Annotated in this window: 50 protein-coding genes and 1 pseudogene (2 of these 51 only partly in view); 21 read left to right on the top strand and 30 right to left on the bottom strand. The window is 56.9% G+C overall.

Features of this window, described 5'->3' with window-relative positions; translation table 11 throughout:
- On the top strand, positions 1-759 hold the final stretch of the coding sequence (locus P3C52_RS04715) for a GGDEF domain-containing protein (protein ID WP_275554043.1). 816 nt of this gene lie to the left of the window's left edge; the window shows 759 of its 1,575 coding nt (coding positions 817-1,575); its start codon lies beyond the left edge, outside the window; the stop codon is at positions 757-759.
- A gap of 165 nt (positions 760-924) precedes the next feature.
- Here P3C52_RS04715 and P3C52_RS04710 read toward each other — a convergent pair whose 3' ends face one another.
- Positions 925-2,517 carry an ABC-F family ATPase gene (locus P3C52_RS04710; RefSeq protein ID WP_275554042.1) on the bottom strand — a complete coding sequence of 531 codons (1,593 nt, stop codon included), beginning with the start codon at positions 2,515-2,517 and terminating at the stop codon, positions 925-927.
- Between the two features lie 205 nt (positions 2,518-2,722).
- Positions 2,723-4,218: pseudogene (locus tag P3C52_RS04705) on the bottom strand (sugar porter family MFS transporter).
- 193 nt (positions 4,219-4,411) lie between these two features.
- Here P3C52_RS04705 and P3C52_RS04700 point away from each other — a divergent pair.
- Positions 4,412-4,552 (top strand): hypothetical protein, encoded by a 141-nt coding sequence (locus P3C52_RS04700; protein WP_275554041.1) that lies wholly within the window; start codon positions 4,412-4,414, stop codon positions 4,550-4,552.
- 176 nt (positions 4,553-4,728) lie between these two features.
- Here the strand turns inward: P3C52_RS04700 and P3C52_RS04695 are convergent, their stop codons facing one another.
- The 5 genes from P3C52_RS04695 to mntR all read right to left on the bottom strand — a co-directional run bounded on the left by P3C52_RS04695 (position 4,729) and on the right by mntR (position 10,705).
- Positions 4,729-6,270 carry an efflux transporter outer membrane subunit gene (locus P3C52_RS04695; RefSeq protein ID WP_275554040.1) on the bottom strand — a complete coding sequence of 514 codons (1,542 nt, stop codon included), beginning with the start codon at positions 6,268-6,270 and terminating at the stop codon, positions 4,729-4,731.
- A 1-nt stretch (position 6,271) separates the two neighbouring features.
- Positions 6,272-7,840, bottom strand: coding sequence for a DHA2 family efflux MFS transporter permease subunit (locus P3C52_RS04690; protein WP_275554039.1), 1,569 nt, complete (start codon positions 7,838-7,840; stop codon positions 6,272-6,274).
- Positions 7,837-8,961, bottom strand: coding sequence for an HlyD family secretion protein (locus tag P3C52_RS04685; protein ID WP_275554038.1), 1,125 nt, complete (start codon positions 8,959-8,961; stop codon positions 7,837-7,839). Before P3C52_RS04685 ends, P3C52_RS04690 begins: the two co-directional genes overlap by 4 nt.
- 163 nt (positions 8,962-9,124) lie before the next feature.
- Positions 9,125-10,231 carry an SLC13 family permease gene (locus tag P3C52_RS04680; RefSeq protein ID WP_275554126.1) on the bottom strand — a complete coding sequence of 369 codons (1,107 nt, stop codon included), beginning with the start codon at positions 10,229-10,231 and terminating at the stop codon, positions 9,125-9,127.
- 12 nt (positions 10,232-10,243) lie between these two features.
- Positions 10,244-10,705 (bottom strand): manganese-binding transcriptional regulator MntR, encoded by a 462-nt coding sequence (mntR, locus tag P3C52_RS04675; RefSeq protein WP_249894037.1) that lies wholly within the window; start codon positions 10,703-10,705, stop codon positions 10,244-10,246.
- Between the two features lie 271 nt (positions 10,706-10,976).
- Here mntR and P3C52_RS04670 point away from each other — a divergent pair, with 271 nt between their 5' ends.
- Positions 10,977-11,168: a hypothetical protein gene (locus tag P3C52_RS04670; RefSeq protein ID WP_275554037.1), complete on the top strand. Its 192-nt coding sequence runs from the start codon at positions 10,977-10,979 to the stop codon at positions 11,166-11,168.
- Between the two features lie 119 nt (positions 11,169-11,287).
- Here P3C52_RS04670 and ompX read toward each other — a convergent pair whose 3' ends face one another.
- Positions 11,288-11,800, bottom strand: a complete 513-nt coding sequence (ompX, locus tag P3C52_RS04665; RefSeq protein WP_275554036.1) for an outer membrane protein OmpX — start codon at positions 11,798-11,800, stop codon at positions 11,288-11,290.
- A gap of 422 nt (positions 11,801-12,222) precedes the next feature.
- Here ompX and rhtA point away from each other — a divergent pair, with 422 nt between their 5' ends.
- The 6 genes from rhtA (at position 12,223) to ybiO (ending at position 19,124) form a co-directional block, all read left to right on the top strand.
- Complete coding sequence (gene rhtA / locus P3C52_RS04660) at positions 12,223-13,104, top strand: threonine/homoserine exporter RhtA (protein ID WP_275554035.1); 882 nt, start codon at positions 12,223-12,225, stop codon at positions 13,102-13,104.
- Positions 13,105-13,480: 376 nt separating this feature from the next.
- A complete protein-coding gene (gene dps / locus P3C52_RS04655; RefSeq protein ID WP_275554034.1) occupies positions 13,481-13,984 on the top strand; it encodes a DNA starvation/stationary phase protection protein Dps in 504 nt (167 codons plus the stop codon).
- A 333-nt stretch (positions 13,985-14,317) separates the two neighbouring features.
- Positions 14,318-15,064 carry a glutamine ABC transporter substrate-binding protein GlnH gene (gene glnH / locus P3C52_RS04650; protein WP_275554125.1) on the top strand — a complete coding sequence of 249 codons (747 nt, stop codon included), beginning with the start codon at positions 14,318-14,320 and terminating at the stop codon, positions 15,062-15,064.
- 93 nt (positions 15,065-15,157) lie between these two features.
- Entirely contained in the window at positions 15,158-15,817 is a 660-nt protein-coding gene (glnP, locus tag P3C52_RS04645; RefSeq protein ID WP_275554033.1) for a glutamine ABC transporter permease GlnP, read from the top strand.
- The gene (glnQ, locus tag P3C52_RS04640) at positions 15,814-16,536 is read left to right on the top strand and encodes a glutamine ABC transporter ATP-binding protein GlnQ (RefSeq protein WP_275554032.1); all 723 of its coding nucleotides are present in this window, start codon (positions 15,814-15,816) and stop codon (positions 16,534-16,536) included. The genes glnP and glnQ overlap by 4 nt, the downstream gene beginning before the upstream one ends.
- 302 nt (positions 16,537-16,838) lie before the next feature.
- Entirely contained in the window at positions 16,839-19,124 is a 2,286-nt protein-coding gene (gene ybiO, locus P3C52_RS04635) for a mechanosensitive channel protein (protein ID WP_275554031.1), read from the top strand.
- 6 nt (positions 19,125-19,130) lie between these two features.
- Here the strand turns inward: ybiO and rlmF are convergent, their stop codons facing one another.
- Complete coding sequence (gene rlmF, locus P3C52_RS04630) at positions 19,131-20,066, bottom strand: 23S rRNA (adenine(1618)-N(6))-methyltransferase RlmF (RefSeq protein WP_275554030.1); 936 nt, start codon at positions 20,064-20,066, stop codon at positions 19,131-19,133.
- 124 nt (positions 20,067-20,190) lie between these two features.
- Here rlmF and P3C52_RS04625 point away from each other — a divergent pair, with 124 nt between their 5' ends.
- Positions 20,191-20,823 (top strand): flavin reductase family protein, encoded by a 633-nt coding sequence (locus P3C52_RS04625; RefSeq protein WP_275554029.1) that lies wholly within the window; start codon positions 20,191-20,193, stop codon positions 20,821-20,823.
- Positions 20,824-20,928: 105 nt separating this feature from the next.
- On the top strand, positions 20,929-22,098 hold the full coding sequence (locus P3C52_RS04620; protein WP_275554028.1) for a M20 aminoacylase family protein: 1,170 nt from the start codon (positions 20,929-20,931) through the stop codon (positions 22,096-22,098).
- An 83-nt stretch (positions 22,099-22,181) separates the two neighbouring features.
- Here P3C52_RS04620 and ybiB read toward each other — a convergent pair whose 3' ends face one another.
- The 3 genes from ybiB to P3C52_RS04605 form a co-directional block, all read right to left on the bottom strand.
- On the bottom strand, positions 22,182-23,159 hold the full coding sequence (gene ybiB / locus P3C52_RS04615; RefSeq protein ID WP_275554124.1) for a DNA-binding protein YbiB: 978 nt from the start codon (positions 23,157-23,159) through the stop codon (positions 22,182-22,184).
- Positions 23,160-23,162: 3 nt separating this feature from the next.
- Entirely contained in the window at positions 23,163-25,331 is a 2,169-nt protein-coding gene (gene dinG, locus P3C52_RS04610) for an ATP-dependent DNA helicase DinG (protein ID WP_275554027.1), read from the bottom strand.
- A 127-nt stretch (positions 25,332-25,458) separates the two neighbouring features.
- On the bottom strand, positions 25,459-25,977 hold the full coding sequence (locus P3C52_RS04605) for a GNAT family N-acetyltransferase (protein ID WP_275554026.1): 519 nt from the start codon (positions 25,975-25,977) through the stop codon (positions 25,459-25,461).
- 192 nt (positions 25,978-26,169) lie between these two features.
- Here P3C52_RS04605 and P3C52_RS04600 point away from each other — a divergent pair, with 192 nt between their 5' ends.
- On the top strand, positions 26,170-26,904 hold the full coding sequence (locus P3C52_RS04600; RefSeq protein WP_275554025.1) for a MerR family transcriptional regulator: 735 nt from the start codon (positions 26,170-26,172) through the stop codon (positions 26,902-26,904).
- Positions 26,905-27,071: 167 nt separating this feature from the next.
- Here the strand turns inward: P3C52_RS04600 and P3C52_RS04595 are convergent, their stop codons facing one another.
- Genes P3C52_RS04595 through P3C52_RS04580 form a run of 4 tightly spaced genes read right to left on the bottom strand, consistent with a single transcriptional unit; the run spans position 27,072 to position 30,853 of the window.
- Positions 27,072-27,818: an ABC transporter permease gene (locus tag P3C52_RS04595; RefSeq protein ID WP_275554024.1), complete on the bottom strand. Its 747-nt coding sequence runs from the start codon at positions 27,816-27,818 to the stop codon at positions 27,072-27,074.
- A complete protein-coding gene (locus P3C52_RS04590; protein WP_275554023.1) occupies positions 27,815-28,750 on the bottom strand; it encodes an ABC transporter ATP-binding protein in 936 nt (311 codons plus the stop codon). Before P3C52_RS04590 ends, P3C52_RS04595 begins: the two co-directional genes overlap by 4 nt.
- Positions 28,747-29,907: an ABC transporter permease gene (locus P3C52_RS04585; protein WP_275554022.1), complete on the bottom strand. Its 1,161-nt coding sequence runs from the start codon at positions 29,905-29,907 to the stop codon at positions 28,747-28,749. The genes P3C52_RS04590 and P3C52_RS04585 overlap by 4 nt, the downstream gene beginning before the upstream one ends.
- A gap of 25 nt (positions 29,908-29,932) precedes the next feature.
- Positions 29,933-30,853 (bottom strand): ABC transporter substrate-binding protein, encoded by a 921-nt coding sequence (locus P3C52_RS04580; RefSeq protein ID WP_275554021.1) that lies wholly within the window; start codon positions 30,851-30,853, stop codon positions 29,933-29,935.
- 199 nt (positions 30,854-31,052) lie between these two features.
- Between P3C52_RS04580 and P3C52_RS04575 the strand changes: the two genes are divergently transcribed.
- Complete coding sequence (locus P3C52_RS04575) at positions 31,053-32,531, top strand: MFS transporter (RefSeq protein ID WP_275554020.1); 1,479 nt, start codon at positions 31,053-31,055, stop codon at positions 32,529-32,531.
- On the opposite strand, the gene idi is transcribed toward P3C52_RS04575, so the two are convergent.
- The 4 genes from idi to P3C52_RS04555 all read right to left on the bottom strand — a co-directional run bounded on the left by idi (position 32,489) and on the right by P3C52_RS04555 (position 37,335).
- On the bottom strand, positions 32,489-33,052 hold the full coding sequence (gene idi, locus P3C52_RS04570) for an isopentenyl-diphosphate Delta-isomerase (RefSeq protein ID WP_275554019.1): 564 nt from the start codon (positions 33,050-33,052) through the stop codon (positions 32,489-32,491). The two genes, P3C52_RS04575 and idi, sit on opposite strands and share 43 nt — an antisense overlap.
- 196 nt (positions 33,053-33,248) lie before the next feature.
- Positions 33,249-35,144, bottom strand: a complete 1,896-nt coding sequence (locus P3C52_RS04565; protein ID WP_275554018.1) for a methyl-accepting chemotaxis protein — start codon at positions 35,142-35,144, stop codon at positions 33,249-33,251.
- Positions 35,145-35,263: 119 nt separating this feature from the next.
- On the bottom strand, positions 35,264-36,373 hold the full coding sequence (locus tag P3C52_RS04560; protein WP_275554017.1) for a suppressor of fused domain protein: 1,110 nt from the start codon (positions 36,371-36,373) through the stop codon (positions 35,264-35,266).
- Between the two features lie 89 nt (positions 36,374-36,462).
- On the bottom strand, positions 36,463-37,335 hold the full coding sequence (locus P3C52_RS04555; RefSeq protein ID WP_275554016.1) for an oxygenase MpaB family protein: 873 nt from the start codon (positions 37,333-37,335) through the stop codon (positions 36,463-36,465).
- A 256-nt stretch (positions 37,336-37,591) separates the two neighbouring features.
- Here P3C52_RS04555 and P3C52_RS04550 point away from each other — a divergent pair, with 256 nt between their 5' ends.
- Entirely contained in the window at positions 37,592-38,083 is a 492-nt protein-coding gene (locus tag P3C52_RS04550) for a ferritin-like domain-containing protein (protein ID WP_275554015.1), read from the top strand.
- A 160-nt stretch (positions 38,084-38,243) separates the two neighbouring features.
- Here the strand turns inward: P3C52_RS04550 and P3C52_RS04545 are convergent, their stop codons facing one another.
- Genes P3C52_RS04545 through P3C52_RS04535 form a run of 3 tightly spaced genes read right to left on the bottom strand, consistent with a single transcriptional unit; the run spans position 38,244 to position 40,212 of the window.
- Complete coding sequence (locus P3C52_RS04545; RefSeq protein WP_275554014.1) at positions 38,244-38,951, bottom strand: aspartyl/asparaginyl beta-hydroxylase domain-containing protein; 708 nt, start codon at positions 38,949-38,951, stop codon at positions 38,244-38,246.
- Positions 38,948-39,637, bottom strand: coding sequence for an ATP-grasp domain-containing protein (locus tag P3C52_RS04540; protein WP_275554123.1), 690 nt, complete (start codon positions 39,635-39,637; stop codon positions 38,948-38,950). The genes P3C52_RS04545 and P3C52_RS04540 overlap by 4 nt, the downstream gene beginning before the upstream one ends.
- Before the next feature lie 26 nt (positions 39,638-39,663).
- A complete protein-coding gene (locus P3C52_RS04535; RefSeq protein ID WP_275554013.1) occupies positions 39,664-40,212 on the bottom strand; it encodes an isocitrate lyase/phosphoenolpyruvate mutase family protein in 549 nt (182 codons plus the stop codon).
- A gap of 376 nt (positions 40,213-40,588) precedes the next feature.
- Between P3C52_RS04535 and P3C52_RS04530 the strand changes: the two genes are divergently transcribed.
- Both P3C52_RS04530 and P3C52_RS04525 read left to right on the top strand, forming a co-directional pair.
- The gene (locus tag P3C52_RS04530) at positions 40,589-41,842 is read left to right on the top strand and encodes an MFS transporter (protein ID WP_275554012.1); all 1,254 of its coding nucleotides are present in this window, start codon (positions 40,589-40,591) and stop codon (positions 41,840-41,842) included.
- Positions 41,839-42,588, top strand: coding sequence for an SDR family oxidoreductase (locus P3C52_RS04525; protein WP_275554011.1), 750 nt, complete (start codon positions 41,839-41,841; stop codon positions 42,586-42,588). Before P3C52_RS04530 ends, P3C52_RS04525 begins: the two co-directional genes overlap by 4 nt.
- A 320-nt stretch (positions 42,589-42,908) precedes the next feature.
- Here P3C52_RS04525 and bglX read toward each other — a convergent pair whose 3' ends face one another.
- Entirely contained in the window at positions 42,909-45,206 is a 2,298-nt protein-coding gene (gene bglX, locus P3C52_RS04520; protein WP_275554010.1) for a beta-glucosidase BglX, read from the bottom strand.
- Positions 45,207-45,367: 161 nt separating this feature from the next.
- Here bglX and dld point away from each other — a divergent pair, with 161 nt between their 5' ends.
- Positions 45,368-47,107, top strand: a complete 1,740-nt coding sequence (gene dld / locus P3C52_RS04515) for a D-lactate dehydrogenase (protein ID WP_275554009.1) — start codon at positions 45,368-45,370, stop codon at positions 47,105-47,107.
- 168 nt (positions 47,108-47,275) lie between these two features.
- On the opposite strand, the gene P3C52_RS04510 is transcribed toward dld, so the two are convergent.
- On the bottom strand, positions 47,276-49,720 hold the full coding sequence (locus tag P3C52_RS04510; RefSeq protein WP_275554008.1) for a DUF3772 domain-containing protein: 2,445 nt from the start codon (positions 49,718-49,720) through the stop codon (positions 47,276-47,278).
- 189 nt (positions 49,721-49,909) lie between these two features.
- On the opposite strand from P3C52_RS04510, the gene P3C52_RS04505 reads away from it, so the two are divergent.
- Entirely contained in the window at positions 49,910-50,449 is a 540-nt protein-coding gene (locus tag P3C52_RS04505) for a GNAT family N-acetyltransferase (protein WP_275554007.1), read from the top strand.
- Positions 50,450-50,453: 4 nt separating this feature from the next.
- Here P3C52_RS04505 and pbpG read toward each other — a convergent pair whose 3' ends face one another.
- Both pbpG and P3C52_RS04495 read right to left on the bottom strand, forming a co-directional pair.
- Entirely contained in the window at positions 50,454-51,401 is a 948-nt protein-coding gene (pbpG, locus tag P3C52_RS04500; protein ID WP_275554006.1) for a D-alanyl-D-alanine endopeptidase, read from the bottom strand.
- 217 nt (positions 51,402-51,618) lie between these two features.
- Positions 51,619-52,206, bottom strand: a complete 588-nt coding sequence (locus tag P3C52_RS04495) for a Yip1 family protein (RefSeq protein WP_275554005.1) — start codon at positions 52,204-52,206, stop codon at positions 51,619-51,621.
- Positions 52,207-52,392: 186 nt separating this feature from the next.
- Here P3C52_RS04495 and P3C52_RS04490 point away from each other — a divergent pair, with 186 nt between their 5' ends.
- A complete protein-coding gene (locus P3C52_RS04490) occupies positions 52,393-52,971 on the top strand; it encodes a DedA family protein (RefSeq protein ID WP_275554004.1) in 579 nt (192 codons plus the stop codon).
- Between the two features lie 38 nt (positions 52,972-53,009).
- Here the strand turns inward: P3C52_RS04490 and fetB are convergent, their stop codons facing one another.
- From fetB to P3C52_RS04475, 3 genes are all read right to left on the bottom strand, one after another.
- Positions 53,010-53,771 (bottom strand): iron export ABC transporter permease subunit FetB, encoded by a 762-nt coding sequence (gene fetB, locus P3C52_RS04485; protein ID WP_275554003.1) that lies wholly within the window; start codon positions 53,769-53,771, stop codon positions 53,010-53,012.
- Positions 53,768-54,421 (bottom strand): ATP-binding cassette domain-containing protein, encoded by a 654-nt coding sequence (locus tag P3C52_RS04480; RefSeq protein WP_275554002.1) that lies wholly within the window; start codon positions 54,419-54,421, stop codon positions 53,768-53,770. Before P3C52_RS04480 ends, fetB begins: the two co-directional genes overlap by 4 nt.
- Before the next feature lie 99 nt (positions 54,422-54,520).
- The gene (locus P3C52_RS04475) at positions 54,521-55,297 is read right to left on the bottom strand and encodes an SDR family oxidoreductase (protein ID WP_275554001.1); all 777 of its coding nucleotides are present in this window, start codon (positions 55,295-55,297) and stop codon (positions 54,521-54,523) included.
- A gap of 124 nt (positions 55,298-55,421) precedes the next feature.
- Between P3C52_RS04475 and P3C52_RS04470 the strand changes: the two genes are divergently transcribed.
- A complete protein-coding gene (locus P3C52_RS04470; protein WP_275554000.1) occupies positions 55,422-57,236 on the top strand; it encodes a glycoside hydrolase family 15 protein in 1,815 nt (604 codons plus the stop codon).
- Positions 57,237-57,427: 191 nt separating this feature from the next.
- Positions 57,428-57,671: the 5' portion of a L,D-transpeptidase family protein gene (locus P3C52_RS04465; protein WP_275553999.1), read on the top strand. The gene runs 923 nt beyond the window's last position; only the first 244 of its 1,167 coding nucleotides appear in the window; the start codon lies at positions 57,428-57,430; its stop codon lies off the right edge, out of view.

Here is a 57,671-nt window from a genome sequence, read left to right as displayed (position 1 = left end):
AATTATCCGCTGGTGGTCACCGCCGGCTACGATCTGCAGGAGATCCGACAGGCGTGGATCGCCGATTCTATCGGCTTTGTGCTGCTGAACCTGGTGCTGCTGGGGCTGCTGTTCCTGCTGGGATTTATCGTTTTGCATCATATTCAGCTCAATTTGCGTAATCAGCTGGAGTTGACGGCGGTGCGCGACCAGCTGACCAATATGAATCGCACGTTGCAGGGGCTGGCGCTGGTGGACGGGCTAACCGGGCTGGCAAACCGTCGGCAGCTTGACTGGTTTTTACCCAGGGCGATGGAGCGGGCGGTGAAGCTGCGTTCGCCGCTGACAATTTTATTGATCGATGTCGATTCCTTTAAAGCCTATAACGACAGCAACGGCCATCTGGCTGGCGATGAATGTCTGCGGCGCATCGCGGAGTGTCTGAAGCGACTGCCGAACCATAGCGAAGATTTGGTCGCCCGTTACGGCGGCGAGGAGTTTATGGTGGTGCTGGCGGATAAAACGCAGCCGGAGGCACATCTGTATGCGCTGCAGGCGGTACGCGCCGTCGCGGATTTAGCCTTGCCGCATGAACAGAGCAGCGTGGCGGAAAAGATTGTGACTATCAGTATTGGTATGCACTGGCAGCCGCGCGTGTTTGCCGGTGCGTCACCGTCAGAATTTATCGATCGGGCGGATGCCGCGCTCTATCAGGCAAAAGATCGGGGGAAAAATCAGGTGTGGGTCAGCAATATGCCGCCGTCGATAGCGACAGATTAAGGCCGCCGAAACGGCGGCCTTGTTACTGGCGTCAGCTGTACGCCTGAGCTTATTACTGCGTCTCTTTGCTGCTTACTGCACAGCTTAGCTGTTACTGCGCCTTTGCTGCTTACTGCCCAGCTTAGCTGTTACTGCGTCTTTGCTGCTTACTGCCCAGCTTAGCTATTACTGCACGCCCTTGCTGAGCAGGTAATCTTCATAGCTGCCGCTGAAGTCGATCACTTTCTCCGGCGTAATTTCCAGCACGCGCGTCGCCAGCGAGCTGACAAACTCACGGTCGTGCGAGACGAAAATCAGCGTGCCCGGATACATCTCCAGCGCCATATTCAACGACTCGATCGATTCCATATCCAGGTGGTTGGTCGGCTCATCCATAATCAAAATATTCGGACGTTCCATCATCAGCTTGCCGAACAGCATACGGCCCTTCTCACCACCGGACAGTACCTTCGCCGGCTTTTTAATCTCATCCTGGCTGAACAGCAGACGACCCAGCACGCTGCGCACCGCCTGCTCATCGTCGCCTTCCTGTTTCCACTGGCTCATCCAGTCAAAGACGCTGAGATCGTTATCAAACTCTTCCGCGTGATCTTGGGCGTAATAGCCGATACGGACGTTTTCAGACCATTTCACCGTGCCGTTATCCGGCTGCAAATCGCCCACCAGCGTTTTCAGCAGCGTCGTTTTACCCACGCCGTTAGTACCCAGCACCGCCAGCTTTTCGCCCACTTCCAGCAGCAGGTTCAAATCGCGGAACAGCGGGCCGTTATCAAAGCCTTTGGTCAGCGCTTCTACTTCCAGCGCGTTGCGGAACAGCTTTTTATCCTGCTCGAAGCGGATGAACGGGTTCTGACGGCTGGAGGCTTTTACCTCGTCCAGCTTGATTTTATCGATCTGTTTGGCACGGGAGGTCGCCTGGCGCGATTTAGAAGCGTTGGCGCTGAAGCGGCTGACGAACGATTGCAGTTCGGCAATCTGCGCCTTTTTCTTGGCGTTGTCAGCCAGCAGACGCTCGCGCGCCTGGGTCGCGGCAGTCATATATTCGTCGTAGTTGCCCGGATAGATGCGCAGCTCGCCGTAATCCAGATCCGCCATATGCGTACAGACCATATTCAGGAAGTGACGGTCGTGCGAAATGATGATCATGGTGCTGTTGCGATCGTTCAGCACCTGTTCCAGCCAGCGAATGGTATCGATGTCCAGGTTGTTGGTCGGTTCATCCAGCAGCAGAATGTCAGGATTAGAGAACAGCGCCTGCGCCAGCAGCACGCGCAGCTTCCATCCCGGTGCTACTTCGCTCATCAGACCGTAATGCTGCTCCAGCGGAATGCCCACGCCCAGCAGCAGTTCACCAGCGCGCGCTTCGGCGGTGTAACCATCCATTTCGCCATACTGCACTTCCAGATCGGCGACTTTATAGCCATCTTCTTCGCTCATTTCCGGCAGCGCATAGATGCGGTCACGTTCCTGTTTGACCTGCCACAGCTCATCGTGCCCCATAATCACCGTATCCAGCACGCTGAATTTCTCAAACGCGAACTGGTCCTGGCGCAGCTTACCGATACGCTCATTAGGGTCACAGGAGACGTTGCCGGCGGTGGGCATCAGATCGCCGCCGAGGATCTTCATAAAGGTTGATTTGCCGCTGCCGTTAGCGCCGATCAGACCGTAACGGTTGCCGCCGCCAAACTTAACGGAGATATTTTCAAACAGCGGTTTGCTGCCAAACTGCATGGTAACGTTGCTGGAAACTAGCACAGGGATTGCCTTACTTAAGCGGGGGAATGTCCCGTCACGCTTCGCGCTGCAGCTGCGTTAACTGCGTCCGCCTCAGCCGTAGCTTCAGAGAATACGTCAGCGTTACCGCTTCGCTGTGGCGCGAATTATTCCGGGATAACGAAATTTGGCGGGCATTGTGCCATAAAAAAAGGCTGGCGAATACCGCCAGCCCTGGGTAACGGCGTTAACCGCCGTGGTGTTCGACTTTGCGTTTCAGCGGTGCCGGCAGCGGCGGGGGTTCGCGGTGCCGCGACAGCCAGTCGCGCAGATAGTGTTCAATTTGCTCCAGGCTGCGATTGCGCGTTTCCGGGATGCAGTTCAGTACGAAAATCGCCCGCCGATGCCGATGGCGCCAAAGATAAAGAAGGCGCCCGACAACCCTACCGAGGCCAGCATTATCGGGAACATCAGCGAAATAAGGAAGTTGGCGATCCACATGGCAAAAACGGCGCCGCCCATAAAAATACCGCGCAGGCGCGTCGGGAAAATTTCCGACAGCAGCAGCCAGGTAACCGGCGAGAGCGCGCCCTGCTGGAAACAGAGGAACATCAGCATACCGAGCAGCACCATATAGCTGCGCAGCATATCGGGCTGTCCGTTAATGGTTTCCGGCATCAGCCAACTTACCGCGCCGATAAAGAACAGGCAGGCAGTGCAGCCGAACTGCCCGATCATGGTCATGGTGCGACGGCCGATTTTACCCAGCAGCCAGATGCCGACAAAGGTCATCAGCACCGAGATAGCGCCATTGGCGATGGTAGCGAACAGCGCGGCACTGTTGCTCATACCGACGTTGGTCAGCACCGTCGGCGCATAATACATAATGGTGTTAACGCCGGTCAGCTGCTGGATAACCGCCACGCCGATGCCGATCAGAAACAGTTTAAACAGCCAGGGCTTTTTCAACTCGCGCAGGCGCGGCTTGCCCTGGTTTTCCTGCTCCTGCAGGGTTTCTTCGATCTCGGTCAGCTCCCACTCGACATCATCTTTAGCGCGGGTGCGCTCCAGCACGCGACGCGCGTCGGCCAGCCGCCCTTTCATTGCATACCAGCGCGGCGTATCGGGCATAAACATCATGCCGAACCACAGCAGCACCGCCGGTAGCGTGGCGATCGCCAGCATCCAGCGCCAGGTGTCTTCCCCGCCCCAGACGGCATTAAACGAGGCGTTGGAAATGTAGGCCAGCATCTGACCAGAGACGATCATCAGCTCCTGCAGCGTAACCAGCTGCCCACGTTTATTGGCCGGTGCGATTTCCGCAATATAAACCGGCACCGTGGCCGCCGCGCCGCCGACCGCCACGCCCAGCACCACGCGGAAAAAGACCATCCAGTGAACGTCCGGCGCCAGCGAGGTGCCCAGCGCGCCCAGCGCAAAAATAATCGCCAGCACCAGAATGATTTTCCGGCGTCCGGCGGACGAAGCGAAATGACCGGCCAGCAGCGCACCGAAGGCGGCACCGAACAGCAGCGAGCTGGTCACCAGGCCGGTGGTAAAAGGCGTGAGGTGCAGTTCGTCGCCCATGAACAGCAGTGCGCCGGAAATAACGCCGGTATCGTAGCCAAACAGCAATCCGCCCAGCGTGGCGATCACGGCGATCACTTTAACGAAGGGTTCGGCGGGCGTGCTGCTGTTTGGCCCTGAGGCTTTGCTCAGCGTGAGGTATTGTTCTTTTGGCATGATAACTCCAGCAACCTGGTTGAAGAGGAAATCTGACCTGTGCCTTAGCGGTATGGCACAAACCTGTCACAGCACAACATAGTTTATTTTTTTCATTTCAATGAATAGTGAAATATCAATTTTGCGGCAGTGGTCATACTCTTCTGCCTGAAGGCCGACGCAGGTCACACTATTTCCTTTGTAAGGTTGTTAAATGGTGAAAAAAACGTTTATTGCCGTTGGCGGCACGCGTTTCGCTATCGAGCAGAAAGGAAATATTTATTTTGAAATCGATAAAAACAGAGAGAACGTGCAGAAACCGGTTTTAACGGCACAGGCCAGCAAACCGGTTTAGCAGAGCCGCGCTAAGCGGTAAAAACGCATAAACAATGCCGGAACCGTGGCGGTCGCCGTACCTTTTCAGGCGCAGAAAGCATGGAAAAGAGAACAGACAACGGATGAGGAGGTAAAAGAAATGGCGAAGCGCTAATAAGCCGCCAGGCCAGGCCTGACGGCATGAAGTAAGAACGACTAACTGGCGGGCGTCGCCGGGCCGAAAACGTTAAACTCAGGCAGCGGAACGTTTTGATAATTCTCCCAGCCGCCGCCCAGCGCTTTATACAGCGCCACCAGATCGAGGCTGCTCTGCACCCGCGCCTGTTCCGCCTGCTGTTTCGCCTGCGCCAGCTGACGCTGCGCATCCAGCACATCCAGAAAGGTAGAGAGGCCTTTTCTGTAACTGTCGCTGGCTAAATCAAAACTGCTCTGCAGCGCGCTGACGGTTTCATCCATTTGCGTCACCCGTTCCTGATCGGTGCGGTAGCTAACCAGCGCGTTCTCCACATCCTGCAGCGCGGTAAGCACCGTTTGTCGATAGTTTAACGCTGAGTTCGCCTGCTGCGCGCGCGACAGTTTTACGCTGGAAACCAGCCGACCGCCCTGAAAAATGGGGATGGAAAGCGACGGGCCGTAGCTGTAAAAATGGCTGCTCCAGTTATCAAGATAGTCCGCATCGGTGTTGCGCACCCCTATCTGACCGGTTAGCGAGAGACTGGGGAACAGCTGGGCGACCGACACGCCGATGTTCGCGGTGGCGGCATGCAGATTCGCCTCTGCCTGTCGAATATCGGGACGACGGCGCGCCAACGTGGACGGAATGCCTACCGGGACGGCGGCGGGTAGCGCAGGCAGCGCTTTTTCCGTCATTAATTCATTATCCAGCGCGCCGGGCGGCTTGCCGAGCAGCACCGCCAGGCCATTCATCGCCTGGCGCGTTTGCGCCTGATACTGCGGCAGCTGAGCGCGCAACGAGCTGAGTTGTGCCCGCGCGTTTTCCACATCCAGCTGCGGCGCCAGGCCGTTACGCTGCTGGCTTTGCGTCAGCTCCAGCGTCTGCTGCGCAACCTCAATCTGAGTTTGCAGCGTTCGGGTGATCGACTGCGCGCCACGCAGCTGTAGATAAGCGCGCGCCACTTCGGCCTCCAGCGATACCAGCGCATCATTACGGCTTTCGAGCGATTCCTGCTGCTGCGCATCCGCCGCTTCCACCTGACGGCGTACTTTGCCCCATAAATCCAGCTCCCAGGAGGCATCGAAGCTGCCCTGATAGAGACTTACCGGCTGCGTCAGGCTATCGAGCGAGGAGCGCAACTCTGGCGCATTCTGATCCAGCTGGCTGTAAACGCCGTTCGATTCCAGCATACCTTTCGCGCCCAGCTGCTGCTTCTGCGCGGAAGCGCTGCCGTTAATCGAAGGAAACAGCCCGCCACGCGCCTGCGACAGCTGTTCGCGCGCGCCGGCAATGCGCAAGACCGCCTGTTGCAGCGACAGGTTGCCGGCGATAGCACGGTCAATCAGGCTGTTCAGCTGCGGATCGTTAAAGCTTTTCCACCAGTCTGGATTAATGGCGCTGGCCTGCGGCTTCGAAGCGGCCTGTGAAGGCAGATCGCGCCAGCTGGCGGGTGTTTGCGCCTGCGGCGGCTGGTAATCGGGGCCAACTGCGCAGCCCGCCAGCAGCAGAGATAAAGCCAGTAACGTCGGACGCGCGCGCATTATCCGCTTATTAACGTTCATGTCAGTGTGCTCCTGCGCTGCCTTCGCTTTTGACTGGCGAAAGCAGTAAACATAATGGGATCAAAATAAAGGCGACGATGCCAAGCCCGATAAAGACATCAACATAGGCAAGAATACGCGCCTGCACGATCATCTCCTGATAGAGCTGGCCGGTGGCCAGCGTCAGGGGATCGCCCGCCGCCGAGGTAAAGTCGCGTATGCTCTGCGCCCAGCGCTCGACGGTAATGTTGAATTGCTCATTCAGGGGCGTCATGTTATGCACCAGATGCGCACTGCGAACCTGCTCGCGCTCGGTAATCGCCGCGGTTGACAGGGAGATGCCGATCGAACCGGCCACGTTACGGAACATGGTAAAGAGCGCCGAGGCATCAGCGTTAAGCCGCTGCGGAATGGTGGCGAAGGCGATAGTGGTTAACGGCACAAACAGGAATCCCAGCCCAATGGACTGCGCGCTGCGCATCAAAACCAGCGTGGTGAAATCCACCTGCGGCGTAAGCCGTGAGGAGTAGAACATCGATACCGTCAGACAGGCGAAGCCGAAGGCGATAATCCAGCGCGTCTGCACCAGCGGCATCAGCTTCAGCACCAGCGGAATGGTCAATACAATCAATAACGCGCCAGGCGACAGCACCAGCCCGGACCAGGTAGCGGTATAGCCCAAATCCTGCTGCGCCAGCTGCGGCAGAACCACCGAACTGCCGTACAGAATCATCGCCATGCCCGCCATCAGCAGGCCGGAAACCCAGAAGTTACGATCGCGTACGACACCAATTTCCACCACCGGCTTGCGCGCGTACATCAGCCAGTAGATCGCGCCGGTCAGACCGATAAAGGTCATCACGCCGAAGAACTGAATAAAGTGCGAGGAGAACCAGTCCTCATCTTCGCCGCGATCGAGCATGACCTGCAGACAGCCGAGGCCAAGCGTAATCAGACTGATGCCGATGTAATCTATTTTCAGTTTGCCTTTCGCCCAGCGCCGTTCCCATGGTGGATCTTCCAGCAGCTGATAGATCGCCAGCGTCGCCAGAATGCCGACCGGCACGTTAATAAAGAACACCCAGCGCCAGCTGTAGTTATCGGTGATCCAGCCGCCGAGCGTCGGCCCAATCACCGGCGCCACGATAATCGCAATGGATGAGAGACCAAAAGCCTTGCCGCGATCCTCCGCCTTAAAGTAATCCAGCAACACCGACTGCTGCACCGGCTGCAGGCCGCCGCCGAAAAAGCCCTGCAGAATGCGAAATAAAATAATCTGCCACAGCTCGGTGGCGATGCCGCAGAGGAAAGAGCAGATAGTGAACATCACAATGCTGATCAGGAAATACTGCTTGCGGCCAAACAGACGGGTAAAAAAGGCGGAGATGGGCAGCACGATGCCGTTCGCCACCAGGTAAGACGTTAATACCCAGGTAGATTCGTCATAGCTGGAGGAGAGCGTGCCGGCAATATGCGGCAGCGCCACATTGACGATAGTGGTATCCAGGATCTCCATGAATACCGCCAGCGTCACCGTTACCGCGACCAGCCAGGGATTGCTGGCTGGCTGCCAGCTCTGACTGTGGCTCATTCCACCGTAACCTTAGGCACCACAGAGAGTCCCAGCGGCAGAGGTTTGTTCGGATCCAGGCCCTTATCGATAACGATTTTTACCGGCACGCGCTGGACGATTTTTACAAAGTTACCGGTGGCGTTTTCCGCCGGGAACGTAGAGAAGCGCGAGCCGGAGCCCATCTGAATGCTGTCCACGTGCCCTTCCAGCTCCATATCCGGCCAGGCATCTACACTGATAGTGACCCTGTCACCCGGCTTCATGCGCTCCAGCTGCGATTCTTTAAAGTTTGCAGTGACCCAAATATCGGGCGAAACCAGTGAAAAGAGCGCGCTGCCCGCCTGCACCAGGCTGCCGAGCTGCACATTACGTTTGGTCACAAAGCCATCGTAAGGCGCGCGCACTTCGGTATAAGAGAGATTCAGCTCGGCAACATTAAGCTGCGCCTGCGCCTGCTCAACCTGCTGACGTCGCGCCTCGACGTTGGTCTCCTGTTGCCGGATTTGCAGCGCCACCTGCGAGGCGACTTCCACCTGCGCCTTCGCGCTTTGCAATTGCGCCTGCGCGGAACGCAATTGCGCGCTGGCGGTATCGATATTGCGTTGGGAGGTTGCACGCGGATCGACGCCGCGTAAGCGACGATAGTCTGACTGCGCATTAAGCAGGTTGGCTTCCGCCTGCGCCTGCTGCGCCAGCGCCTGATCGCGCTGCGCCGGATACTGAACGCGCGCTAATGCCAGCTGCGCTTCCGCCTGATGCAGCTGCGCCTGCGCCAGGCCCAGTTGCGCTTTCGCCTGATCGCGCTGCGCCAGGGTATCGCGCGGATCGATCACCACCAGCAGATCGCCCTTTTTCACCCGCTGGTTATCTTTAACCAGCAGCTTTACCGCGTAACCGGAGGTTTTGGCGGCAACGGTGACCGCGTTCCCTTCGGTAAAGGCGTCGTCGGTGGTTTCTTCATTGCGCGTAGAGAGCCAGTAAAACAGCGCCACAATCAGCATTATCACCACTACGATGCCGAGGATGATGAGCGGTTTTTTGCCAGGACGCTTACGCGGCTGTTCTTCCTGCTCCTGGTTTTCATCATTATCCTGACGCGCTTGAGTATCATCTGAAGGTTTGTCGTTGGAATGAGTCATTTTTTCCATTTTTCTTGGCTGCTACGAATCCTGAAATTACGTTCAAGCTTAACAATAGGAAGAAAAATGACAAATACCAGGCTTTATTGACAATTTACAGTGGCTGTAAAGCGAGCGCGCATGAAGCGTTAAAATAAATCTGCCAGCCAGTTTCAATGTTTTGTCAGCTCAGCAGCAGCCAGAGCAGCCAGCCCGTTAACGACGCCCAAAGCAGCATTGGCAGAGAGAAGAGATGGAATTGCCACCAGATACGGCGATCCTTCGCCATCCGTAACGCAATCAAATTTGCCAGCGAACCGGGCAGCAGGCCAAATCCGCCGATATTTACCGCCCAGGCCAACAGCGTGTTAGCAGGTAAAAATTGCAGCAGCAGGATGGTTGCCGGAACGTTGCTGATAATTTGCGACAGGCCAATCGCCAGCAGAAAATGTACGCCCTCACCCGCCTGCGCCAGCGGCTGCATTCCCTGTTGCAGGGCGGGCAGACGCGTCAGCAGATGCACATCGACGAACATCGTCATGAAAACCACCAGCAGGCTCCAGTCGATTTGCAGCAGCACCCGCCGCGCCCGCAGCAGAAAAACCACGAAAATCAGCAACAGCGCCCAGGGCGCCAGCTTTAGCTCCAGCGCCGCGATAAACAGCAGGTATAGCGCCACGCTGAGCCACAGCAGCGGACGCTGCCAGCTAACCGGCTGCTGCGTCTGTTGTTCAATGGGCCGGGCGCGAAAAGAAAACCAGGTGAGCAGTAACAGGCTCAGCATCAGCAACGCGGCGGGCGGCAGCATCTGCCACATAAAGCCGCTAAAACTGGTCCCGCCGGCGCCCCATAGCAGAATATTTTGCGGATTACCGATGGGCGTTAACATGGAGCCCGCATTCACCGCCAGCGCTTCGAAAATAATCAGGCGAGTAACCGGCAGCGTGGTGCTTTGCCGCAGCGTCAGCGTGAGCGGCACCAGAATAAACAGCGCCACGTCGTTGGTTAAAAAGGTTGATAACAGCGCAGCGCCAGCGACCATAAACAGCGCCAGCGTACGTTCATGTTGAAAACGCTGGATCAGCTTGCGGCCCAGGACAGCGAAATAGCCGCTGGATTCCAGGCCGTGCGTCAGCATCAGCAGCCCGCACAGCGTAACAATGGTGTGCCAGTCTATGGCGGCAGGAAGGTCGCGCCAGTGAAAAGGCGCGATGCAGGCCAGCAGCAGCCCTAACAGCAGTAACAGGTGCAGAAAGCGATCGTGCAGAAACGGCTTAATCAGGGTTGCCATCATGGCCTTACTTTATTGGCGGCTTTCGTAAAACTGGCGGAAAACGCTCAGGGTTTCATCGCTGACGTGATGCTCAATGCCTTCAGCGTCGCGACGGGCGGTATCCGGGCTGATACCCAGCGCCAGCAAGAACATTTCAACAACGTGATGGCGCGCGCGGCTCTCTTCAGCCAGCTTTTCCCCTTCGCTGGTGAGGAAAACGCCCCGGTAAGGCACCTGTTCCACCAGCCCGACGCTGCCAAGGCGTTTCAGCATTTTAGCGACGGTCGGCTGTGACACGCCCAGACGCGCCGCCATATCAACCTGGCGCGCTTCGCCAAATTCACGAATCAAATCGGAGATCAGCTCAACATAGTCATCAATTAACTCACGGCGATGCGCTTCGCGAACCTGTCGAAACCCTTCGACATGCTCTTCTATTTCTTTTAATGGCCCGTTAATCCTGGCAGGAGCGGGCTTTGCGCGACGACTCATTCAGCTTCCTCTTATTCTTCAACCGGTCATTATCAGGCACTGCCGGTGTGTTGGTGCATCATTGTAAACCATCAGCAACGAAGCACAAATTTTAGCTAAATAGCATTAGCTAAAGGGTATAGCCAGTGCTATATTTGTTGATAAAGTAGTCAGCCTAATCTGACAGCAAAGGAGTTAGCGATGAATGAGCCTTACCTGCTGCTGTTGATGTTTCTGCTGTTTATTGCAGGGCTGTGTATCTTAATTGTCAGACGTTGATGCGGAGGTCTCCATGAACACCATGAAACGCTGTCTGGACTGTGGCAAATGTGTTCAGCGCAATCGCCAGGCTGGTGCCAGCTGGAGAACGATTTTATGCCTGCTGACGCAGTCCCCTTTTCGCCTGCGCTTAATGCTGCTGGAGCGACTGACCGGCGGCTGCCCGCAAAGCGTTGACTGTCCGCGCCTGATTTGGCGCGGATAATCCGGCGCTTTAGCGTTCACGCAATACCGGCTTTATCCGAAAACGTGTTTTCTGTCGATAACAGCCATAAAAAAACGGCCCTCTGAAGGGCCGTTTTTGTTATCCTGCCTGCGGCAAGATTAGAAGCTGTAGCCGACGCCTGCGATCCAGGTGCCAACGTCAACGTTACGGATACGGCTCTGCTCGTAGCCTACGTCGATAGCGAAGCTTTCATACGGGTTGAACTGCAGACCAGCACCGTAAGAGAAGCCAACATCGCTGGAATCAGTTTTGTTACGTGAAGCCTGCTCGTTCTGCTGGAATTTACCGTAGCCGATACCAACAACGCCGTAGATGCTTGCCCAGTCGTTCAGACGGTAAGCCGGACCACCGGTGATGCCGTAGTACTGGCCTTTGTTGTAAAAGCCGTCTTCGCTACGATCTTTCTCGGTGTAGGTGAAAGAACCGATCCAACCCAGCGGGTTAGAACCGTCTTCGTAACGATATTTCAGGTTGAAGCCGTTAGCTTTGTTCGCAACGCCCTGCATATCGCTCGGAGCGAAACCGCCAGTAACGGTGCTTTGCGCCATTGCGGAACCAGCAGAAACTGCCAGTACACAAGCCAGTGCTGAAAGACATGCAATTTTTTTCATAACCACCTCAAATGTGATAGTACTTCTCTCCTGACAACGCTGAAAATATAACAAAAGTTAGCGGGAAACTCTGCCTCGAAATCATTGTCTAACTGCCAGTTTGGTGTAACAGAAAGTTAATGAATTTCAGTATGTCATTCTTTTTTCTTATGAAAATTCCATTTAATCCCGCTTGTTTTAGCCGATTAAAAAAAGGTTCATTAAGATAGTTCCTAAATAAACCTGACGTTTCTTTACGTAAAAAAGTTGTTATTGCTCACTAATTGTCCGCCTGACAACGCAGATTTTCCAGTCCGATGCGTAAAATATCATCACGTCGCTGACTTTTTTTCGCCGATCTGTAGACTGTTCACTTCCCCGTACTTTTATGGATTGTTAAGGCTGGTAACAGGATGTCTTTCCGCGCTTTGCACAAAAACGCAATGTCCTCACAAACATTAATGCCCATCGTCGTCATTTTGATTGCGATGATTTCTATACAGTGCGGCGCAGCACTGGCAAAAACCCTTTTTCCTACCGCAGGCGCAACGGGCATTACTGCCTTACGTCTGGGCATTGGCACTATTATTCTCAGTCTGATTTTTAAGCCCTGGCGGCTACGTTTTACACCACAGCAGCGTAAAGCGCTGATTCTGTACGGCGTGGCGCTGGGCGCGATGAATTACCTGTTTTACCTCTCTATTCGTACCGTGCCGCTGGGCATTGCGGTCGCGCTGGAATTTACCGGTCCGCTTACGCTGGCCCTGTTTGGTTCGCGGCGCGCGACAGATTTTATTTGGGTGTTGCTGGCGGTGCTTGGGCTCTGGTGGCTATTGCCGCTGGGTCACAGTATCAGTCATGTCGATCCGCTGGGGGCGGCGCTGGCGATTGGCGCTGGCGCCTGCTGGGCCGTTTATATTCTTGCCGGGCCGCGTGCTGGTGCCGATCACGGCCCGGCAACGGTGGCGATGGGATCGATCATTGGCTCGCTGATTTTTGTGCCGCTGGGATTAACCTTTGCCGCTGATGGCATCTGGCAGCTCGCTATCCTGCCCGTTGCGCTGGCGGTTGCTATTCTCTCCAGCGCCCTTCCCTATTCGCTGGAAATGATGGCGTTAACGCGATTACCGGCGCGCACCTTCGGCACTTTAATGAGCCTGGAGCCTGCGATGGCTGCCCTCTCCGGTATGCTGTTTCTTAACGAGTCGCTAACGCTGGTACAGTGGCTGGGTTTACTGGCAATAATCACCGCTTCAGCGGGTTCTACCATCACCAGCCGCCCACGAAACGCCACCGTGGTTAAAAGCGGAGAAATAGCGGATTAAGCATAATACGAATAATCTTATTCAGCCTGACGTAACAGGCTGAATAAGCATTCATTTATTTTCGGTTATTATTTAACTTTACGTTTGCAGTGAGCCATTTATATTTTGATATATTTAATAAGATTTATTCTCACTTATCCCCCATTTACCGAACTCAAATAAAGACATTTAATATCAATGATTTAAATAAATAACTTACTAAGGAATTTATTTCCCGCCTCGCACTTCTGTTTTTCTCAATTTAAAAAAATTCTTTATCAGCAATTTGATAACTACTATCTGTTCGATAGGCAGCAACTTTCCTGCACATCATAAATCCGGTGCTATACTTAATCCCGTGCTTAATTAGGACAAACGACATTAGAGGATATTAATAATGAGTACCGCAAAACTGGTAAAAACGAAATCTTCCGATCTGATCTACACCCGTAATGACGTGGCAGAGAGTGAGAAAAAAGCCACCATCGAGGTACTTAATCGTCTGGTTGTCGAATTCATCGACCTGTCGCTGATCACTAAACAGGCGCACTGGAATATGCGTGGCGCTAACTTTATCGGTGTACATGAGATGCTTGACGGCTTCCGTACCGCCATCACCGATCACCAGGATACGATGGCAGAGCGTGTTGTACAGCTGGGTGGTGTAGCGCTGGGTACCGCTCAGGTTGTGGCAGACAAAACGCCGCTGCAGAGCTACCCGCTAAATATTCACAGCGTGCAGGATCATCTGAAAGCGCTGGCTGACCGCTACGGTCTGGTTGCTAACGATGTACGTAAAGCTATCAGCGAAGTGAATGACGAAGACACCGCAGATATTTTCACTGCGGCCTCGCGTGACCTCGATAAATTCCTGTGGTTTATCGAATCCAATATTGAATAATGCTGGTAAAGCTTTAAACGAGCGGATGGGAAACCATCCGCTTTTTTTATATTTTTTAGCTGGCTTTATGACTTATTTAACATTTCAATAACTCCCCGATTCACCTTCCCCGCTTTTTCTGGCTCAATCGATATCGCTTTTTGCACCAAATTATTGCAATGCACCAAAAGTGATCACCAATCTGGTGCGTCAGCAGAATAATCTGAAACAGAGAAGGTTAGCTGTCCGTTAAGCCTTTGTTTATCTGCATTAAGAAATGTTGGCATAGATTTTTCATATGACCATCGGCAACAGCGGCACATCAGGTGCCGCATCGGTAATAAGGATGAAATGATGAAGTCTGTTTTTAAGCTTTCCCTAGCTGCTTTAGCGCTAACATTTGCTGTCTCATCGACGGCTGCGGAGAAAAAGCTGGTGGTCGCTACCGACACGGCGTTCGTCCCGTTTGAATTTAAGCAGGGCGATAAATATGTCGGTTTCGACATCGATTTGTGGGATGCCATTGCGAAACAACTCAACCTGTCATACAGCCTGAAGCCGATGGATTTCAGCGGCATTATTCCTGCGCTGCAAACCCGTAACGTCGATCTGGCGCTGGCGGGCATTACCATTACCGACGAGCGCAAAAAAGCGATCGATTTCTCTGACGGCTACTACAAAAGCGGCCTGATGGTGATGGTTAAGGCCAATAATAACGATGTAAAAAGCATTAACGATCTGAACGGCAAAGTGGTCGCTGTGAAGAGCGGCACCGGTTCGGTTGATTATGCGAAAACGCATATTAAAACCAAAGACCTGCGTCAGTTCCCTAATATTGATAACGCCTATATGGAACTGGGCACCAATCGCGCGGATGCAGTGCTGCACGATACGCCGAATATTCTCTACTTTATCAATACCGCCGGCCGTGGACAGTTTAAAGCGGTAGGCGATTCCCTCGAAGCTCAGCAGTACGGTATTGCGCTGCCGAAAGGTAGCGACGACCTGCGCGAGAAGATCAACGGCGCGCTGAAAACCCTGCGCGACAACGGCACCTACAATACCATCTACAAAAAATGGTTCGGCAGCGAACCTAAGTAAGCCGCTTTTAAATAACTGTCATTACGTCAGGGATGCCCTTGCATCCCTGCGTTTAGCTATTGTCACAATGACGGATTTTGTCGGAGAAACACCATGGAATTTGACTGGAGCGTGATTTGGCCTGCTCTTCCCGTTTTGCTGGAAGGCGCCAAAATGACGCTGTTAATCTCAGTGCTTGGCCTGATTGGCGGCCTGATTATCGGCCTGATCGCCGGTTTCGCCCGCGCCTGGGGCGGCTGGCTGAGCAATAATATCGCGCTGGTTTTTATCGAACTGATTCGCGGCACACCCATTGTCGTGCAGGTGATGTTTATCTATTTTGCTCTGCCGATGGCGATTCCTGATTTACGTATCGATCCGTTCACCGCGGCGGTGGTGACCATTATTATCAACTCCGGTGCTTACATTGCGGAAATCACGCGCGGCGCGGTGCTGTCGATTAATAAAGGGTTCCGCGAGGCGGGCCTGGCGCTTGGTCTGTCACGTCGCGAAACGCTGCGCTATGTGATTATGCCGCTGGCGCTGCGCCGTATGCTGCCGCCGCTGGGCAATCAGTGGATTGTCAGTATCAAAGATACTTCGCTGTTTATTGTTATCGGCATGGCCGAATTAACCCGTCAGGGTCAGGAAATTATTGCCGGTAACTTCCGCGCGCTGGAGATCTGGAGCGCGGTGGCGGTTATCTATCTGGTTATTACGCTGGTGTTAAGCTTCGTGCTACGTCGCCTTGAAAAAAGGATGAAAATCCTGTGATTGAATTTAAAAACGTCTCCAAGCATTTTGGTCAAACCCAGGTGCTGCACAATATCGATCTGAAGATTAACCAGGGTGAAGTGGTGGTGATTATCGGGCCGTCCGGCTCCGGCAAATCCACGCTGCTGCGCTGCATTAACAAACTGGAAGAGATTACCAGCGGCGATTTGATCGTCGATGGCCTGAAAGTTAACGATCCCAAAGTGGATGAGCGCCTGATCCGTCAGGAAGCGGGCATGGTGTTTCAGCAGTTCCATCTGTTTCCGCAGATGACCGCGCTGGAAAACGTCGCCTTCGGCCCAATACGCGTGCGCGGCGCCAGCAAAGAGGCGGCGCATCAGCAGGCGAAAGCGCTGCTGGCGAAAGTCGGCCTGGCCGAACGCGCTCACCACTATCCTTCAGAGCTGTCAGGCGGCCAGCAGCAGCGCGTTGCCATTGCGCGGGCGCTGGCGGTGAAACCGAAAATGATGCTGTTTGATGAGCCGACATCGGCCCTCGATCCTGAGCTGCGTCATGAAGTTCTTAAGGTGATGCAGGATCTGGCGGAAGAAGGTATGACGATGGTGATCGTAACGCACGAAGTCGGCTTTGCCCGCCAGGTGGCTTCACGGCTGATCTTTATTGATAAAGGACGCATCGCGGAAGATGGCGATCCTGACGCCTTGATCAGCCAGCCGCCCAGCGAACGCCTGCGCGAGTTTTTACAGCACGTTTCCTGATTATCTTGTCTTTCAGAGTGGAGCCTGTGCGAGGAGCCCAGTCCGATCGTAAAGACGCAAAAAACGCCATCCCTGGCAGCTCGTCCCGCGCCTTCCCTGGCGCGGGACGCTTTACTCCTCTGCGTGGGCTCCTCGCGCCCCGGCTTATGCGTCGTCTGTACGCAACGGTCCGTCGTTTCCCTCTCCTCTGCTGATACCCTTTTCCCGGCCCGCTTTCGGTTACAATTCAGAACATTCGCTTAAAGATCAGCGTCTATACTTTTCAGGCACTGCTGCCGTACCGGTTGCCATTGAGGAGAAAGATGTTGGGAATAGATACCGCGTGGTGCCGCCTGCGCCAGGGACTTTTTTGCGCCCTTTTATTCTGTCTGCTACCGGCTGCTCAGGCCGTTTCGCTGCCTGCCGCCGCCGTCGCCAGTCAACAAACTCAGAAAGCCAGCGCCGAGCCGGCGCAGCATGAACCGACGCTGGAAGAGAAAAAAGCGGCGTACAGCGCGCTGGCCACCATTCTGGAAAACGATGAATCACGGCAGGAGCTGATCGCCCAGCTGCGCAATGCGGCGGCCAGTCCCACCACCGCCGACGAACCGGAATTAACGCCGCCGGAGGTAGCCGAGGAGGAAGAAAAAACCGTCCTGCAAAGCGTCACCGACGTAACGCGCGAATATGGCGGCCAGTTTGCCGGCAGCTTTATCCGGCTTTATCACAATATCGTTTCCGCCCCGCACAAGGCCTTCAATCAAAAAACCTTCTTCACGGCGCTAAATCATTTTCTGATGCTGGCGGCGGCGCTGTTCGCCTTTTACTGGCTGATACGTATGATGGCGATGCCGCTTTATCGACGGATGGGCCACTGGGGCCGCAAAAAAAGCAATCAGCCGGGCAGCTGGCTCCATCTGCCACTGACCATCATTGGCGCGTTTATTATTGATCTGCTGTTGTTGGCGCTGGCGCTCTTTGTTGGACAGATCCTGAGTAATAACCTGAACGCGGGCAGCCGTACCATCGCTTATCAACAAGGTCTGTTTCTGAACGCTTTTGCGCTGATTGAGTTTTTTAAAGCGGCGCTGCGGCTGATTTTCTGTCCGCGCGTTCCCGAACTGCGGCCATTTGCCATCAGCGATGTGCGGGCGCGCTACTGGCATACCCGCCTGAGCTGGCTCAGCGGCGTGATCGGCTATGGCCTGCTGGTGGTGGTGCCGATTGTCTCAAACCAGATAAATATGCAGGTCGGCGCGCTTTTTAACGTGATTATTATGGGCCTGATGACCGGCTGGGCGCTGTGGCTGATTTTCCACAACCGCCGCAGCATTCAGCGCGAGCTGATTGCGCTTTCCGAGCGGTCACTCTCGTTTTTCGCCCTCTTTATTCGCGCCTTCGCCTTTATCTGGCACTGGGTCGCCAGCGCCTATTTTATCGTGCTGTTCTTTTTCTCCATCTTTAACCCCGGCGGCAGCCTGCAGTTTATGATGTCAGCCACCTTACGCAGCCTGGTGATTATCGCGCTTGGCGCACTGGTTTCGGGCATGCTGACGCGCTGGATCAGTAAAACCATCACGCTTTCGCCGGAGCTGCGCCGCAACTATCCAGAACTGCAAAAACGGGTCAACGGCTGGATCTCTTTTACGCTGAAAACGGCGCGTATCCTGACGGTATTTGCCGTGCTGCTACTGCTGCTGAACGCCTGGAATCTGTTCGATCTCTGGCACTGGCTTACCGTAGGCGCCGGAGAAAGATTGGTGGATGTGCTGATCCGCGTCTTTATGATCCTGTTCTTCTCCGCCGTAGGCTGGACACTGTTGGCCAGCCTGATCGAAAGCCGCCTGGCTTCTGATATTCACGGTCGCCCGATGCCCAGCGCCCGCACGCGCACGCTGCTGACGCTGTTCCGCAACGCGCTGGCGGTGGTGATCAGCACCATTACCATTATGATTGTGCTGTCGGAAATCGGCGTGAATATCGCGCCGCTGCTGGCAGGCGCCGGTGCGCTGGGTCTGGCGGTCTCTTTTGGTTCGCAAACGCTGGTGAAAGATATTATCACCGGCATTTTTATCCAGTTTGAGAACGGGATGAATACTGGCGACCTGGTGACTATCGGCCCGCTGACCGGCACGGTGGAACGTATGTCGATCCGCTCCGTTGGCGTGCGCCAGGATACCGGCGCCTACCATATTATTCCGTGGTCTTCGATCACCACCTTTGCCAATTTTGTCCGTGGCATCGGCTCTTTTGTCGCCAACTATGATGTGGATCGCAGCGAGAACAGCGATAGCGCCAATGCTGCGCTACGCGCCGCCGTCGGGGAGCTGATGACGCGCGAGGATATTCGCAACTTTATTATCGGCGAACCAAACTTTGCCGGCCTGGTAGGACTGACGGAGCGCGCCTTTACCGTGCGCGTCTCGATTACCACTCAGCCGCTAAAACAGTGGACGGTGCGTTTTGCGCTGGATGAGCTGGTGAAAAAGCACTTCGACGCTGCAGGCATTAAGGCGCCGCGCCAGACGGTGCAGGTAGTGCCGACAGGCGATGCGGACAGTAACGCGACCGACGCGGCAGCGATAAAAAGCCTGCCGGCGCCGGAATAAAGAGCCTCAGGGGTGCGCTTTCATCAGGCGCGCCCGCACGGCCTCGTCCTGGAAAGTCCAGGCGATAAAGCGGCTCTGCTTCTGCCCCTGCGCCATATCGACAATGCGCACGTTGCGCGCGCCTGCTTCGGTTAACGCCTGGCGCAGCGCTGGCAGATGTTCACGACGGGAAACCAGCGAGGTAAACCAGATGACCTGGCGCGCATAGCTTACGCTTTCGGCGATCATCTGGCTGATAAAGGCTTTTTCGCCTCCTTCGCACCACAGCTCCGCCTGCTGACCGCCAAAGTTCAACGGCGCATCCTGCGCAAGACCTAAATTGCGCGTCTTACGGGCGCTGCCTTCCGCCGCCTGCTCGCTGGAGGCGTGGAACGGTGGATTGCACACCACCGCATGATAAAACTCATTTTTATGAATAATGCCGTGGAACATCTGGTTGCTCTGCGACTGACGGCGCAGGCGGATACCGCGCCGCAGCGTGGGATTGGCATCCAGAATCGCGCCCGCTGCCTTCATCGCCTGTGCATTCACTTCTGAACCGGTAAAGCGCCAGCCATATTCGCGATAGCCAATCAGTGGATAAATACAGTTCGCCCCGCAGCCAATATCCAGCACGTTAATATCGCGCGGCACCTGCTGGCCGTTATCGAGCGCCAGCAGATCGGCCAGCCAGTGCAGATAGTCGGCGCGGCCCGGCACCGGCGGACAGAGAAAACCGTCCGGTATATCCCAGCTGTCGATCTGATAAAAATGTTTCAGCAGCGCCTGATTCAGCGTCTTCACCGCCAGCGGATCGGCAAAATCGATCGAGCTGTCGCCGCGCGGCGTGGTGACAATAAAAGATTGCAGCGGCGGATGTGAGGCAATCAACGCCGGAAAATCATAACGCTGGCGATGACGATTACGGGGATGTAGTTGGTCTTTGGTGGCGGGCTGTTTCATCAGGCTCTCTCTCTGGTAACGGCGCGTAAGATACCCGCTCTGGAAAAAACCGTAAACAATTGACGCGTATTTTTTCGCACCGAACCGGCTAAGATAAATGGATAACTCACCGGTAAGGATCCTTATGTCTCGTCAGCGTTACTCCTATCAACCGCGTGTGGGCCACGGTCTGCCGCATGATCCGCTCAACTCAATTATCGCGCCGCGCCCGATTGGCTGGATCAGTTCACTCAGCGCCGCGGGCGTGCGCAACCTGGCGCCCTACAGCTTTTTCAACTGCTTTAACTATCAGCCGCCGATTATTGGCTTTGCCAGCCTCGGCAAAAAAGACAGCGTGCGCAATATTCTGGAAACCGGCGAGTTCGTCTGGAATCTGGTTACACGTCCGCTGGCGGAGGCGGCCAATGAGAGTTCCGCCTCGGTCGCGCAGGAGGTGGATGAATTCGCATTAACCGGCCTGACGCCGATGACCGGCGATCTGGTGCAGGCGCCGCTGGTGGCCGAAAGCCCGGTTAACTTCGAATGCCGTCTTACGCAACACCTGCAGCTGCAAAATGCTGATGGCGTGGCGCTGGACAGTTGGCTGATCCTTGGCGAAGTAGTAGCGGTGCATATCGATCCCGCATTGCTGGAAGAGGGAATCTATCAAACCAGCAAGGCGCAGCCGGTATTGCGCGCTGGCGGGCCCAGCGCCTGGTACGGCATCAGCGAAGCAGAGCGCTTCGACCTGGTTCGCCCCGACGCGCGCCGAAAATAGCCTGACGCTGCCTTTTCCGCGCTGGCCGATAGACTGCGCTCTGTCTCTCATCCAGAATAATTTATTCCGCCATGCAAAAAGGCGTGGCCCGCAGAGAGGACCGCTATGAGATTACCCGCAGCGTTAATTGAAGAGGCGGTGCAATGGCGCCGTCAGCTGCACGCCTGGCCGGAGCTGGGCTATGAGGAACAGGATACCGCGCGTTTTGTTGCCGAACAGCTACGCAGCTTCGGCCTGCAGGTTGCGACCGGCCTCGCCGGAACGGGCGTCATTGGCACGCTGGAGAGCGGCCCCGGCCCGGCTATCGGCCTGCGCGCCGATATGGACGCCTTGCCGATCACGGAGCTTGGCCGTTCACCCTGGCAATCGCAGCGCCCCGGCGTGATGCACGCCTGCGGCCACGATGGACATACCGCGATGCTGCTCGCCAGCGCCAAATGGCTGGCGCAGACGCGTCGCTTCAGCGGCACCGTTCACTTTATCTTCCAGCCTGCCGAAGAAAATCTCGGCGGCGCGCGCCGGATGGTGGAAGAAGGTCTTTTTCAACGCTTCCCGATGGACGCCGTTTATGCCCTGCACAACTGGCCGGGGCTGCCGTTAGGCGAACTGGCGATCAATGATGGCGCCATGATGGCGTCGCTGGATTCCTTTGAAATTACCCTGAGCGGCAAAAGCTGCCACGCCGCCATGCCGGAAAGCGGCGCCGATCCCATTGTCGCGGCCGCGCAGCTGATCATGGCGCTGCAAACCATTCCGGCACGACGGCTGTCGCCGCTGGCCTCCTCTGTCGTCAGCGTGACACAAATCCAGGGCGGCGAGGCGATTAACGTCATACCGGAAACGGTCACGCTGCGCGGCACCGTGCGCTGTTTGCAAAGCGAGGTGCGGGAGAAAGTGCGCGGGCTGATAGATGCTTTTGTCGCTGCGCTGCCGCAGCCGTTAGGCGTGAGCGGCGCCATTAGCTGGTATCCCGGCTATCCGGTTACGCATAACCATGCGAACGCCGCCGCGCTGGTGCGCCAGGTTGCGAATGCGCAGTTCGGCGCAGAGCGGGTTCACTGGCAGGTCAATCCTTCTATGGCTTCAGAGGATTTCGCCTGCATGCTGGAAGCCTGCCCCGGCGCCTATTTCTGGCTCGGCGCCGATGGCGCTGAACCTTCCCGGCCGTTGCATAACGCCAGCTATGATTTTAACGATGCGCTGATTGAACAGGGCGTGGCCTTCTGGCAGCGGCTGGTGGAAACCCATCTGCCACTGTCGGTCAACGCACGTTAATTAAGCTATTACAGACCTGCTGTCGCCAGCGCCGCCGTCAGCAGGTCAGCATATCTTTCTGGCCGCCAAACGGAGCCATTGACTCAGGCCGCCGGATAACCAGCGGCGTCCAGCGCCGCCAGCCCTTCATCCAGCGTGGCGCAGCGGCCGCTGGCGACAAAGCAACAGGCGATTTGCCAGCGCAGCGACTGCGGCACGGGACGGGATTTATCCAGCACCTGCTGGATCCAGGCAGCGGTCACCGCCGCCTCTTTGCTTTCCGGCAAAGCACAGGCCTGTTCCGGCTGTCGCGCCAGCAACGCCTGCGGCTCTGCCCCGGCGCCGTTAATCAGGCTAATGGCCGGACAGCGCAGCGGATTGGCATACACCTCACCTTCTGTGCCGTTCAGCAACAGGGCTTTTCCGCCCTGCGTACTAAAGAAGGCCGCTACGCGGGGAATATATTCGGGATGGGAAACGCTGGCGAGACGCAGCGCCGCCGCCTCGTCAAAGGGGGTAATCAGCTTCGCCAGTGAGTGGGCGCTGTTACGCACCCCCATGCGCCAGCGCAACGCCAGTTGCTTTGCCAGCGGCGGGCAAAGCGTGTCTACGGTAATAAATACCGGCTCGCCCTGCTCCAGCTTCGCCTGCGCCTGTTGCGCATTATTGACGGCGGTAATACCAAGCGCCTGAAATACCGCCTCGCTGGTGACGCGCGTCGCATCTTCGCTTACGCCATGCACCACCACCGGAAAGCCGAGGCGCGAAAGCAGCAGCGCCAGCAGCGGTGTCAGATTGCCCTGGCGACGTGCGCCGTTATAGCTGGGAATAACGATTGGCAGCGGTTTGCCGGCGGGCGGCGTCAGTTTCATGACCCGCTGTTGCAAGGCGCGATAGAAACCAGCCATCTCCGTCTCGCCTTCTCCTTTGATGCGCATCGCAATCAGCAGCGTCCCCAACTCCAGATCCGGCACTTCATCATTCAGCATGGCGCGATAGAGCTGGTAAGCGCTCTCTTCATCCAAATCGCGCGCGTGGTTTTTGCCACGGCCCACTTCTTTAATCAGTTTGTTGTATTGCAACATTTAACGCTTTTCCTTCTTTCGACGCCGGGCCGCCGGTGCGGGCTTCGCGCTGCTGATCGGTGCTATTGTCCCGTCAGGCATGGGCGGCTGCTCTATGGGGAAAACCGGCAGGGCTTTTAACAGACGGGCGCCGTACGCTTTAGTAATCAGCCGCCGATCGTAAATCACAATTTCACCGAAGCACTGATGGCTGCGGATCAAACGCCCTACCTGCTGAATCAGGTTAAACGAGGCGCTGGGCAAACTCTGCACCTCAAACGGGTAGCGCTTGAGACTTTTCAGCCACTCTCCCTCGGTCAAAATTACCGGACTGCCCACCGGCGGAAAAGCGATTTTATGAATATGGACCTGGCTAAGCAGTTCGCCCTTTAAATCCAGCCCTTCCGCAAAAGATTGCAGGCCGACCAGTACACTCGCTTCACCCTGCTGCACGCGCTTGCGATGCAATTCCACCAGCCGGTAGCGCGGCTGATCGCCCTGCACCAGCAGCATCAGCCGCAGATCGGTCAGATGGGCGAGAAACTGCTGCATCGCGCGGTTGCTGGCGAACAGCACCAACATCCCTTTATGCTGGCCAGCCTTCACCTGATGGCGGAAAAAATGCGCCATCTCCGCGATATGCTGCGCTTCTGTCGCCATCAGCGGCTCGTAGCGCATCTGTGGAATAAGCAGCTTGCCCTGCTCAACATGATTAAACGGCGAACCAAGCGCGACAAAGCGATCGCCCACTTTTTCGCTGAGACCCGACAGCTCTTGCAGACGGTTAAAGCTGTTCAACGACTGCAGCGTGGCGGAAGTTAAGACGACGTGCGGCACTTTGCGCCACAGCAGCTTTTCCAGCTGTTCGCTAACGCGAATGCCCGCGCAGTGAAAAACAAGATGCGGCTGGCCTTCGCGCAGTTCACGGCTGACCCATTTAGAAACCGGCGCACCGGAAGCCTGCTCCATCGCAGCCAGCCGCCACAGCTTGCTGATATTCTCAAACCAGCCGAAGGCGCGGTTCATCTGCAGCATAGTGCGATGCAGGCGCACCACATCATACTGGCCGCTTTTCTCGCTCAGATCGTTCAGCAGCGCTTCCGCCAGGCCGCGCAGCCCGTCGCTCAGCTTATAAAGGCGCGCGCACAAGGTCTGCAGCTCCTCCGGCAGCAGGCCCATTTCAAAGCGGTATTCGCCTTCCGCCGATTCCGGCGGCAGCCAAAGCGCCAGAATGCGCGTCAGGCTGGCAAGGTGTTCGCGCCATTCATCGCAGTGCGTTTTTAGCCGTTCCACATTCGCCAGCGGCGGCGGTGATTTAGGCCGGAACTGGGCCATGCAGGTTTCTACCAGCCGCACAAAGAGATCGAGCTGGAGGCTGGTCGAGGCCGGTGTAATATCGGCGCTGGTTTCCAGCGCATCGCGCGCCACTTCCGGCAGATGGTGACCTTCATCCAGCACCAGCAGCAGCTGTTTCGCTGGCGGCAGCACTGATTCGCTTTCCAGCGCGGCCATCACCAGCGCGTGATTCGCTACCACCACATCCGCCTGCTCAATTTCCCGGCGGGCGACAAAGAAAGGACATTCACGATACCAGTGACAGTTACGCGCCAGGCAGTTAGCCTTATCGGTGCTGAGACGTTGCCACAGCGTATCGGTAATTCCCTCATCGCAATGGTCGCGCAGACCATCCCACTGATGGCGATCCAGCGATTTCTCCAGCTTCGCGCAGAGCGTCTGCTCATCTTTGCTGGCCACCATATTCTCATCGAGAAACAGCAGTAGATCGCCCTGCTTTTCACTGTCCGTCGCCAGCGCATTCAGGTTACGCGGGCAGACATAGCGCCCACGGCCAAAGGCGGCGGTAAATTTCAGTTCGGGAATAATTTTCTGTAACAGCGGCAGATCTTTACTAAATATCTGATCCTGCAGCGCGACGTTTGCGGTGCTGATCACCAGCGGCTTCTCTTCGGCGCGGCCTACGGCGATGCCGGGAATAAGATAGGAAAGGGTTTTGCCCACGCCGGTTGGCGCTTCAATCGCCAAATGACGCCCGTCATCGCCAGCCAGCGTTTTCGCCACTTCGGCAATCATCTGGCGCTGCGGCGCGCGCGGAATAAAATCGGGAACCTGCTGCTGCAGCGCTTTGTACCATTCGCCAATTTGCGCTTTTAACGCTGCGGTTAATGCCATCTTGCTCTCTTCCTGCGTTGATACCCTGTATTTTTACACAGTATGAGGCGGACGTCAGCCGCTTATCGGCAAATGTGGAAGCTGGCTTCCAGGATTAACGGCGGCGCCAGGCCGCCGCGTGAGGGCGTCAGGCCAGACGTTTATACATAACCGTGGTGGCATCCATTACGCCTTCCGTTGATTGCGCGTAATAAGGAATAGCCCCGGCGATCTCCCAGCCCAGCGACAGATAAAGCAGGCTGGCAATATCGCCGCTGCGGGTATCCAACACCATCAGCGTGCGCCCGGACTGCTTTACCCGCTCTTCCGCCAGATACATCAGCTGACGCGCAATCCCCTGTCGGCGCGCAGCGGGATGTACTAACAGTTTGCTAATTTCCGCACGATGGCGACCGTTAGGCATCAGATTCCATACCACCATCACCGTGGCGACAATGCGCTGCTGTTGACGCGCCACTATCAGCAGCCGCTCATTCTGATCGAGGCCGCTTAGGGTATCGAGCCAGAAATTTCGCATTATTTGCCGATCGTCGGCATCGATAAATCCCACGCTGGCACCGTCGCTGACGCAGCCCTGCAATACATCGGTCAGCGCTTCCAGCTCGCTCTGCGCCTGCTGTTTATTCAAAACCTGATATTCGATCATCGACTCTCCGCCAGTGAGTTACGCGCCGTTGAACGCAGGCGCAAAAGTTTAGCAACCCTTAACTAAACCTTGAGAATCCCTGCTTTTGTGGCGCCGATCAAGTTGTACAAGTAAAAAAAGCATATACAACTTGACGTACCTCCGTTAAGGTTAATGCAGATAATGTATCTGCAGAGTAAGTTGAGGCAGCAAATGGCCCTGTACAGCATCGGCGATGTCGCTGAACGCTGTGGTATAAACCCCGTAACGCTACGCGCATGGCAGCGTCGTTATGGGCTGCTTAAGCCACAGCGTACCGAGGGCGGACACCGGCAGTTTGATGATGAAGATGTTCAGCGTATCGAAGAGATTAAACGCTGGATAGAGAGTGGCGTACCGGTAGGAAAGGTAAAAGCGCTCATGGAAGGCGAGAACGTCGATAGCCACGATGGCTGGATGGCGCTTCAGGAAGAGGTGATGAGCGTACTGCGGCACGTTCGCCCTTCCAAGCTGCGGGTTAAAATCGCCGCGATGGGGCGTGAATATCCAGTTGACGCGCTGATCGATCACGTTTTTGTGCCGGTACGTCAGCGTCTGGGACTCGATCAAAATACGGCGAAAGCGATGTGCAGTTTGCTGGATGGTGCCCTGATCGATTACGTCGCCTTCTGTCTGACCGGCGCGCGCAAAAAGGCCGGGAAAGATGCGCTGCTTATCGGCTGGAACGTGGAAGATCGCACCCGTCTCTGGCTGGAGGCATGGCGTCTTGCCCAGCACGGCTGGCGTATCGATGTGCTGGCGGAACCGCTGGAGAATCCCAGACCGGAGCTGTTTCCCGGTCAGCAGATTTTCGTGTGGACAGGAAAAAAGTTAACCCGCCGTCAGATAGAGCAGTTTGCTCACTGGCATGAGCAGGGCTTCTCTATCAACCTGCACGAAGCGGGCTGAAAATGACGTAAATTGCCTGGTCGCCAGGCACGGATCGCGTTATGATCTGCCCTCTTTTTTTATCGTTACAGGCAGCACAATGAACTGGCAAAAATTCCTGGTTGGCACCCTCTTTTTTATCATGGCCGTCGGCGGCACCGGTGGTCTGATGCTGGTCGGCTACACCATTATTTTGCATTCCCGCTAAAACAGCGTTGCAGGCGCTCGAAGAGCCGGTCTACCACCAGCGCCAGTAGCGCCGTCAGCACCGCCCCCTGAATAACATACGCCGTATTAAACCCGCTCAGGCCGATAATAATCGGCGATCCCAGGCTTTTCGCGCCAACCGTTGAAGCGATGGCGGCGGTACCGATATTGATAATTACCGAAGTGCGTACCCCGGCGATAATCACCGGCGCGGCCAGCGGCAGCTCGACGCGTGTCAGCGACTGCCAGGCGCTCATGCCAACACCCTGCGCCACTTCACGCGCGCTGGCGGGCACCGATTCAATTCCCGCCAGCGTGCCCTGCAGAACCGGCAGAATGCCATACAGCAATAGCGCAATAATCGCAGGCTGTTCGCCAAAACCGATAACCGGCACCGCGACGGCCAGCACCGCTACCGGCGGAAAGGTTTGACCGGCGGCGGCCAGGGTTTCCACCAGCGGACGAAACTCACGTCCGCTCTGGCGCGTCACCGCCACGCCCGCGCCGATACCGATCAGCGCCGCGCCCAGGCTGGAAAGACCAACCAGCCGCAGATGAGCCAGAGCCAGTTGCCAAAAACTTTCCTGCTGATAGAGCGGACGATCGAGCTGCGGAAACCAGCGGGCAAACAGCGGGCCGCTCCAGGGCATCAACAGCAACAAAGCGATAAACAGTGCGATCAGCCACAGCAGAGGATCGCGCAGCCACCTTTTCAGACGTCCACTCATGCGCTCTCCCGCTGACGCAGCAAATCGCCAAAGTGCAGCACGCCGAGCGGCGTGCCCTGTCCATCCACCACCGGCAGCTTATCGGTTTGACGGGCAATAAACTGGGAAAGCGCCTCACGCAGCGACATTTCCGCCGCTATCGGCGACGTTTCCAGCCACTCGCCGCGTCGGGCTGCTGCACCGGCGCTTCCCAGCGCCAGCAAGCGCACGCCCAGTTCGCTGCGGCCAAAAAAGTCGCGCACAAAATCGTTGGCGGGATGCGTCAGCATTTCGATCGGTCTGCCCTGCTGCACGATACGCCCGCTGTCCATCAGCACAATTTTATCCGCCAGCGTCAGCGCCTCATCAATATCGTGGGTTACCAGCACAATCGTACGGCCGGATAAGCGATGAATACGCAGCATCTCCTGCTGCAGCGCGCCGCGCGTCACCGGATCGAGCGCGCCAAATGGCTCATCCATCAACAGCACTTCTGGATCGGCGGCCAGCGCGCGCGCCACGCCAACCCGTTGCTGTTGTCCGCCGGAAAGCTGGTGCGGATAACGATGAAGCAGATCCGCCTCCAGATTCAGCAGCGTCAACAGCTCGGCAATGCGTTCCTGCTGTTGCGCCTGCGGCCAGTTCAGCAGCCCCGGTACGGTGGCGATATTTTTTTCCACCGTCCAGTGGGGAAACAGCCCGATTGACTGAATGGCGTAACCCATCCGACGCCGCAGCGTCTGTGGATTAAAGCCGCGAATCTCCTCGCCGGCGAACTGGATCGTGCCCTTGTCGTGTTCGACCAGCCGGTTAATCATTTTCAGCGTAGTTGATTTGCCGGAACCGGAGGTGCCGATCAGCACGGTAAATTCACCGGCGGCGATGTGTAGATCGATCTCATCCACCGCCGCCTTGCCGGCAAAATATTTGCTGACCTGTTTAAACTCAATCATAAGGTCTTCCTTTCCAGCAGCGAGATAGCGATGTTAAACAGGGCATCCACCAGTACCGCCAGCGCAATAACCGGAATGACGCCGAGCAATACCAGCTCCAGCGCGCTGCTGAGCAGCCCCTGGAAGATAATAGCGCCGAAGCCGCCCGCGCCGATTAAAGCGGCGATGACCGCCATGCCCACCGTCTGTACGGTGACCACGCGCAGACCGCTGAGCAACACCGGCAGCGCCAGCGGAATCTCCACCTGCCAGAAAATCTGCCCGCGCGACATGCCCATACCGGCGGCGGTTTCGCGCACGCCGGATGGCACCTGCTGAAGTCCGGCCACCACGCTGCGTACCAGCGGCAACAGCGCATACAGCACCAGCGCTATCAGCGCCGGCGCCAGGCCAATGCCGCTGACGCCCAGCCGCGCAAGCCAGGGAAAATGCGCGGCCAGCCCCGCCAGCGGCGCAATTAGCAGGCCGAACAGCGCCACCGAGGGCACGGTCTGAATAATATTGAGGACAGAAAAGATGGTGGCCTGCCAGCGCGTACGTCGATAGCAGAACAGCCCCAGCGGTACACCCAGCAATAGCGCCGGAACGAGCGTGGCGATCAGCAGCAGCAGGTGGCGTGACAGCGCCTGATCGAACACATCCTGGCGGGTCGCGTACTCTTTCAGCAGCGCCAGCTGATCGAGCTGGCCGCCAGCCAGCAGCAGAATCAGCGGCAGCCAGACCTGCATGTTCAACAGCAATCGCCACGCGCCATTGCGCGTCAGGCGCAGCACGCTGTCGGCGGCAATCAGCAAACAGAGCGCGCCCGCCGCCCACAAGCCGCTGCCGAAGCTGGTGCGGGAGAGCGCGCTGCCCTGCCCGGCCAGCGTCTCAGCGGCATGACCACCCAGCGCCACCAGCAGCGTCAGCAGAATTTCACTGAGCGCCAGCGTCAGGATCAGCGTGGGTCGATTCAGCGGTTGCCATGCCAGCAACAACAATAGCGGAACGATAAGCGGAATCAGCCAGCCCGCGCCGCGCAGTAGCTGGGAGAGCATCACCGGCTGGCCGGAGACCAGCCGGTTCGGCGCGAAGCTGACAAAAGGTAAGGTAAACAGCGCCGCCGCCAGCAACACAACCAGCAGCAGCAGCACGCGGTTACGGGGCCATCGCAACATCAGCAGCGGCTATCGGATAAGAAAATCACAGCAATTTCTGCTGCTGGAGCCAGTCGGTTGCGACTTTTTTCGCATCCTGACCTTCAACGGCGATTTTAGCGTTTAGCGACTGCAAGGTTTTTTCATCCAGCGCGCTAAACACCGGCTGCAGCCAGTCGGCAACCTCAGGGTACTGTTTCATCACCGCCGCGCGGATAACCGGCGCGGGCGCATAGATTGGCTGAACGCCCTGCGGATCGCTTAAGGTTTGCAGGCCCAGCGCCGCCACCGGCCCGTCGGTGCCATAGGCCATCGCCGCGTTAACGCCGGAGGTCTGTTGCGCCGCCGCCTTGATGGTCACTGCCGTATCGCCGCCCGCCAGCGACAGCAGCTGATCCTGCTCCAGCTTAAAGCCATAGGCTTTTTCAAAAGCGGGCAGCGCATCGGCGCGTTCGATAAATTCAGCGGAGGCGGCCAGCTTAAAGGTACCGCCCTCTTTCAGGTAGCGGCTGAGATCGGCCAGCGAGGTCAGATGCTGCTCTTTTGCCAGATCGCCACGCACCGCAATGGTCCAGGTATTATTAGCGGGCGCGGGTGTCAGCCAGACCAGCTGATTTTTCTGCGCGTCCAGCGTTTTCACTTTTTCATAGCCCGCCTGGGCATTTTTCCAGGCTGCATCGCCCGCCAGATTAAAGAAAAAGGCGCCGTTGCCGGTGTATTCAGGATAAATATCCAGCTCGCCGGCGGTTATCGCGCCGCGCACTACCTGCGTATTGCCCAGCTGAATTTTATTGACCGTCGGAACGCCATGCTTATTCAGTACCTGCAAAATGATGTTGCCCAGCAGCGAACCTTCCGTATCAATTTTCGAACCCACGCGCACCGGTTCGGCGGCCTGAACAGCGCTGGACAGCGTCATCAGGGCGGCGAAGGCGAGCAGGCCGCGACGCGCAGCAGCAAAAGCCATGGCAATTTTCCTTTTTAGCGAAGTTAACCTGTCAAAGCGTAGCGCAAATATTTTCGGGCGCGGAATAAATGGCAAATTTCTGCGAGGCGCTACGCAAGCTTAAACGCAACAGAAGTAAGTTATAACCAGATGGAATTTAAGCTCTCACATCATGACGTTATGCTCAGACCCCCAATAATTATTAATTTTGCATAACATCATGACTGAAATTATCACTGCGCCGACGTCAGAAGCGTCGGGCCGTTCTGCCGCCGGGGAGACCGCCTGGATACGCCAGCCTGCCGATGTTTCACAGCTGGTCAATACCAGCACGCAGGCGCGAAATAATGCGCATATTGTGATCGCCATCGCGCTGGGCGGCGTTTTTCTGGACGCCTACGATCTGGGTGCGCTGGCCTTTGGCATGAAAGATGTGGCGCGCGAGTTTAACCTGACGCCCGCCGCGACGGGTATGGTCGCCTCCGCCATTACCTTCGGCGCGATCATCGGCGCGCTGATCGGCGGCTATCTGACCGACAAGATTGGTCGCTATCGCGTGTTTATGGCGGATATGTTTTTCTTTGTGGTCGCCGCGCTGGCCTGCGCCTTTGCGCCCAACGAATATGTGCTGGCGGGCGCGCGGTTTGTGATGGGGCTGGGCGTGGGGATCGATTTGCCGGTAGCGATGGCGTTCCTTGCCGAGTTTTCGCGGCTTAAAGGACGCGGCAATAAAGCCGCCAGCATCGCCATGTGGTGTCCGACCTGGTATGCCGCCATCAGCATCTCTTATCTGCTGGTGCTGGTGCTGTACGCCACGCTGCCGGCCAGCCATACCGACTGGCTGTGGCGTTTGATTCTGGGCTTTGGCGCGGTGCCGGCGCTGTTGATTATCGCCATTCGCAGCCGCTATATGAGCGAGTCGCCGGTCTGGGCGGCGAATCAGGGCGATCTGCACGGCGCGGCAGCAATTTTACGTCGTGCCTGGGGCATTAACGCACAGGTCGCCAGCGACGCGGACGTACGCGTGCAACAGCGACCACGCCGGGCGGGCTGGCGCAACTACGGCGCGCTGCTGCGCGGCGTTTACCTGAAGCGTACGCTGCTGGCGACGGTCATCTCTGTCGCCTCCTCGTTTGCCTATAACGCGGTCGCCTTCGGGCTGCCGGTGATTATTTCCAGCTTTCTGGCACAGTCAATGCTGACCACCATTCTGGTCTCGCTGGCGTTGAATTTGCTGTTTGCATTTGTCGGCGGGCTGCTGGCGGTGCGGCTGGTGCCGCGTCTCGGTGCCTGGCGAATGACGGTGGCGGGCTACGTTTGCCAGTTCGCTGCGCTGCTGGGGCTGGCGCTAATCGGACGTCCTGAGGCGCTACCGGAAGCGATAACCGCTATCGCCATGCTGGCGCTGTTCCTGTTCGGTCAGGGATTTGGCCCCGGTTCGCATACCATGACCTACGCCTCGCTGAGCTATCCGGTTTCGCTACGCGGCGTCGGCGTCGGGCTGAATCAGACACTAATGCGCGCCAGCTCAACGCTGTCGTTGTTCCTGTTTCCGCTGCTGACAGCATGGCTGGACACCGGCGTGTTCTGGGTGATTGCACTGGCGCCGCTGGCCGGTTTGCTTGCGCTGCTGCTGGTGCCTTGGGAACCGTCGGGCTACGACGTCGATGCGGAGGATTTTGCCAGCCCAACGCGCTGAGTAAACTGCGTCAGCTGGGCAGGAATGCGCGCAAAGGTATATAAAAACCAGGGGGTAAAGCGTGAGGGATCGTGCGTTATCTCCTGCTGAATCGCCTCCAGCGAGAGCCAGCGGCAGGCGTCCGCCTCGTCCGGGTTAAGCTGCGGCGAAGCGTCGCTCAGGGCGAAGAAAACGTGACCATATTCATGCTCGGTCAGCCCGTTGCTCAGCGGCAGGTTATAGCTCAGCTCAAACATCGGCGTCAGCGTCAGATTCAGGCCCATCTCCTCGTTCAGGCGGCGTTCTGCCGCATGCTGCGTGGTCTCATGAGGATAAGGATGGCCGCAGCAGGTATTGCTCCACAATCCGCCGCAGTGATATTTGCCACTGGCGCGGCGCTGCAGCAGCAGCTCCAGCCGGTGGTTAAAGACATAAACCGTTACCGCCCGATGCAGCAGACCTTTTTCGTGAACTTCCAGCTTTTCCATTTTACCGGTAGGGCGATCGAGGTGATCGACAAGGATAACTTCAATGGCGGACATGCAGGCTCCTTCAGATTATTCCCAACTATTGTGGCACATCTGTCGACGCATAATCGTAAAAAAAGTCCCTGTAGTTATCACAATATGTAGCGAAAGTTACCGCGATCAAAAAAGCGCTCCGCTGCCGTTACCGGCGGCGAAGCGCTCTGTACCTTGCCTGATGCGTCAGGGCTGTACGCCCGCGCGTAACCGTTGCTTAAAGTTTGAAACTGGTGACCACCTGCTCCAGCTGCACGCTCTGCTCTTCCATCGCCTGCGCGGCGGCAGAAACCTGTTCTACCAGCGCGGCGTTCTGCTGCGTGGTGCTGTCGAGCTGGTTAATCGCGGTGTTGACCTGCTCAATGCCCAGACTCTGCTCACGGCTGGCGGACATAATTTCGCTCATCAGGGTAGTGACACTGCTTACGCCCTGCATCAGCTCATCCATCGTCTTACCGGCTTCGTTAACCAGCTGGCTACCCGCATCGATATTGGCCACCGAGGTTTCAATCAGCTTTTTAATTTCACGCGCCGAGTTGGCGGAGCGCTGCGCCAGATTGCGCACTTCACTGGCGACCACCGCAAAGCCGCGGCCCTGTTCACCGGCGCGTGCCGCTTCTACCGCCGCGTTCAGCGCCAAAATATTGGTCTGGAAGGCGATGCTGTCGATTACGCTGATGATATCCACCACCTTACGGGAAGATGCATCGATCTCGCCCATGGTCGCCACCACCTGACGCACCACTTCCGTCCCGCGCTCGGCGACTTTTGACGCCTCGCCTGCCAGCTGGTTGGCATGGGTCGCGTTATCGGCATTCTGACGCACGGTGCCGGTTAACTGCTCCATCGACGCCGCCGTTTCCACAATCGAACTCGACTGCTCTTCGGTGCGGGCGGAGAGATCGAGGTTGCCGCTGGCGATTTCACGCGACGCCGAGGTGATCGCCAGCGCGCTGTCGCCCACCTGACGGATCAGCCCCTGCAGGTAGCTGATAAACTGGTTAAAGCTCTGCGCGACGGCGTTAAATTCCGGGCTGTTGCTGGCAGGCAGACGCTGCGTCAGATCGGCGCCGCCGGTGGAAAGCGCCAGAATATTGCTGTTAAGCAGGCTCAGGCGTTTCATCATGCTGCGAATAAAGCCCAGCAGCACCAACAGCAGCACAATGGCTAACGGGATCTGCACCATGCCCAGCTGGGAAATCATCGAGTGGGTTTGCTGCGTCAGCAGGCTGGTCGGTACATCGCTGGCCAGATACCACGGGCTGCCCGCGATCGGCTGGACAAACAGAGTACGATCCCCTTCTTCACCCTGATACTGGCTCTCTACCGGCTGTTTGCCGGCGCTTGCCAGCAGCGCTTTCAACGGCGCGGCCATCGGCAGATCCAGCTCGCTCAGATTCTGTAGCTTCGGCGTGCCGTCCACCAGCGCTGCATTGCCGACCACTTTGCCATCGGCCTCCACGATCAGCACGCGACCGTGAATCGCTTCGCCCATCTCTTTCGCCAGATGATTAAAGAAGCCCAGCGTGACGTCGATGGTCGCAACGCCCCAGACCGTACCGTTGCGATAGATCGCCATGGCGCAGTTGGTGCGCGGCTGCGGGCTGGCGGCGTCCTGATAGGCGTTTGCCCAGGCGCAATGCCCTTTGCTGGCGGCAAGGCCCGCTTTGTACCAGGACTGCTCGTAATAGCGATCGGATTCCGGTGAGTTCCAGAAAGTGTTTACCTGAAGCTGGTTGTTCGCGTCACGGGCAAAAAAGGTGCTGAATTTTTCCCGACCCGCCTCGCGCATATTTGGCAATGGCCAGATGCCGCCGCCGAACACGTTACTGTCCTGATACTGATTGACCAGGGCAGGCAGCAGGCTATCAATAGCGGCGCTGTCCAGCACGCTCACCGCTTCGGTAATGGTACGCTGCTGAGCCTGTACGCGGTTCATCTGTTCGACGATCCGCGCGGCCAGCGCATCCACCTCATAGCGCACCAGGCGCTCTTCATTTGTTTTCAGCTGAGGGGCAACAAAAAAATTGATAACCGCCACGGTAACTACCATCAGCACAATAAAAAATGCCACGATCGCAACCGTAAAGCGGGCCTGCGTTGTTTTTAACATGTCCACACCACTTAACGGAAAGGGCCCGATTGCCCTTCTCGTGTTAACGGCATGTAAAAATATTACTTGAGGTGACCGCGATCATATTTTGCAAAAGTGCCTGGCGCGGTGCGGCGGGATTACACTTCCTGCTCAACCACTTGCTGGCGCGGACGGAAAATATGGCTGGAGCCGTACTGCAACAGGCGGGAAACCAGTTCAATGCCGCCAGCGTCATCCGCCTGGGCGAAAGCCTGCTCAGCGGCAGTCACCGGCGTTGCCCACAGCAGGTTGACCCGTTCGCCTTCGCGTTTCGGCAGCGCAAACTGCCCACCCTCCGCGCCCAGCTCGGCGGAGAGCAAAAAGCCTTCAAAGCCCACCGGCGCCACCGAAGAAGGCAGCGTATGGCCTTCACCCAGCCAGTTCAGGCTGCTCCAGGGATAGTGCGCATAGTTCGCCAGCGCGCTGGCCATTTGAATGGCGTTATCTTCGGTCATCACTTCCGCATCAATCGCCATCGCCAGCTCGGTGCGGCGATATTGCGGTGCCAGATCTTCATAGAGAAAATCGACCCACGGCATCGGACGGATGCACATGCCAACGGTGAAGAAATACCAGACGCCCTGATGATAGTGCTGAGAAATCGCCATCGGCGGCCACTGGCCCTGATCGATAGCATAATATTTCAGCGACGGGCCATAGTGCCCCTCATAACACTGCACCAGATCGTGCTGAACCGGCTGCCAGAGATGGCCATCATGCCAGTCGCGCCAGAACTGCCGATGCGCCAGCGCCTGCGCATAGTAATGGTTGGTTGAAGCCGAGCCGAGCGGTGCGGTCAGGCGATTCTCTTTGATACAGCCTGCGGAAAAACTCACCTGTTTCGTCTGATAAAGGCTCCAGCCGGGGATCACTGCCAACAGCTGCCCCTGATACCAGACGGCGGTGCCGTCGTCGGTCGGCTCCCAGATAATTTGCAAACCGGCGGGATCGAGCGGCGGCTCGGCTTCCAGCGTGCGGCAGCAGTCGGCGCTCAGCAGCGGCGCAATCCCCTGCTCTATCGCAGCGCGATCTTCTTCAAACGGCGCAGGCAACAGGTTACGCAGCCAGCAGCCGCGCACCGCAAAGCGTGAGCGAAAAGGCTCGGTGGGCCAGATATAAAAATAGGCGGCCCGTTCAGTCTGTTCGATGATGGCGGTTAACGTCTGTTGCTGATTAGTGACCTCAGCAATCAACTGCGAATATGTCATAGTGCCTCAACGCAACGTGGAGGGATCCAGCTTCCCCTAGAGTAGGGCAGGATCCGCTTTATCGCTACGTAGCGGCAAGGGTAATAATCTCAAAAATTGCGCCCTGTGCGCCGCATCGCGCGCGGAAAAGCGCCGTTTCGTACCGACCAGCGCAGCAGCGCGGCCAACATGCCGATACGTCGGTCGAGGGTGGCCTGGCGGCGCGTGCTGAAGGAGACACCGCTCATCTGCTGCGCCCAGTCAGGCAGCAGCGCCATACCCGCCTCCATCAGCGTACCCATCACCAGCTTCGCGGGCCAGCTCGGCGCGGGCGCCTGCAACAGCAAGCGGATCACTTCGCGGGTCCGTTCGTCACAGCAGAGCTGCGGGCGCATCTGCGCTATCCACTCTTCTACCGCGCGGCGGCTTTTCGGCACCTCGCGGGCGCCCAGCGCTTCCGCTACCCGCGCCGCTTCCGCGTAATAGCGATCCTGATCGGCAGCGCTGAGGGATGGATTTTTAAAGCGCAGATGAGCGGCCAGAAAAGATCGCGCCTCGGCGACGTGAACCCAGGTCAACAATACAGGATCGCTGGCGGCATAAGGCTTGCCGTAATTATCAACGCCCTCCACCTGCAGATGAATGCGTTTAACCCGTTCAATCAGCGTCAGCGCATCGGCCCGATTGCCAAAGGTGGTTACAGCCACAAACTGGCTGGTACGGCGCAGACGACCCAGCATATCGGTGCGAAACGATGAGTGATCCCAGACGCCCGCCAGCGCGGAAGGATGCAGCATCTGCAACATTAGCGCGCTGATGCCGCCGCACAGCATGGAGGTAAAGTCGCCATGTACCGGCCAGACGATGCTGTCCGGGCCAAACAAACCGGGATCGCCCGGCGGCTGCGAGAGATCGAACTCATTAAGCGAGAGACCGTTAAGGCGAAAAACCTGTCTTTCGATACGTCTGCGTAATAATTCCATTGTATTTCCAACACTTCAGGCTCAGCCGCTGCGTTCTGCAATAAGAAATCACACTCTTTTACGCAGTATTACGCTTAAGCTAACCCTTTGATTAATTTGATTTAAATTTTATAAGCAGCGAAGAAATAAGCATAACTCTTTATCTTTCATCTGTTTGTAAGCGAAACGCAGATTATTTGCCTGCCCGCGAGCCTTCTACCAGGCTTTTATGGCAAACAGCAGTACATCGAAACACAATGATAGGGAGACAAGCGTTATGACTATGCAATCACTTAACGACCTTTTTGTTCATACCCTGAGCGATGTTTACAGTGCTGAAGTCCAGCTCACCAAAGCGCTGCCTAAAATGGCAGAGGCCGCCACTGAAACTAAACTGGTTGAAGGCTTTAAACAACATCTTGAAGAGACGAAAGGCCATATCGCCCGCCTGGACGAAGTCATCCAGTCTCTTGATAATGTTGAGATGGAAAACGTGACCTGTGTAGCTATGGAAGGGCTAATCAAGGAAGGCGAGGAGATTATTCAGGAAGTAGAGGAAGGGCCGGTACGTGATGCGGGCCTGATCGTAGCCGCCCAGAAAGTCGAGCATTATGAAATTTCCAGCTACGGCTCGCTGATGGCGCTGGCCAAAAATCTGGGCTACGACAACGTTATCTCTATCCTGAACAATACCCTGGAAGAAGAAAAAGCGACCGATGAGAAGCTGACCATGCTGGCCGAGCAGCAGGTCAACCAGCACGCCGCCTGACGGGTGATTGCAACGAGGTCTCTCGTTGGCCGTTTTTAGCAGAGCATAAACAGACCGATCGGTTGGCTGCCGATCGGTTTTTTTATGGGCGCGCTATAGCACGCCCGCGTTTTCTCGTGCTGAGCGAGATGGCCCGCCTGCGGGCCATCATTTCGCACTTTCAAAGCGGGTCCGCCACCGGTTTTTTATTAGCCTTGTCGATCATGGTTGCGCCCCAGCGTTTTTTCATCTTCAGGCACAGCAGATTCAGATAGTGCAGCGGCGCGATCATCGGGCGCATAAAATCGATCATTAAAATCACCCTGCTCTCATCCGCCTCGTTATAAACCTCATGTTCATAACAATCATCCAGCACAATGCTCTGGCCGGTCTGCCAGGTATGATATTCATTCATCACCCGGATATAAGGCGAGTTTTTCTGCGGAATTTTAATGCCGATATGATACCGCAGGATGCCGGCATAGGGGCCTTCGTGCGCCGCCAGCGTGACGCGCGGCTCCAGCACCGCCACGGTGGCGTTAATGACATTTGGCATCTGCCTGACCAGCTTCAGCAACGTTGGACAATCCAGCTGCGCCCGCGGATTCTCCTCCCACATAAACCAGGCGTAATAGAGCTTCCAGTTTTCGGAAACCTCGGCGGCGCGCACCGGATCGATCTCCTTATAACGCGTCAGCTCGCGCTCATTAATCAGTGCGCTAATCTCGCGGTGAATATCGGCAAAGTGCGTCTCGATTTTCAGGCTTTCCGGGAACACTTTATGGGCGGATAACAGCGGCGGGCGTCGGTTGCCGCCAACGGAAAAAAGAAACAGCTTATTTAACAATGTGCGCAAAAACGCGTTGTTTTTACTGATTGATCCTTTCATGCCCGTTTCTCCTCATGATGAGTTTGCGAATCAATCCACTGTTCAACCAGCGGCAGGGCCGAGCGCAGCGCGGCAGGCTCCTGTTCGCCAATTAAAATAAAGCCGGGCCGCTCGAAGGAGTTGCCGATCGCCTTAGGTGGCTGGCCGTTATCCAGCTGGCACTGCACACGATCCAGCCCCACCTTAGCGGCCAGCGCCTGGGAAATCGTCTGCGGCGGAATGGAATGGAACAGCGCGATATAACTCATGGCGCCATAGCGCTGGCGTCGTCTGCGGGTCTGAGCGTCGGGCTGACCGCTAAAGGCGTAGCGCAGGGTTTCCGCCACCAGGTTGACGCCAGAGACTTTATTCACCATATCCCAGATATAGTCGCCGCCCGGACGGTTATTAATTTCAATCAGCTGGATATCATCGTCCTGGAGCTTGACCTCAATATGCATCGGGCCATGATGGTGACCAATCTCATCCAGTAGTCTGGTGATATAGCGTGCCAGCCGCGCAAATGTCTCCTCCGGCAGCGCCGCCGGATAGATATGGCACTGTTCCACCAGGCTGCCGGGCGACAGGCGCTTATCCGTCACGCCAATCAGTTGATGCTCACCGCGTAAGCTAAGCGTCTCCACGCTGTATTCAATGCCGTCGACAAATTTCTCCACCAGCACCTGGCGATAGTCCTGCTGTTGCAGATAGCGGAAGAAGGTTTGCGCATCATTTAATGAGGCACAAATTTTGTTAATACTTCCTCCGCGTCAGCGCGTTTAGAGTGAATCAAAATCGCGTCTGCCCCTGCCGCGTGATAACGCTCGGCGCGCCGCAGCGCTTCCGCCATTCCTAATCCAGAAATTAACGCTTCGGTGCGGGCAACAATCACAAAATCGTCATCGGTTTGCGCGTCTCTGGCTGCCTGAATTTTTGAGCAAAAATCAGAGATGTCCGCCAGCTGCTGCTGCTCGCCGAGAAAGGAATTCATTTTGGGAAAGATTTTGTCCTCGATGCAGACGCCGGACACGTTCTTCTGACAGAGCTTTTTCATCAGGCGAATCACGTTGTGGTAATTGCCGAAACCGGTATCGCCATCCAGCAGCACCGGAATCTCAACGTGGTCGGTGATGAATTCCACCACATCCAGCACCTGTGTCCAGGAGGCTTCGTTGCGATCGGATAACCCCAGTGAGGCTGAGATAGTCAAACTCGACGCCCATAAACCAGCAAAACCCGTCTGCTCGGCGATTTTGGCGCTCAGCGCGTTATGGCTTTCCATTAAAAAGAGAGTTCCGGGCTGGCGATCATGGCGCGTAGTCGTGCATTTTTTGTCGTTGTCATGTTGTTTGCCCACTTTTTTCATTAACAAAAGTTAACATTATGAAAGTTAGGTTATTGAAATGTTACTATTCTGTTAAGGGCAATCTGATTAAATCGGTGAATTATTATGTTATTTGAAATGTGAATTTATTCACAATTAACCCCTTAAATTATTGTTTTTAAATAAAATTTTCTTAATTTATATATTGATTTCAAACAGTAAGGTAAAAATATTAATCTACGAATTACTTGAAAATTTAACATTCTCTCTGTTAAATTTAACAATTATGCTTATGGACAAAGATGTTCCGCAGGAATTGTCCGGTGAGGAAACTATGAAAGAACACGCATCTTTGTTAAGCGATGAACTCACCTTTCGACAAATCATCGCTACCTTTCCCCAGCCCGTAATCGCCCTGCTTTTTTTTACCTTGCTGACTCGGGTCAGCTATTTTATGGCCTGGCCCTTTTTATCGATTATCCTGACCCGTACCTGGCATCTGACGCCGGTAATGATCGGCGGCGTGATGTCGGGCTGCGCCGTGATCGCAGTCGTGTTGGGTATTTATGGTGGTTCGCTCTCGGACCGCTGGGGACGGAAGCAGATTCTGGCGCTGGGCTGCCTGCTGGCGATTGTGGGCTATGCGGCCATTGGCCTGGCGAATAACGTATGGATTTTTGCGCTGGGTTTGCTGCTGACCGGTATCTCCTTTTCCTGGACCGACGCGCCCAGCCGCGCCCTGATGAGCGATCTGTTAATCGATGCCCGCCGGCGCGAGCTGGCTTTGCAAATACGCTATTTCGCCGTGAATATCGCGGCGGTCAGCGGCCCGTTAATCGGCATTCTTTTTGGCCTCAATTCGCAGAAAATGACCTTTCTGCTGACTGCGCTCTCCTACGTGCCGTTTTTGTGGTTTGCGCTGTGGCAATTTCCCGCCGCTACAGCCCCGCTCAATCAGGAGGCTGCCTTGCCAGCCCATCCGGGCTTCGGACAAATCAGCCAGATTATTCTGCGCGATAAGATCTATCTGCTGGCGCTGATTTGCAGCATTGTCTGCTACCTGATCTATGCGCAAATTGAATCGGTGGTGCCGCAATATTTACTGATGCTGGACAGCACGCAGGCGGTCAACCTGGTTACGGTAATTCTGGTCACCAATGCGGTCAGCGTGCTGGCGGCGCAGCTTTATCTGGTGCCGCTGTTGGCAAGAGTGGCGGCGGGCCAGCGCATTATCATCGGCGCGCTGATTTTCGCCGCTTCGCAATTTCTGTTCTGGATTAATGTGACAACTAATCTCTACTGGTGGGGACTGGTAGCGGTGGTGTTCAGCATTGCCGAGGCGATTTTACTGCCTAACCTGAGTATTTTGCTGGACAGGCTGGCGCCGGAGCGCTATCGCGGCGCCTACCTTGGCGCCTCCTCGCTGGTGGTGCTGGGCCTCTCTCTCGGCCCCTTTGTCGGCGGCACCCTACTGGAATGGAGCGGCAGAGGCGTATTTATTGCCATGGCGCTGCTAAGTTTGAGTATTGTCTTTATGATGCTGATAACCAAAAAAGCGATAAACGAACGGATTGGGGAAAACGGATGAAAGAGAAGATTACCTTAGTAACCGGCGGCGCACGCGGGATCGGGCGCGCCACCGCCCTGCTGCTGGCGCAGCAAGGGCACGCGATCTGCGTGGGCTATCGTACCCGTCAGGCGTGTGCGGAAGAGGTCGTTGCGCTGATCCGCGACGGCGGCGGCAAAGCCATTGCGGTACAGGCGGATGTTGCCGATGAAGAGCAAGTAGTGGCGCTGTTTCAGCAGATCGATCGCGATCTCGGCTGCTTAACCGGCCTGGTGAATAACGCCGCCATTTTGAAGCAGCAGGCCAGCATCGAACAGCTGGATGCGGCGCGTATCGCAGAGGTGTTTGCCACCAACGTCAGCGGCAGTTTTATCTGCGCGCGCGAGGCGGTAAAGCGCATGGCGCTGCGCCACGGCGGCCACGGCGGCGCGATCGTGAATGTCTCCTCCGCCGCTTCCCGGCTCGGCGCACCGCATGAATATGTGGATTACGCGGCCTCGAAAGGCGCGCTCGATACGCTGACTATCGGGCTATCGCTGGAGGTGGCTGCGCAAGGGATTCGCGTGAATGCTGTGCGTCCGGGCTTAATTTATACCGAGATGCATGCCGACGGCGGCGAGCCTGGGCGCGTCGATCGGGTAAAAGCGCATCTGCCCATGCAGCGCGGCGGCCAGCCGGAAGAGGTCGCGGAGGCTATTGCCTGGCTGCTGTCAGAGAAAGCATCCTATGTGACCGGCAGCTTTATCGATCTGGCGGGCGGCAAATAAGCCGCCGCGCCAGATCGGGAAATGGCAATTAACAGAACTGCTTTTTGCGCTTAAAGCAGAGGGCTTTCAAGCTGGTCAGAAAAGTGTTTCCTGTGGGTGACCGAAGCCCTTTTCGTGTGTAGCAGGCCTTTTCCACCTGTCAGGAACGCTGTTTCTTGCGAATGTTTAAAGCCATTTTCCGCGCGTGAAGCAGGCATTTGCCCGCGCGTTCAACTGACTGAAACCACAAAAAAACCGACCGCGTTACCGCGATCGGTTTTTTATTACGGCTTACCGGTAAGTGAACCATGCCAGCCCAAAGGTAAACCCGCGCTTACCGCTTACAGGTAAGTAAATTCCGCGTTCTGCGTTCTTACCGAATCCAGGCCAATCATTACTTTGAACTTGCCTGGCTCCGCCACGTGCTGCATCTGCTGATTCCAGAACTTCAGCGCATCCACATCAATCGGGAAAGTCACGTTCTGCGATTCGCCTGCCTTCAGCATAATGCGTTTAAAGCCGCGCAGCTCTTTGACCGGACGGCTGATGCTGGCGACTTCGTCGTTCAGATAGAGCTGCACTACCGTCGCGCCGTCACGCTTGCCGGTATTGGTGACCGTCACGCTGGCCTCCACTTTGCCGTTGCGCGGCATGGTCGCGGAGGAGAGCTTCACTGGCGACAGCGTAAAGCTGGTGTAGCTCAGGCCGTAGCCAAACGGGAACAGCGGCCCATTCGCCGCGTCATAATAGTGCGAAGTATATTTGTTCGGCTTTTCCGGGTTGTAAGGACGACCGGTCGGCAGATGGTTGTAATAAATCGGGATCTGGCCCACCGAGCGCGGGAAGGAGACTGGCAGCTTACCGGACGGGTTATAGTCGCCAAACAGCACATCGGCGATAGCGTTGCCCCCTTCCGTACCGCTAAACCAGGTTTCCAGCATCGCATCGGCCTGCTGATATTCATGGGTCAGCGCCAGCGGACGCCCGTTCATCAGCACCAGCACCAGCGGCTTGCCGGTGGTTTTCAGGGCCGCCAGCAGTTTACGCTGAGTTTCCGGCAGCGTCAGATCGGTGCGGCTGGAGGCTTCGTGCGCCATGCCCTGCGCTTCGCCCAGCGCGACCACGACCACATCCGCTTTCTTCGCCGTTGCGACCGCTTCGTCGATCAACTGCTGCGGCGTGCGGCTGTCTACCGTGACCGCCTGCTCATACAGGTTGAGAAAATCCTGAATGCCTTTGTGATCGGTTACGTTGGCGCCTTTGGCGTAGAGTATCGTCGCCTTGTCGGCGGTGGCGTTTTTCAACCCCTGCAGCAGCGTTACCGACTGTTTCGCCACGCCCGCCGCTGACCAACTGCCCATAATATCGCGCTGGCTGTCCGCCAGCGGGCCGATCAACGCGATAGTGCCCGCTTTCTTCAGCGGCAGTGTCTCCAGACGGTTTTTCAGCAGTACCATGCTTTTGCGCGCCACGTCGCGCGCATCGTCACGGTGCAGGCGGCTTTCGGCATTGGTATCCGCCGGATCGCTGCCTTTCGGCCCCAGATGGCTGTAGGGATCGTTAAACAGTCCCATATCATATTTTACGTTCAGCACGTGGCGCGCCGCGTCGTCGATCTCCTGCTCTGACACCACGCCGCGCTTCACCAGCCCCGGCAGATATTTGCTGTAATACTCATCGCCCATGCTCATATCGATACCGGCTTTCAGCGCTACGCGCACCGCATCTTCCGGGTCGCTGGCGACGCCGTGCTTGATCAGCTCCTTAATCGCGCCGTGATCGCTGATAGTGATCCCTTTGAACTTCCACTCATCGCGCAGCAGATCTTTCAGCAGCCAGCTGTTGGCCGTGGCCGGTACGCCGTTAATCGAATTCAGGGAGACCATGACGCCGCCGCTGCCCGCGTCCAGAGACGCTTTGTAAGGCGGCATATAGTCCTGGAACATGCGCTGCGGACTCATGTCCACGGTGTTGTAATCGCGTCCACCTTCGATAGCGCCATACAGCGCGAAGTGCTTGACGCTGGTCATCAGCGCATAGCGATCCGCCGGGCTTTTGCCCTGCATCGCCTCGACCATCGCGCTGCCCATTTTCGCCGTCAGATACGTATCTTCACCGAAACCTTCGGAGCCGCGGCCCCAGCGCGGTTCGCGCGTCACATCCACCATCGGCGCCCAGGTCATATTCAGGCCGTCGTCCGCCGCTTCATAAGCTGAAATACGCCCAACGCGGCTTACCGCATCGAGATCCCAGCTGGAGGCCAGCCCTAACGGAATCGGGAAAATGGTGCGCTGGCCATGTACCACGTCATAGGCGAAGAACAGCGGAATTTTCAGGCGGCTGAGCTGCATCACCTGATCCTGCATCACACGAATGTCGGGACGGGTTACGGTATTAAAGATGGCGCCAACCTGTCCGGTTCTAATCATCTCGCGGATCGCCTCTTTCGGGTTATCCGGGCCGACGCTGATCAGCCGCAGCTGGCCGATTTTTTCATCGAGCGTCATTTTCTTCAGCAGGTCGGTAACAAAGGCGTCGCGCGCGTCGGGCGTCAGGCGATGCGGGCCAAAAAGATCGTCAGCAAGGGCGGGCTGCACTGCCAGGGAAACAGCAAGGCTCAGGGAGTAAATCCATTTCATCAGATTGGGCTCTCAACAAAAACGCAGGATATGACGGGTCGTGTTAACGCAAAGATCGGCACAGTTTGCCACAGGATGAGAATAGCAGGTAGTTTTCCCGGCGGACGCTTTTGTGCCTGAGCTGCTACAGTAAATTTGTCACACATAACAGGACAATGGATATGCAGCCTCACAATCACTCTGCCAGTCAAACTCTGATTAATGAACTCCGTCGCATCGTCGGCGCCAGCCATCTGCTGACCGATCCGCGTAAAACCGAACGCTATCGCAAAGGCTTCCGCTCCGGTCAGGGCGAAGCGCTGGCGGTGGTCTTTCCCGGCTCGCTGCTGGAGCTGTGGCGCGTCCTCAAGGCCGCCGTCGCGGCGGATAAAATTATTCTAATGCAGGCGGCCAATACCGGGCTGACCGAAGGTTCCACGCCCAACGGCAACGATTACGATCGCGAAATTGTGATCGTCAGCACGCTGCGTATGGATCGTATTCAGCTGCTGGATAAGGGCAAACAGGTGCTGGCGTTTCCCGGCAGCACGCTGTTTCAGCTGGAAAAGATGCTGAAACCGCTGGGACGCGAACCGCACTCGGTGATCGGCTCTTCCTGCATCGGCGCCTCGATTCTCGGCGGCGTCTGCAATAACTCCGGCGGCGCGCTGGTAAAACGCGGCCCGGCCTATACCGAAATGGCGCTTTATGCCCAGCTCGATGAGCAAGGCCAGCTGAAGCTGGTTAACCATCTGGGGATTGAACTCGGCAGCACGCCGGAGCAGATCCTGGGGCGGCTGGACGATGAAACCTGGCGCGAGAGCGACGTGCGCTACGATTCCCGCCAGGCCTCCGATCATAACTATGTTGAGCGCGTGCGCGACGTGGAGGCGGATACGCCGTCGCGCTTTAACGCTGACGCCAGCCGCCTGTATGAGGCGTCCGGCTGCGCCGGAAAACTGGCGGTATTCGCCGTGCGGCTGGATACCTTCGAGGCGGAGAAAAAACAGCAGGTCTTTTATATCGGCAGCAACGATACGGCGGTGCTGGAGGATATTCGCCGCCATATTCTCGCCCACTTTAAAAATCTGCCGGTGGCCGGTGAATATATGCATCGCGATATGTATGACATCGCAGAAAAGTACGGCAAAGATACCTTTATTATGATTGACCGGCTGGGCACCGATAAGATGCCGCGCTTTTTCACTCTAAAAGGCCGCATCGACGCGATGCTGAGCCATATTCCGCTGTTCCGTCCGCATTTTACCGACCGCATGCTGCAGAAGCTGAGCGCGCTGTTTCCCACGCATCTGCCGAAGCGGATGAAAACCTGGCGCGACCGCTATGAACATCACCTGATGCTGAAAATGTCGGGCGACGGCGTGGAGGAAGCGCGTCAGTATTTAAAGGATATTTTCCGCGAGGGCGGCGGCGATTACTTTGAATGCACTGACGAAGAGGGATCAAAAGCCTTCCTGCATCGCTTTGCCGCAGCCGGTGCAGCGGTACGCTATCACGCGGCGCATCACGATGAAGTGGAGGATATTCTGGCGCTGGATATTGCGCTGCGCCGTAACGATCGCGACTGGTTCGAGAAGCTGCCGCCGGAGTTCGACGATAAGCTGGTGCATCGCCTCTATTACGGCCACTTTATGTGTCACGTTTTCCATCAGGATTACATTGTGAAGAAAGGCGTGGACGCCCACGCGCTGAAAGAGCGGATGCTGGAGATCCTCAATCAGCGCGGCGCGGAATATCCGGCGGAGCATAATGTCGGCCACCTCTATGAGGCGAAGCCGCAGATGAAGGCCTTTTATCGCCAGCTCGATCCGACTAACAGCTTCAATCCCGGCATTGGCAAAACCAGCAAGCTGAAGCACTGGGCTGGCTGCGGCTGCGATAGTGAGCGGCCCGCCGGCTAGCCGCCCTGCTGATGCGCAGCGGCGGTTTTACGCTGGCGGCGAGTCACACCAGCCAATGCCGCGGCCCCTTGTCGCGAAGCCGCCTGGCTAAAAGGCGGCTTTATACAGGCGGCGAATATCACCAGCGCATGTCGCCGCCTCTTTTGCCTTGCCGGTAAACCGCCCTGCTTAGCTTTGCTGCGGCTCTTTCACCACCATTTCGCCATTCTTCTGCTCGATTATCATGGTTTGCGGGCGCGACAGCACAATGCCCTCTTTGCGCAGACGCGTCAGAATATCGAACAGCAAATCGCTTTTCGCACCGCCGATTTGGCGCTGGTTAGAGACGTTGCCGGTGACGCTCAGCACAATGCCCTGCGGCGTCAGATCCTTAAAGGTAACCGACGGTTCCGGTGTCTCCAGGATGCGCTCGTTATCTCTGTAGACGCCCAGCAAAATCTCGCGCACCTGTACCGGATCGATATCCAGCGGGAACGTCAGCGTAATGGTCACCACGCCCTGGGCGTTGCCCATGGTGGCGTTACGCACGTTCTGGGAGATGAGCTGCGAGTTCGGCACAATGACCGTAGATTTATCGCCCAGCTGAATCTCCGTGGCGCGCACGTTAATCCGGCGAATATCCCCTTCGATGCCGCTGATGCTGACCAGATCGCCCACTTTAACCGGGCGTTCGGTCAGCAGAATCAGGCCGGAAATAAAGTTTTTAACGATCTCCTGCAGGCCGAAACCGATACCGACCGACAGCGCGCTGACGATCCAGGCCAGCTTATTCCACTGAACGCCCATGGTGGAAAGCGTCATCAGAATAACCAGCACATAGCCGACATTGCTGAACAGCGTCACCAGCGAAACGCGCATGCCGGTATCCATGGTGGTTTTCGGCAGGAAATCTTTATCCAGCCAGCGGCGCACCGAACGCAACGCATAAATACCGATAATCAGGCACAGCAGCGCGTTAACCAGATGCGCCGGCACGATATTGAGTGACTCCAGTCCTTTGCCGCCCCAGAACTCCACCGCTTTTTGCAGCAGTTCTATCGGTGTCGAGGTGCCGAAGGTGCCGTTCAGCACCGCCACGACAGCAAACAGCAGCAAAATAGTTTTGCCGAGCGCGGAAAGCAGCGCCGCCGCCTGCGACAGATGGCGCTCGTCGATATTCAGCGAGGACTGCATACGCCTGCCGGTCAGGCTGTTCACCGACAGCAGCGTTTCACAGCCATCGCTGACCAGGTGACTCAGGAAATAGAAGGCGCCGCAGACAATGCCCAGCCAGATCAGCTCATAGCTAAGAAAGCGCGCCAGCGTGACGTAACCGATAATCAGTGACAGCATAATCGCCAGGCCAATCAGCGTAATCGACATCTGCACCAGACCGACCAGCGTTGATTTCGCCTCCGGCGCCTGCCCTTGCTGCACCAGTTTGCGGCGCACGCGGCTGGAACGGAAGCTGATAGAGAGCGCGGTGGCGCCCACCAGCAGCGCGGTCATGCCGTTGGCCAGAATGGTGGTGCCGACGCTGGTGCCGACGGTGCTGTTCAGCGCTTCCACCGTCTGGAAAATAAACACCAGCAGCGCGGTCAGCGGCGGAAAAGGCCTCAGCGCCTGCGCCACTTCATTGGAAATCGCTGGCAGCCGCCAAGAGGGACGACGCGTCGAGAGAAAGGCGCGTCCTAAGCCAGCAATCAAACCACAGAAGACGCTGAGCTGTACCAGACGATCGGCAAAGCTCTGCACATCATCTGTCACTTCGTCGCGCCGGGTAAACGCCTGGTCGAGGAAGTTGAACGCCAGCACCACCGCTACCAGCGTGGTCAGCGCCACCGCCGCCGCCAGGAAACTACGGCGCAGGCGCCCTTCCGGCAGCTTGTTAATGCTGATCCAGGCGAGGAACTCTTCACCGTAGCGACGTCCCAGCGTGGCGATCAGAATGGCGGAAACCAGCCATAAAATCGTACCCGCCCGCCAGCCCGGCTCCCAGGCGAGCGCGACGCTGTCGGTCAGCTCGTTGCGGAAATTCGCCAGCCGCTCGCCGTCCGTCTGCTGCATACTGACCAGCGGCGCCCAGAAACGCGGCCCAAAGATACTGCCGGAATTAAGCGCCAGCTGGGTTTTCAGGTTATCGCGCCGCAGGTTGACGATTTGCGCGCTGAGGTTCAGGGAGCCGCTTTTAATCGCCTCCGCCTGTTTGATCTGCTCATCCAGCTTCTGCTTTTGGCTTTCCAGCGCCTTGCGCTTACGCGTCACTTCCGGCGTCTCTTTTACGCCGCTGTCCGCTTTCGGCACTGGGCCGAGAACCGCCAGCTGCGCCATCAGCTGCTGATGCTGCGGGATCAGCGCCTGCCCCAGCGTATCGGCGTTGCCCGACAGCTCCAGCGCCATATCGTTTAGCTGAGAAAGCTGCGCGTCATTGGTCTCGCCAGAGACCTGCCCTTTGATTTTGTCGAGAATTTTCTGCATCTTCGGCAGCTCGACCGCCGCATTCAATTTAACTGCGGTTTCTTCTTCTACCGTCGCCGATTCATCATCGGCGACATCCGCTGCGTGAATGCCCAACGGCGCCAACACCAGCAGCGCCAGCAGGCTGGCCCGCATTAATCGTAACCACTTTGACATCGAACGTCGTTCCATTCTGTTTCTGTTCCACGGCCGCGCCGCGATCGCGCGCCAGTGTATGCTTTTGCCCGCCGCTTCACTATAGGAGAGCGTTAAGAAAAGTCGTAGTTTGCAGATAAGAAATGGTTATGACTCGTTGCGCTGCGCTTATGGCAGAGTAGCGTTTTCCTTCCGGCATAAGGAGACGCCATGTCCCAGCCCACTGAAATGCTGATCCGCGACGCGCAGGCGGCGGATATTCCCGCAATTACTGATATCTACGCCTGGCACGTGCTGTATGGCTGCGCCTCTTTTGAGGAGACGCCGCCCGACGCAGCGGAAATGCACGCCCGTTTTTTAAAGGTGCAGGCGCAGGAGATGCCTTATCTGGTGGCGGAGCAGGCTGGCCGCGTTATCGGTTTTAGCTATGCTGCGCCTTATCGTCCGCGTCCGGCTTACCGCTTTAGCGTTGAGGAGTCGATCTATCTGGCGCATGACGCCGCCGGACAAGGCATCGGCAGCGTGCTGCTGGCGGCGCTGATTGCGCGCTGCGAGCATGGGCCGTGGCGACAAATGCTGGCGGTGGTTGGTAACGGCGAGCAAAACGTCGGCTCGCTCAGGCTGCATCTGAAGCTGGGATTTCGCCAGGTCGGCGTATTAAAAGCGGTGGGATTTAAGCATGGCGCGTGGCGCGATACGCTAATTATGCAGCGCACGCTCTCCTCCGCTGCCGGGGCAGCGGAGGCGTAACGCACTATTCGACGCTGCTGTCGTCGAGGCTGTTGCTGGCGGTTTGCGCGGTTTTTTGCTGCTTATAGGCCAGCGCCGCCGCTGGCACCGGCGCGGATTTGCCAGTTTCCAGCCAGTCGCGCAGCCGTTTCGCATCGGCAAAATGGGTATATTTGCCAAAGGCGTCCAGCACCACCAGCGCGACCGGACGCTGTTTAATCACCGTGCGCATGACCAGGCAGTGTCCCGCCTGATTGGTGAAACCGGTTTTCGTCAGCTGAATACGCCAGTCCGGCTTATAGACCAGATGGTTGGTGTTACGAAAAGGCAAAACATAATCGGGATTGCTGAAGCGCGCCATCTCTTCGTGCGTGGTGCTGAGCTGGCCCAGCAGCGGATATTTTTTGGTGGCGATCAGCAGCTTTGTCAGGTCGCGGGCGGTCGAGACATTATGAATCGACAGGCCGGTCGGCTCGACATAATGGGTATTGGTCATGCCCAGCGCGCGCGCTTTGGCGTTCATGGCGCGAATAAAGGCATCATAGCCGCCGGGATAGTGGTGCGCCAGGCTGGCGGCGGCGCGGTTTTCCGAGGACATCAGCGCCAGCAGCAGCATATTCTTCCGGCTGATTTCGCTTTTCAGACGCACGCGGGAAAAGACCCCGCGCATCTCCGGCGTATGGCTGATATCGACATTCAGCATCTCATCCAGCGGCTGGCGCGCATCCAGCACCACCATTGCCGTCATCAGTTTGGTAATCGAGGCGATCGGTCTTACCCGATCCGGGTGGCTGGCGTACAGCACTTTATTAGTATCAAGATCGACGATCATCGCACTGCCGGAGGCAATTTGCGGCTGAGAGAGCGGCGCAGGCGTGTTTAATGGCGAAGCGGCTAACGCCTGGCCTGCCACTCCCTGTGCGGAAAAAAGAAAAGCCAGGCTCAACAACGAATAACGAAATTTTGCGGGCATCGTTTAACAACTTACCGGATTAAGATTGCGCGCTGTGTGCAAACACAGGCTGCCGGCGCGGGGATCAGGCGGTGCGACGGCTGGCAGACGGAATAATACGTCGGGCACTCGGTAAATTCCTATCGAAGATTCGTTTCCGGGCGTAAACAAATCGGCGCTGCCCGCAGCGCCGATTATTATTTAACTTCACCACAGCGGTTTGCGCGCGCAACGCGCGTTATCCGAGCTGATAACCGTAGCCCCACAGCAATACCGTCAGCGCCAGCAGCGCTTCAAACAGCAGAATGCCGATAGCCAGCGTAGAGCCGGAAAAGCGCAGGCTCTCGTCGCGATCGATATTCAGCAGCGGAGGAATGCCGACGTAGAGCAGATAGCCGGTCCAGACCAGCGCCACCGCGCCTGCCAGCAGGCAGAGCCAGACCAGCGGATAGAGCGCGATAATCCCGCTGAGAAACAGCGGCGTGGCGACATAGCCGGCAAAGACCGTACAGCGTTGCACGCTGGGCCGCTGCGGATAATCCCGCGCCATCCAGTGAATAATTCGCCCCATTACCGCCACGCCACCGAGGATCACCAGATAAAACAGCACGGCAAGAACCAGCCCGGTGGAGAGATCGAGCGGCATGGTACGCCCACCGCCCAGATGCCAGCCCAGCTGCGTGGTGCCAATCAGCGAGCAAATGACCGGAATCGCCGCCATTAACAGCACATGGTGCGTGTAGTGATGGGAGACACTTTCGTTTTCCCGTTCGATTGTGCGCATTTCCCGATCGGGATGCACCAGAAGACCCCAGACATGGTTCATCGCTTTGCTCCTCTGCTGCTTCTGACCGTGCGCAGCCGCGCGACGGTTTCTCCTTAAGTATAATGCAGCTGGCTATTTTTTCACCAAAGCAGGCGCCGGCGCGAGCGCGTCCTGCGCGATTTTCGCAAGGTGGGCTTAACGGGGTGTACACTTACCCTGACGCCAAAATAAAAAGGACGGTAAGTTTTGCATTTCGATATTAATCAGCTCATTGAACAATATGGTTATCTGGCCGTCGTGATTGGCTGTATTGCCGAAGGGGAAACATTCGCGCTGCTTGGCGGCGTTATGGCACATGAAAAACTGCTGCGCTACAGCGGCGTGGTGGTGGCGGTGATGGTCGGCGGCTTCCTGGGCGATCAGCTGCTTTACTATATTGGCCGTCATTTCGGATCGCGCATTCTGCGCCGTTTTAAAAAACATCAGGGCAAGCTGAAACGCGCCAACCGGATGATTCGTCGCTATCCGGTGCTGTTTATTATCGGCGTGCGTTTTATGTACGGCTTTCGCGTGATCGGGCCGATTATTATCGGCGCCAGCCGCATCAGCCCGCTGAAATTTGTGATTTTTAACGCCATCGGCGCGTTTATCTGGTCGCTGGTGTTTGTCACGCTCGGCTATTTTGCCGGTGAGATGATTACGCCGTGGCTGCACCGCCTCGACCACCATTTGAAGCACTTGCTGTGGCTGGCGGCGGCGGTGGCGTTTGTACTGCTGCTACGCCTGGCTTTCCGCCACTGGTCGCGTCGTCACGATAATGATTAACCGCCGCGCAACCTATAAGCGCGGCGGATGAAGGTCTCTTAAAAATTAAGCTGCGCGCGCGCATTGTAAAAACGCCGATAGCCCAGCCAGGCGGCGATAATCGTTGAGATCGCCGCCGTGCCCAGCAGCATAAAGGTCACCATAATCTGGTATTTAATCGCCTGTACCGGATCGATACCGGCGAAAATCAACCCCGACATCATGCCCGGCAGACTGACCAGCCCAACGGTTTTCGCCGCGTCCACCGTCGGGATCATCGCCGCCCGAATACTTTCCCGCACCAGCTGCGCCGAGGCGCGTTTGACCGACGCGCCGAGACTCAGCATCTCCTCGATTTGCTGGCGATTATCGGCAAAGCGCTGGTTCAGCTGGGTATAGCATAAGCCTACCGCCACCATCCCATTACCGGCGATCATGCCGGAAACCGGAATTACCTGCATCGGCACGAAGGCGAGCGCGCCGCTCAGCACCAGAATGGTCAGCGTCAGGCCGGTGCCGGTGCCAATCGCGATCAACGAAATCAGGAACGCCTTGCCGATGCGCTTGCTGCGTTTGCGCGCGTTCAGCGCCGCGTTAACGCAGATAAACAGCACCATTAGCAGTGTCAGCCAGCGGTTATTGAAATCAAACAGATAGTGCAGGACGTAGCCGACAATCGTCAGCTGGATAATGGCGCGCGTGACGCTCCATAAAATATCTTTATGCAGCCCCAGCTTCTCTTTCTGGCTGACCAACAGCGCCACCAGCACCAGCATAAAAGCCAGCGCCAGCGACGTATTACTGATAGCGGGATGGTTCATTGTGTGGCTTCCATGCGGGTTAATGCGATAACGCGGGCACCGTCACCGGTCTCCTGCCCGTCGTGGCTAATCCAGAGTACGCTCATGGCGTGCTGCGCCATGGTTTGCTGAATAAGCTGTTTAACTCTGGCTTTATTTTCCGTATCGAGCGCGCTGGTCACCTCATCCAGCAGCAGCACCGCCGGAGGAAACTGCAGATGACGCAGCAGCGCCACCCGTTGCCGCTCGCCGCCGGAAAGTCCGGCAATCGGCTGCTCCAGCATCTCCGGCGCCAAATCAAGCTGCGTCAGGCTTTGCTGCAATGCCCGCTTTTCCGGCTGCTGCTGACGCAGCTGCCAGGGAAACGCCAGGTTGTCATAGACGGTCGCGCCAAACAGCTGCGGCGTCTGAAAACAGTAAGAGACCTGCTGACGCCAGCGTTCCGGCGACAGCGTGCCGACCTCCTCGCCGCGCAGCGCGACGCTGCCGCTGTCAGGCGAAAGCAACGAGGCGATAATTTTCAGTAAAGTGGTTTTCCCGCTGCCGGAGGGGCCGGTCAGCCAGACAAATTCATGTTGCTGTAAAGTGAAAGAGACCGGCGCCAGCAGCGTTTTACCCGCCAGCGAATAGCTGACATCACGCACCGCCAGCAGAGGAATTTCCATAGACATACATGCTTCCTTCTCGATTTTGCGGCCAATCATAACGCGGAAGGAAGCGGAACGGAAAAGCAAAACGGGACGGCCAGGCCGCCCCGTCGTCATAAAACCTTATTCCTGCTGCGCGGCGGCAAACTGCGGATTGGCCAGCATAAAACCGCCGTCGATGATAAACGACTGACCGGTGGTATAGGTTGACCACTCGGAACAGAGCCAGGCGACCATGCTGGCGATTTCACGCGTATCGCCGGGGCGTCCGGCGGGAATATGCGGCAGCGACACCTTGTGCGCGTCCGCGTTCTGCATATTGTTCATTGGCGTGGCGATGGCGCCAGGCGCTACCGCATTCACTAAAATTTGATGCGGCAACAGGCTCAGCGCCATCGCTTTGGTCAGGCCGCCCAGCGCATGTTTCGCTGCGGTATAGGAGACCGAACCCGGCAGCGGCGTATGCTCATGCACCGACGTGATATTAATAATACGCCCGCCATCGCCCTGTTTTACCATCTGACGTGCGGCAATCTGCCCGCAAACAAACGCACCATCGACATCCACCGTAAAAACTTTGCGCCAGTCGTCAAAAGCAATATCCAGGAAATCACCTTCAACGTTGGTGCCAGCATTATTCACCAACGCGTCGATGCGTCCCAGCCGGGTAATCAGCGCCTGCAACGCTTCTCCGCCCTGCTGCGGATCGGAGAGATCCAGCTGCGTCAGCTCCGCTCGCCGTCCCAGCCGACGCACCTCTTCCGCCGTCTCCTGCGCGCCGCGCTCATCAGAACGCCAGGTGATGCCAATATCGTAACCCTGCTCGGCCAGCATGACCGCGCAGGCTTTTCCGATGCCGGAATCCGATGCGGTGACTACGGCGACTTTGTTTGTCGACATCGCTTTACTCCTCTGTTGCGCTTAATAAATGAACAGCAAGTATAGCCGTTCATTTCGCATGCGCCGTCACGTTGGCGCCAGCCTGGCTATAGTAATCATTTACCGCGCGCAACCGGGGACAAGCATGGCTGAGATTAAACGACCGATCGATAACCACGGCGTCATTGGCGATCTGCGCACCTGCGCGCTGGTCGCAGACGACGGCACCATCGACTATTTTTGCTGGCCCAACCTCGACAGTCCATCGGTATTTACGGCCCTGCTGGACAGTGATGAAGCGGGCCTGTTCAGCCTGACGCCGGCCTGGAAAGCGTGCCGACGTCAGCAGCTCTATCTGCCCGATACCAATATTCTGCAAACGCGCTGGCTTGCCGCCGAAGGCGTGGCGGAAATTACCGATTACATGCCGATTTGCCAGCGCAATGACAGCCAGCCGCGTATTATTCGTCGCCTGAAAATGGTGCGCGGCCAGGGGCGCTTTTTCCTGCGCTGCGCGCCGCGCCATGATTATGCGCGCGCCACCACCAAAGCAAAGCTTAAGGATAACGCCGCGCTGTTCAGCGCTGAGGGCCAGCCCACGCTGCGTCTGACCTCCACCGTGCCGCTGAGGCTCGATCGCCAGGCGGCGGTAGCGGAATTCAGCCTGCAAACCGGTGAGCATGCGGAGTTTATTTTCGGCTGCGCACAGGATGAGCATCTGGACAATCTGCAAACCGATATCTGTTTTCAGGAAACGCTGCGCTACTGGCGTAGCTGGTGCCAGCAGAGCAACTGGCGCGGCCGCTGGCAGGAGATAATGAAGCGATCGTCGCTGGCGCTGAAGCTGCTGACCTCCTGGCAGCACGGCTCTATCGCCGCCGCCGCGACCTTCGGCCTGCCGGAAGAGCCAGGGGGCGAGCGCAACTGGGATTACCGCGCCTCCTGGATCCGCGACGCCTCTTTCAGCGTGTATGCGCTGATGCGCCTCGGCTATGTCGATGAGGCGAAACGCTTTACCCACTGGGTCGGCCACTGCGTGGAAAACAGCCATCACGATAAAGAGCGGCTGCAAGTGATGTACCGCCTCGACAGCGGCACCGAGCTGCACGAAAGCGAACTCACGCATCTTGCTGGCTATGGCGATTCGCGTCCGGTACGCATTGGCAACGACGCCTGGCGGCAGACGCAGCTCGATATTTACGGCGAGCTGATGGATGCGGTTTATCTTGCCAATAAGTATGGCGAGGCGATTTCCGAACGTGGCTGGCGCAACGTCTGCAGCACCATCAATTATATCTGCGATCACTGGCAGGAGCCGGACGCCGGGATCTGGGAGATGCGCGGCGAGCCGCAGCATTTTCTCCATTCGCGCCTGATGTGCTGGGTGGCGCTTGACCGCGCGCTGCGCCTCGGCATGAAGCGCTCGCTGCCAATGCCCTACGAGCGTTGGGATCGTGAACGCAGCGCCATCCGCGAGGATATCTGGCAAAACTTCTGGAATGAGGATCTGGGACATTTTACCGCCACGCGCCACGGCAAATCCCTTGACGCCTCCATGCTGCTGATGCCGCTGGTGCGCTTTGTCGGCGCGACCGATCCCGACTGGCTGGCGACGCTGGATGCGATTAAAGCGAAGCTGGTACGCGACGGCATGGTCTGGCGCTATGACCGCGAAGAGACGCCCGCCGACGCGCTGGCCGGACGCGAAGGATCTTTCGTCGCCTGTTCGTTCTGGTACGTGGAGTGCCTGGCGCGCGCCGGACGCGTTGAAGAAGCGCACTTTGAGTTTGAAAAGCTGCTGAGCTACGCCAATCCGCTGGGCCTCTACGCCGAAGAGTTCGATTTTCACGGCTTCGCGCTGGGTAATTTCCCGCAGGCGCTGAGCCATCTGGCCTTAATCAGCGCCGCTTTTTTCCTGAACCGCAAGCTGGACGGCGACGATCCGCAGTGGCAACCCTGAAGGTAAAAAACCGGCTCGGCCCAGGCAGGATTGCGTTAAATGACATAGAGTTAATGAAAGATGATGTGATAACGAAAAATCCTGATTCCACAATCAGATGTTATGCACATATAATGTGCAGCCGGTCATACTGGCCGCACCTGGGTTGACTATCTAACAAGCCTGTAATGGCATTAAACAACTGAAATAAGATGAAAAAGAGCATTCGCGCGATCGCTTCACTGGCAGTAGCACTGGTGGCATTCAGCCAGCAGGCGCTTGCTGTGGTTTACCCCCTGCCGCCGGCTAACAGCCGTCTGACAGGCGAAAACCTGGAAATTACTATCCCGCAGGACAGCAAACTTCCGCTGGAAGCCTTTGCTGCGCAGTATCAAATGGGCCTGAGCAATATGCTCGAAGCCAACCCTGGCGTTGATGTTTATCTGCCGCAGGCCG

Origin of the sequence: Mixta sp. Marseille-Q2659, from assembly GCF_940807255.1 — a bacterium.
Classification (GTDB): Bacteria; Pseudomonadota; Gammaproteobacteria; order Enterobacterales; family Enterobacteriaceae; genus Mixta.
This window is presented reverse-complemented; position numbering and strand designations above follow the sequence as displayed.

Coding starts and splice junctions, on each gene's coding strand:
- P3C52_RS04700 (WP_275554041.1), top strand. CDS start 4,412: ATGGTGAAAAAAACGTTTATTGCCGTTGGCGGCACGCGTTTCGCTATC.
- P3C52_RS04695 (WP_275554040.1), bottom strand. CDS start 6,270: ATGAACGTTAATAAGCGGATAATGCGCGCGCGTCCGACGTTACTGGCT.
- P3C52_RS04690 (WP_275554039.1), bottom strand. CDS start 7,840: ATGAGCCACAGTCAGAGCTGGCAGCCAGCCAGCAATCCCTGGCTGGTC.
- P3C52_RS04685 (WP_275554038.1), bottom strand. CDS start 8,961: ATGACTCATTCCAACGACAAACCTTCAGATGATACTCAAGCGCGTCAG.
- P3C52_RS04680 (WP_275554126.1), bottom strand. CDS start 10,231: ATGGCAACCCTGATTAAGCCGTTTCTGCACGATCGCTTTCTGCACCTG.
- mntR (WP_249894037.1), bottom strand. CDS start 10,705: ATGAGTCGTCGCGCAAAGCCCGCTCCTGCCAGGATTAACGGGCCATTA.
- P3C52_RS04670 (WP_275554037.1), top strand. CDS start 10,977: ATGAACACCATGAAACGCTGTCTGGACTGTGGCAAATGTGTTCAGCGC.
- ompX (WP_275554036.1), bottom strand. CDS start 11,800: ATGAAAAAAATTGCATGTCTTTCAGCACTGGCTTGTGTACTGGCAGTT.
- rhtA (WP_275554035.1), top strand. CDS start 12,223: ATGTCCTCACAAACATTAATGCCCATCGTCGTCATTTTGATTGCGATG.
- dps (WP_275554034.1), top strand. CDS start 13,481: ATGAGTACCGCAAAACTGGTAAAAACGAAATCTTCCGATCTGATCTAC.
- glnH (WP_275554125.1), top strand. CDS start 14,318: ATGAAGTCTGTTTTTAAGCTTTCCCTAGCTGCTTTAGCGCTAACATTT.
- glnP (WP_275554033.1), top strand. CDS start 15,158: ATGGAATTTGACTGGAGCGTGATTTGGCCTGCTCTTCCCGTTTTGCTG.
- ybiO (WP_275554031.1), top strand. CDS start 16,839: ATGTTGGGAATAGATACCGCGTGGTGCCGCCTGCGCCAGGGACTTTTT.
- rlmF (WP_275554030.1), bottom strand. CDS start 20,066: ATGAAACAGCCCGCCACCAAAGACCAACTACATCCCCGTAATCGTCAT.
- P3C52_RS04625 (WP_275554029.1), top strand. CDS start 20,191: ATGTCTCGTCAGCGTTACTCCTATCAACCGCGTGTGGGCCACGGTCTG.
- P3C52_RS04620 (WP_275554028.1), top strand. CDS start 20,929: ATGAGATTACCCGCAGCGTTAATTGAAGAGGCGGTGCAATGGCGCCGT.
- dinG (WP_275554027.1), bottom strand. CDS start 25,331: ATGGCATTAACCGCAGCGTTAAAAGCGCAAATTGGCGAATGGTACAAA.
- P3C52_RS04605 (WP_275554026.1), bottom strand. CDS start 25,977: ATGATCGAATATCAGGTTTTGAATAAACAGCAGGCGCAGAGCGAGCTG.
- P3C52_RS04600 (WP_275554025.1), top strand. CDS start 26,170: ATGGCCCTGTACAGCATCGGCGATGTCGCTGAACGCTGTGGTATAAAC.
- P3C52_RS04595 (WP_275554024.1), bottom strand. CDS start 27,818: ATGAGTGGACGTCTGAAAAGGTGGCTGCGCGATCCTCTGCTGTGGCTG.
- P3C52_RS04590 (WP_275554023.1), bottom strand. CDS start 28,750: ATGATTGAGTTTAAACAGGTCAGCAAATATTTTGCCGGCAAGGCGGCG.
- P3C52_RS04585 (WP_275554022.1), bottom strand. CDS start 29,907: ATGTTGCGATGGCCCCGTAACCGCGTGCTGCTGCTGCTGGTTGTGTTG.
- P3C52_RS04580 (WP_275554021.1), bottom strand. CDS start 30,853: ATGGCTTTTGCTGCTGCGCGTCGCGGCCTGCTCGCCTTCGCCGCCCTG.
- P3C52_RS04575 (WP_275554020.1), top strand. CDS start 31,053: ATGACTGAAATTATCACTGCGCCGACGTCAGAAGCGTCGGGCCGTTCT.
- idi (WP_275554019.1), bottom strand. CDS start 33,052: ATGTCCGCCATTGAAGTTATCCTTGTCGATCACCTCGATCGCCCTACC.
- P3C52_RS04565 (WP_275554018.1), bottom strand. CDS start 35,144: ATGTTAAAAACAACGCAGGCCCGCTTTACGGTTGCGATCGTGGCATTT.
- P3C52_RS04560 (WP_275554017.1), bottom strand. CDS start 36,373: ATGACATATTCGCAGTTGATTGCTGAGGTCACTAATCAGCAACAGACG.
- P3C52_RS04555 (WP_275554016.1), bottom strand. CDS start 37,335: ATGGAATTATTACGCAGACGTATCGAAAGACAGGTTTTTCGCCTTAAC.
- P3C52_RS04550 (WP_275554015.1), top strand. CDS start 37,592: ATGACTATGCAATCACTTAACGACCTTTTTGTTCATACCCTGAGCGAT.
- P3C52_RS04545 (WP_275554014.1), bottom strand. CDS start 38,951: ATGAAAGGATCAATCAGTAAAAACAACGCGTTTTTGCGCACATTGTTA.
- P3C52_RS04535 (WP_275554013.1), bottom strand. CDS start 40,212: ATGGAAAGCCATAACGCGCTGAGCGCCAAAATCGCCGAGCAGACGGGT.
- P3C52_RS04530 (WP_275554012.1), top strand. CDS start 40,589: ATGAAAGAACACGCATCTTTGTTAAGCGATGAACTCACCTTTCGACAA.
- P3C52_RS04525 (WP_275554011.1), top strand. CDS start 41,839: ATGAAAGAGAAGATTACCTTAGTAACCGGCGGCGCACGCGGGATCGGG.
- bglX (WP_275554010.1), bottom strand. CDS start 45,206: ATGAAATGGATTTACTCCCTGAGCCTTGCTGTTTCCCTGGCAGTGCAG.
- dld (WP_275554009.1), top strand. CDS start 45,368: ATGCAGCCTCACAATCACTCTGCCAGTCAAACTCTGATTAATGAACTC.
- P3C52_RS04510 (WP_275554008.1), bottom strand. CDS start 49,720: ATGTCAAAGTGGTTACGATTAATGCGGGCCAGCCTGCTGGCGCTGCTG.
- P3C52_RS04505 (WP_275554007.1), top strand. CDS start 49,910: ATGTCCCAGCCCACTGAAATGCTGATCCGCGACGCGCAGGCGGCGGAT.
- pbpG (WP_275554006.1), bottom strand. CDS start 51,401: ATGCCCGCAAAATTTCGTTATTCGTTGTTGAGCCTGGCTTTTCTTTTT.
- P3C52_RS04495 (WP_275554005.1), bottom strand. CDS start 52,206: ATGAACCATGTCTGGGGTCTTCTGGTGCATCCCGATCGGGAAATGCGC.
- fetB (WP_275554003.1), bottom strand. CDS start 53,771: ATGAACCATCCCGCTATCAGTAATACGTCGCTGGCGCTGGCTTTTATG.
- P3C52_RS04480 (WP_275554002.1), bottom strand. CDS start 54,421: ATGTCTATGGAAATTCCTCTGCTGGCGGTGCGTGATGTCAGCTATTCG.
- P3C52_RS04475 (WP_275554001.1), bottom strand. CDS start 55,297: ATGTCGACAAACAAAGTCGCCGTAGTCACCGCATCGGATTCCGGCATC.
- P3C52_RS04470 (WP_275554000.1), top strand. CDS start 55,422: ATGGCTGAGATTAAACGACCGATCGATAACCACGGCGTCATTGGCGAT.